The sequence below is a fragment of the Pseudomonas faucium genome (assembly GCF_021602585.1).
Classification (GTDB): Bacteria; Pseudomonadota; Gammaproteobacteria; order Pseudomonadales; family Pseudomonadaceae; genus Aquipseudomonas; species Aquipseudomonas faucium.
In genome coordinates this window covers 111,884-168,897 of the sequence record NZ_BQIP01000001.1, presented here as the reverse complement: position 1 = coordinate 168,897, position 57,014 = coordinate 111,884, and the positions used below count along the sequence as shown (strand labels likewise).

Sequence of the window (57,014 nt, the reverse complement as noted above, 5' to 3'; positions counted from 1 at the left end):
GACGTGGCCCTGCGCGTGCGCGACCTGGGCGACGAGGACCCGGCGCTGGTCACCCGCCGCCTGCGCCAGGCGCAGATGCAACTGGTGGCCGCGCCGGGCTTTGCCGACCATGTGCGCGACCCGGCCGAGCTGGCCAGCCTGCCGGTGCTCGGCGCCGCCGAGGCCGACCGGCTGGTGCACCTGCGCTTGCACGGGCCCAATGGCCGGGAGCAGGAAATTGCCCTGGAACCGCGCCTGGCCATCGACGACTTCGTGGTGCGCAACGCCGCCGTGCGCGCGGGGCTTGGTTTCACCGCCTTGCCCAGCATGTTCTGCGAAGAAGAGCTGGCACGCGGCGAACTGGTACGGCTGCTGCCGGATTGGTCGCTGCCGGGGGGCTACCTGCAGGCGGTGTACCCCCATCGGCGAGGCGTGTTGCCGGCGGTGCGGGTATGGATCGACCACCTCGCCGCCTCGTTCGAGGCCTGTGGAGAACGTTATGTCTAGGCAGAAGATGACCGAGGAGCAGGTGGCGGCGTTTTGCCTGAGCCTGCCGGGGGCACGGGAAGACTACAAATGGGGTGGCATCCGCGTGTTCTCGGTGGCCGGCAACAAGATGTTCGCGGTCATCGGGCTGGCGGGTGAAGGGCTGTCGTTCAAGGTGGGCAACGAGCTGTTTCTGGGCTATTGCGACCGCCCTGGGGTGCGCCCTGCGCCTTACCTGGCGCGGGCGCACTGGGTCATCATGCAGCCGCCCTACCCCATGGGCCGTGAAGAGCTGTGCGACCTGCTGCAGCGCTCGCACCAGCTGGTGGTGCGGCGCCTGCCCAAGCGCCTGCAGGTGGGCTTGCTGATCTAGGCCGGGCCCTACGACAGCAGGTGGTTGCCCAGAAACAGCCAGTCGGCCCAGAACACCTGGTGCAGCAGCACGATGCCCCAGAACACGGCCTGATACGACAGCTTGCGCGTCTTGTGCCGGAACAACTGCTGGGCCACCAATGCCCCCGGCCAGCCGCCGAGCAGTTCACTGGCATGCAGCACCTTTTCCGGCGTGCGCCAGCCGGCATTGCGCGCCTGCTGCTTGTCTTGCCAGTACAACAGCAGGGCCACCAGGCTGGCCGCCGGGTACAGCCCCAGCGGCAGCCACGACTGCCCGATCCAGGCCATCTGCAACGCACCCGCCAAGGGCAGCAGGCACAGCACAGCCAGCACCAGCAGCTTGAGGCGCATCAGCCGGCAGCCGTCGACCAGTTGACCCAACCGAACTGCCAGGTCGCCAGGATCAGCAGGCCGAACACGATGCGGTACCAGGCGAACGCCGCATAGCTGTGGTTGGCGATGAACTTGAGCAGCGCGCGCACCGCAATCATCGCGAAGATGAACGAGGTGACGAAGCCTACGGCGAACACCGGCAGGTCGGCGGGCTGGAACAGGTCGCGGTACTTGTAGCCCGAATACACCGCGGCACCGACCATGGTCGGCATCGCCAGGAAGAACGAAAACTCCGTGGCCGCCTTGCGCGACAGGCCGAACAGCAGGCCGCCGATGATGGTCGAGCCCGAACGCGAAGTGCCCGGGATCATCGCCAGGCACTGGACGAAACCGATTTTCAGCGCGTGCGTCCAGCGCATGTCATCGACGTGGTCCACTTGCACCCGGTGCGCACGGCGCTCGGCCCAGAGCATGATGACGCCACCGATGACCAACGCGGTGGCCACGGTGATCGGGTTGAACAGGTAGTGGTGGATCAGGTCGGCGAACAGCACCCCCAGCACCACCGCCGGCAGGAACGCCAGCAGCAGGTTGGCCGTGAAGCGTCGCGCTTTCGGCTGGCTGGGCAGGCCGATCACCACGTCGAGAATCTTGCGCCGAAACTCCCACACCACCGCCAGGATCGCTGCCAGCTGGATGATGATGTTGAACGCCATGGCCCGCTCACCGCCAAAACCGATCAGGTCGGCGACGATGATCTGGTGCCCGGTACTGGAGATCGGCAGAAACTCCGTCAAGCCTTCGACTACGCCTAAGATGATTGCCTGAAAGGCAGTCCAAAAATCCATTGTTCCCCCGTTGAAGCGCTGCTGCTTGCAGGCCCCTAGTTCTTGATTTGCTTGTATATGCCGTTCGCGGCGCGGATCTTTTACAGCGACTGTTGGAGTTACGCCAGTGGAAAAGTTCACCCAGGCTAAAGGTTTCATCCTGCGCGGCCGACAGCCTAGCAGAGCGGCCTGGCGATGGCTCGCCCGGCAGGCCGAGGTGCTATAAATAAATGGCACTTAGCCATTAGTCGGATACTGCACTGACGGCCAAGCGTGCTTGGATGCACTGAATAACAAGAACAATGCGGGAGTGCCGTTCATGAAGACCTTGAGGTCGATGTCGATCAGTCGCCGCCTGTGGCTGATTCTGCTGGTTGCGGTAGGCATGTTGCTGGTTCTGGGCCTGCTGATGCTGCGCCAGATCCACGGCGACCTGTACCAGGCCAAGGCGGAAAAGACCCGCCATGTGGTGCAGACCGCCGCCAGCGTACTGGCCTACTACCAGGGGCTGGAGGCCGCCGGCACGCTCAGCCGCGAAGCCGCCCAGCAGCAGGCGCTGCAGGTTGTGCGCGCGCTGCGCTATGACCAGGGCGACTATTTCTGGATCAACGACCTGGGGCCGAAGATGATCATGCATCCGACCAACCCCAAGCTCGACGGCCAGGACCTGTCCGCGATCCGCGACCCGGACGGCTTTGCGGTGTTCAACGAAATGGCCGCCCTCGCCCGCAGCCAGGGCGCCGGGCCGGTCAACTACCGCTGGCCCAAGCCCGGTGCCAGCGAACCGGTGGCCAAGACTTCGTACATTCAGCTGTTCCAGCCATGGGGCTGGGTCATCGGCTCCGGCGTCTACGTCGATGACGTGCAGGCCGAATTCGCCCGGCAACTGCGTGACGCCTCCCTGGTCGGCCTGGGCATCGCTCTGCTGATGGCCCTGGTGGTCATGCTGATCGCCCGCAGCATTGCGCGCCCGCTGCAGGAGGCGGTGCAGGCGATGGGCAATATCGCCAGCGGCGAGAGCGACCTGACGCGCCGCCTGGACACCCATGGCCGCGACGAAATCACCCAGCTGGGCGAACACTTCAACCGCTTCAACGGCAAGCTTCAGGGGGTGGTTGGCCAGTTGCAGGAAACCGCCCACGCCCTGGCCCACTCCGCCGGGCATGTCGGCGACAACGCCGGCGCCGCGCAGCAGCACAGTGCCCAGCAATCGCTGCAGATGGACCAGGTGGCGACTGCCGTCAACGAAGTCACCTACGCCGTCCAGGACGTGGCCAAGACCGCCGAGCAGGCCGCAGGCGAAATGCATGCCGCGCAACAGCAGGTGGAAAATGGCCAGCAGGCCATCCAGGGCAGCCTGCAGCAGATCGACCGCCTGTCGCTGACCATCGACCAGGCAGTGCAGGTGATCCGCGACCTGGCAGGGCACAGCACGCGGATCGGCGGCGTGCTGGACGTGATCCGCGCCATTGCCGAGCAGACCAACCTGCTCGCCCTCAACGCCGCCATCGAAGCCGCACGCGCCGGCGAACAGGGCCGCGGCTTTGCCGTGGTGGCCGACGAGGTGCGCCTGCTGGCCCAGCGCACGGCGCAGTCGACGGCCGAGATCCATACCATGATCGAGCACCTGCAGAAGCAGTCCGATGCCGCGGTCAAAGCCATCGACACCAGCAGCGAGGCGTCGCGCCAGACCGTCGAACAGGCCCGCGAGGCCGGTGCCAGCCTCAGCGCCATCAACCAGGCGCTGCACAGCCTCACCGCTCTCAATGCCTCGATTGCCAGCGCCACCCTGCAGCAGTCGCATGTGGTCGAGGAAATCAACCGCAACGTGCTCGACACCGCCGGGCTGTCGCAGCAGACCGCCGATGCGGCGCGCCAGTCGAGCGATGCCGGGCTGGCCCTGGGGCAGTTGAGCGAAGGCCTGGAGCAGATGCTTCGGCAATTCAAGGTGTGACCCCGTGCGGGGCGGTGCAGCCAGCCCACACGCTGCGCTACACCTGCCCTCGCCCACAGGCTACAATCGCGCCCCTTCCAAAGCAGCCAAGGATCGCCGATGTCCGGCCTCGAACTCATCGCCGCCGTGCTCGGCGTCACCGCCGTGTGGCTTACCGTCAAGCAGAACGCCTGGTGCTGGCCGATCGGCCTGGTGATGGTGCTTATATATGGCTGGCTGTTCTTCGATGTGAAGCTGTACTCGGGCATGCTCCTGCAAGTGGCCTACGCCGCGCTGCAACTGTATGGCTGGTGGCAGTGGAAGCGCCCGGGCCGGGTCGAAGATGCCCGCCAGGTCTCGCGCCTGGCGGTGCCGGCAGTGGCCGCCGGGCTGGCAGGCGGCCTGCTGCTGAGCGTGGCCCTGGGCGCGGCCATGGCCCACTGGACCGATGCCGCCCTGCCCTGGCTGGACGCCACGCTCACCGGTTTCAGCCTGGTCGCGCAACTGTGGATGGCGCAAAAGCGCGTGCAGTGCTGGCCTCTGTGGATCGTGGTGGACGTGGCCTACGTCGGCCAGTACCTGCACCAAGCGCTGTACTTCACCGCAGGCTTCTTCGCCGTGCTGACCTTGATTGCCGTGCGCGGCTGGCTGGAGTGGCGCCGCGACCCGGCGCTGCAGGCATGAAGGTCCTGGTGCTGTGTGGCCCCGAGTCCAGCGGCAAGAGCTGGCTCAGCGGCGAAATCCAGGCGCATTTCGGCGGCGTGGTGGTGGGCGAGTACGTGCGCCACTTTATCGACCGCGAAGGCCGCGACACCTGCTACGCCGATATCACCCCCATCGCCCAGGGCCAGCTGGCCTGGGAGGACCAGGCACGCCAGCAGGCGCCTGAACTGCTGATCCTCGACACCCACCTGCTCAGCAACATGCTCTGGAGCCGGGCGCTGTTCCAGGATTGCCCGGCGTGGCTGGAGCAGGCCCTGCTGACTCGCCGCTATGACCTGCACCTGCTGCTCAGCCCGCAAGGCGTGGGCTGGGTGGCCGACGGCCAGCGCAGCCAGCCGGACCTTGCCGACCGGCAACGCTTTTTCGCCGACAGTTTGGCCTGGCTGCAGCAGCATCGGCAGCCGCTGCAGGTAATAGAAGGTGACTGGCCGCAACGCAGCGCGGCGGCATTGCGCGCCGTGCAGGGCCTGTTGCAAGGTAAATCCCCGGTTTGCCCCACCGAGTGTTAACTCCCTGACACACCCAGGCGGGCGTTGAACCCCGTGTTTGCGGACTTCTTTCCCCAGGGCTGGGGAAGTGTCACGCAGCTGTTACAACGCCTGGAAGTGCCTTTGGCGCAACAGCCATAGCGGCAAATGGCCCCTGTTGGCCAAAATCTGTCTCAACGCTGATACAGGATTCTCCCAGCGCTGCCAGCAAGTTCATGCAACCCACTGATTCACCGGCAATATCCAAAAGCGGCACGCCTTCTGCTCTCCTCCTCGCAACGCCGATTCAGGCCAGCGCTGAAGAAGGATTGCCGTCATGGGAAAACTGGACAATGGCATCTGCCGCCTGTTGCTGGTCGGTTGTGCATTGGGCGCGGGCTTCAGCGTTCCGGTGCAGGCCGACAACGGCATCATCGTGATCACCCGCGATGTGCAGCCACGCATCGCCACCCGTGCGCCGCTGGCGCCCGACCCCTACCCCACCACCGCCAACGCCAACCCGTCCGCGCAAGTGCTCAGGCAAACCAACGAGCTCAGTGATGGCGACTTCGCCAACATCACCAGCGGCACCGGCATTTCCTCGCTGATCACCCAGCAGACCAACAACGTCGGCGGCAGCATCGGCACCCAGACCCAGCTGCCCAACCTGGCGGCCGGCCGTGGGTCAGGCTCCGGCAACGGCATTTCCAACATGGTCAACTCAAGCGTGCAGCGCGGCCTGGCGCCCCTGCAGATGCTGACCGGAGGCAAATGAGATGAGGCAGACGCTGTTTATCCTGGCCACCCTGTGCAGTGCCTCGGCCTTCGCCCAGTCGCCCGTTCCCGTGATCAACAGCGCCGACATCGACAGCTCCGGCGCGCAGTACCAAGGCAACTTCAGCGTCAACCAGGCGGCCGGCGACCTGCAGCAACAGGCCAACGCCCGCGCCATCGCCACCGGCACCCATGCCGCAGCGACCACGCAGATCCGCCAGCGCCAGCTGTCGATCATCGACCCCAACATGGGCGCCACCGCCAGCATCCAGGGCAATGCCTTCAGCCATGGCAACGGTGCCCTGGGCGTGAACCAGAGCGCCGGGGCCAGCACCCAGCAGGCCAACGCCCTGCGCATCAGCATCAGTACACAACCGCAAAGCATCGATGACAGCGTCCTGTTGCAGCAGAACGTGGCGCTGATCAAAAGCTCCGATCCGACTGATACCTCTCCCGGCTATCGCCATGTCACCACCGGTGACCAGGCATTCACCGGTAGCCGCGGGGTCATTCAGCTGAATCAGAGCGCCGGGGTGGGCAACCAGATGGCAAACACCCTGAGCGTACGGGTCCCGAACTGACCCGAAGGTGTAAGTAAGCACAACACTTAACCTAAAGAAGACGGAGAAACACCATGAAACCCTCGATGGCAATCAAGCCTCTGGTTTTCGCAATTGCTGCGGTCATGGCTGTTGCTGCACAAGCGGATCAGAACGACCGGCGTGGCCATGGCCACAACAATAACCACACACCACCGGCAAAGCAGATCTACACCACCGCCACTGCCAAGGCGACTGATACTCAGCGCAGCACTGGCAACAAGATCCTCAACGAAGGCACCGTCAACGAAGCTGAAATGAGCAGCTCCGGCACCGGCGCGAGCGGCAACGTGGGCGTCAACGTGGCGGCCGGTAACGGCAACCAGCAGGACAACGCCGCGGCCATTGCCAACACCGCGTCCGACAACGCCGCAATCGACAACAGCTTCGTCTTCGGCAACTCCGAAGCCACTGCAAGCGTCCGTCAAACCAGCAACAACAACATCGTCAAGAACTGGTCGACCCAGAGCTCTGCGGTCATGAGTGGCTCGGCTGACGGCAGCAGCGGCAACGTTGGCATCAACGTGGCCGGTGGCGACCTGAACCAACAGAAAAACACCATGGCCATTGCCAACAACAGTGCCGCCATTGGCAACTCCACTGCCACCGCCAGCGCCAATCAGAACGGGCCTGGCCTGACCGTGGAAAACCGCGCCGATCGTACCTACTCGCTCGATACCCTGAGCTTCACCACCACCTCGAGCGGTTCGTCCTCGCGTAGCGGCTCGTTCGATGCGAGCGTCGACAAGAGCTCGAGTTCGAGCTTCAGCGTGTCTGGCAACCAAAGCAGCAGCGCCAGCGGTTCGAAGAGCAGCAGCTCCAGCGGGTCTAGCAGCATGACCGCCAGCGGCTCGAACAGCAGCAGCGCCAGCGGCAGCAACAATAGCAGCGCCAATGGTTCGAACAACTGGGCTGCCAACGGTACGGCGAGCACTGACCACAGCTCCTCGTCGAGTGCTTCGGTGAACGCTTCGCTCGATGCCAGCGCCTCGGGCAGTGCGTCTTCGTCGCAAACCTTCGGCAACTTCACGCGTTCGCGCAGCGGCGACTTCGACGCCTCGCTCAATGCATCGCTCGATGCATCGATCGACAAGTCGCACCAGTCGTCCAGCAACTCGTCGTTCGACACGGCCTTCAACTCGTCCTACGACAAGGCCAACGCCTCCTCGTATGACCACAGCCGCGACTCTTCCTATGACAAGGCCCGTGATACTTCCTACGAGAAGGCTCACGATTCGGCATGGGAAAAAGCCAACGCTTCGGCCTTCGAGAAGTCTGGCGACAAAGCCTCGCAATCTTCGGACAGCATCTCGAAGAGCTACAACGAGGCCAACTCGTATGACCTGAGCAACACCGTGTCCTTCCAAGTGCTGACCCCGACCGGCTGGGCCAACCCTGTCACCAACACCGCAACCCTCAGTGGTTCGGTCAATGGCGGCAGCGGCAACCTGGGCGTGAACGTGGCATCCGGTGTGGGCAACCAGCAAAGCAACTCGCTGGCCATCTCCAACACCTCGATGTAACTGCTGTGGCCTGGAGGCCCCCTTCGGGGGGCCTTCTTTCAACCAAACCCGTTGGGGGCATCGAACATGCGCATTATCGCCTTGGCGTTCTTGCTGTGCATGGCCAGTGTGAGCGAAGCAGCCCAAATGCCGCTGTCCGTCCTGCCGGGCGGCGCGGTGATCTACAAGCCCGTGCAAAGCATCCGCGAGCGCAAGTTCGCTGACCTTGTGCAACAGAAAACCGACTTCAGTTGCGGCGCCGCGTCGCTGGCGACCATCCTGCGCCAGGCCTACTGGCTGGACGTGGACGAACAACACGTGATCGAGGGCATGCTGGCCAACGCCGACCAGGACCTGGTGCGTACCCAGGGCTTCTCGATGCTCGACATGAAGCGCTACGTGGAAAGCCTGGGCATGCGCGCCCGCGGCTACCGGGTAGCCGCCGACACCTTGCACAGCATCCGCATCCCGGTGGTGGTGCTGATGGATATCCGCGGCTACAAGCATTTCGTGGTGATGCAGAAGGTCGACCAGGGCTGGGTCTACATCGGCGACCCGGTGCTGGGCCACAAACGCTTCAAGCTCGATGATTTCGTCAAGGGCTGGAACGGCATCATCTTCGCCGTGATCGGCCAAGGGTACGACAAGTCCAACATCTTGCTCGACCCGCCCCTGCCACTGAGCGCCAAGAATCGCATCAACAACTTCACCCCGGTGAAGGATGCAGAGTTGATGGACTTCGGCTTCATCCAAAGCGACTTCTTCTAATGACAAGGGGCAAGACGCCCCGGGAGCATCCCATGAAGACTTCATGCTGGCTCGCAGTCCTTTGCCTGGCTGCCAGCCTGCCGACCCAGGCACAGACGTTCAAGCCCATCGAACTGAAGGATCAGGAGCTGGCCAACCTGCGGGGTCGCTACGTATTGCCCGGGCGCATCGTCAGCTTCGGCGTGGTCATGACCAGCACCTGGCAGAACGCCAATGGTGAAGTGATCGGCGCCACCTCCTCGATGCAGATCCAGCATTCGACCCTGCAGCCGCAGTTCTATGTGTCGATGATCAATGAAAAAGGCGCCGGCACCTCGCACAACCAGGCCCCGGGCACCGGCACCATCACCGGTGGCAGCGGCCTGAACAGCACCGAGGGCGTGACCCAGGTGGTGCGCGCCGCCGGCGACTACAACGCGGCCTACAACGATGTCGGCATCAATGTCACCAAGGGCAACGAGGCGCCGGCCACGCCGCCGCAAGGCCAGGCCCTGGCAGCCGGCCAGACCCTGACCGGCGCCAACGGCGCAGGCTCCTTGAGCGTTTCGGCCAACGGCACCGGGGTTCAGCTGGGCATCGTCGCCAACAACAACCAGGGCAGCAGCCTGCAGCGGCTGGCCCAGGGTGGGCTGATGCAGAACACCACCCTGCTCGGCGCGGGCAACCAGGTGCGCAACCTGACCGAGCTGAATGTGGTGCTGCGCGACAACCCCTCGGCCGCAGCGCCGATGAACGCCAATCTTGATCAGCTCAAAGGTCTTCGCAACGGCGGATACTGATCTACGCTCAGTCTCATCGAACAAGTAGTCAGAAGGGACGGCTAATCCATGCATCGTTTGTTTACGTTGAGAGCTATCGTTTGTTTGAGTACCTTGGCCCCGGCCACTTTGCTTCAAGCAGCAACCGACCCCCAGGTCGAAGCACTGAAACAAGAACTGATCGCGCTCAAAGAGCGCTACGAAGCCCAACAGAATGCATTGATGGTGCTGGAACAACGCCTTCGCCAGGTCGAGGAAGCCCCGGCGGCACCTGCGCCCAAGCGCTTGACCAAGTCGCCGGCCGAAGGCGTCAAGGGGGCGCAAACCGTGGCCTCCGGGGCCCCTGGCGCGACTGGCAGCTCCTATGGCCAGTCGCTCAAGGACGATTCGGAACCGGCGCAAAGCGTGTCCAACCTGTATGACGAGGCCAGCGGCTTCTTCGGCGGCGGCAAGTTCAGCGTCGAAACCGGTGTGACCTACACCCACTACGACACCCGCGCCCTGACCCTCAACGGTTTCCTGGCGCTCGATTCGATCTTCCTGGGCAACATCAACATCGACCGCATCAAGGCCGACAACTGGACGCTGGACCTGACCGCACGCTACAACGTCGACCAGCGCTGGCAATTCGATATAAACGTGCCCATCGTCTATCGCGAATCGACCTATTCCTCGGGCGGTGCCGGCGGTGCTGCCGGGGTGAGCTCCGATGGTACCGTCACCCGCGACCCGATGATCGGCGACGTCAACGTCGGCGTGGCCTACAAGTTCATCGACGAGTCGGAAAACTGGCCCGATGCCGTCGCCACCCTGCGGGTCAAGGCGCCTACCGGCAAGGACCCTTATGGCATCAAGCTGATCCAGGACCCGGGCAACGACAACCTGGCCATTCCTGAAGACCTGCCGACCGGTAACGGCGTCTGGGCCATCACCCCGGGCATCTCGCTGGTCAAGACCTTCGACCCGGCGGTGCTGTTCGGCAGCCTGTCGTACACCTACAACATGCAGGATTCGTTCAGCGACATCAGCCCCACGGTCAACACCAAGGTGCCGGGCGATGTGAAACTGGGCGACTCCTGGCAGATCGGCGGCGGTATCGCCTTTGCCCTGAACGAGAAGATGAGCATGTCGTTCTCGGTCACCGACCAGTTTGCCCGCAAGAGCAAGATCAAGCCTGACGGCGGTGACTGGCAGTCGATCACCAACAGCGACTACAACGCGGCCAACTTCAACATCGGCCTGACGTTTGCCGCCAGCAACAACCTCACCATCGTCCCCAACCTGGCCATCGGCCTGACCGACGATGCCCCGGACTTCTCCTTCAGCCTGAAATTCCCCTACTACTTCTGACTTGCCATGGCGCAACCCGGCCCCCCGCGCGGGCCGGGTTTTGGTAACCAACCTTGTAGCCGACCGCTTTCCTGACAGCGTGCTGTTATCATCGCCCACTGCGATATGACATCTTGAAGTCAATTAAGGAAAGTTTTCGTGAAGAACCTGCTTGGCCACCCGCACTCCCGGCTCGTCGCCCTGGCGACCCTGGTGCTGGTGATTCCACTGACTGCGCGCGCCCTGCTGGGCTGGTCCAACCCGCTTGGCTACCTGTCGGACCTGGCCTTGGGCAGCCTGCTGCTCGTGCTGCTGCACCGTCGCCCCGCGTGGCTGGCCCTGCCCGTGCTGCTGGCCTGGGCGGCGCTGTGGGTGGCCTCGGCCGAGCTGGTGAGCGCTGTCGGGCGGCTGCCGAACAGTGGTGACCTGGCGTACCTGATCGACCCCCAGTTCATGGAAAACTCCACCGGCGGCGGCCTTGCCCATGGCTGGCTGCCCTGGCTCATGGCCGGGGGGCTGCTGGCCTGCTGTCTCAGCGCCTGGAGCACCCGCGCCCAGCGGCCTGCCGCGCTGCCGCGCTGGGCCTTGTGCATCCCGGTGTTGCTGTTCGGCCTGCACTGGGGCAGCCAACAGCTTGCCCCTTCGGACGCCGACCAGTGGCGCCAATACAGCCTCTCCCACCAGCTGCTGTCGGCAGGCGTCAACGACCTGCAACGCCGCGCCGTGGCCTGGGGCGGCCAGGAACAACCGATCACCCCCTTGCCCAGTGCCGGCCTGACCCAGGCCGACCTGCATGGCCAGAAGCTGCTGGCTGGCCCCGGCAGCGCCCGCAACCTGCTGGTGATCACCCTCGAAGGCATCCCCGGTGCCTACCTGCGGCCCAACCGCCAGGCCCTGCACAGCCGCTTCGACGAAGAGCTCATGCCCAACCTCAGCCGCTGGGCCGAGCGGGGCATGAACACGCCGGACTACGTGCTGCACACCCACCAGACCATTCGCGGCCTGTACGCCATGCTCTGCGGCGACTACGACAAGCTCGCCAACGGTACGCCCAAAGGCATGGAGCTGCTGACCCAGCAGCAACGCAACCTGGCCTGCCTGCCGTCGCAGTTGCGCCAGGCCGGCTTCAGCACCCACTACCTGCAAGGCGCTGGCCTGCGCTTCATGGCCAAGGACCGGATCATGCCGCACATCGGCTTCGACTCGGTGCACGGCCTGGAGTGGTTCAGCAATGAAAACTACCTGGAATTCCCATGGGGCAAGGACGACCGGGCTTTCTTCGAAGGCGCCCTGGACTACGTCGGTCAATTGCGCCAGCAAGACCGCCCATGGATGCTCACCCTGCTGACCGTGGGCACCCACCAGCCGTATTCGGCGCCGGCGGATTACCTGGCGCGTTACGACACGGCCAAACAGGCAGCAGTGGCCTACCTGGACGATGCTGTGGGGGCGTTTCTCGACAACCTCGAGCGCCAAGGGGTGCTCAAGGACACCCTGGTGGTGGTGACTTCGGACGAATCCCACGGCATCGACGGGGTGCGCCTGGCCTCATCGTGGGGCTTCAACCTGCTCCTGGCCCCGGAGCAGGCGCAACTGCCCCACCTCAAGCAAGGCACCTACGGGCACATCGACCTGACCACGTCGCTGCTCGACTACTTTGCCCTGCCGATCCCGGTCGCCCTGGGCGGGCGCTCGTTGCTGCGCGATTACGACAGTGGGCGAGAGATGATTTCCTACACCAATGGCATGCTGCGCTACCACGATGGCCAAGGCGTGTTCACCGAGTGCGACTTCCAGCAACGCTGCCGCCGCTATGCCAGCCAGGGCTTCATTGCCGACCAGGCCCGCTACCTCGGCCCGGCAGAGCGCCAGGCCGGCCCACAGCTCAACGCCCTGGCCGGGGTGCTCGACCAGTCCCTGCTGCAAACCCCACTCAACCTGCGCTACCAGTTCGGCGGCCCTTCGGCCATCCCGCTGCAGGCACGCATTCACGATGACTGGGCAGACAACCTGATCGGCGCGCAGTACCTGGAAATGCCGGAAGGCTCGCACACGCGGGTGCGGGTCAAGGTACGCGCCCTCGACCGCCAGCATGTGGCCTATATCCAGCTCAAGGCCAAGGAGCTGGAGCAGGACGTGCCGCTGGGCCTGCCCGAAGAGATTCGGGTCACGGCCGATGAGCCGCTGGAGATGGAGTTCGGCTTCGACAACCCGACCCTGCGCAAGGCATTTTCCTTCCACTTGCTGGGGTATGGCGGTGGCGAGGTCGAGGTCAGCGACTTCAGCGTCATCACGGCACTGCCAGGTGAAGAAGAGACGATCGAGGAACTGTCGGACGGGCATATCGCCCAGTCGAGCTGATCGATCGGCCGCCTGGGGTCAGGTTCAGCGAATCTGGTGTTTGTGCAGCAGCCGATAGAATGTCGGCCGCGACACCCCCAGCACCTTCGCGGCAATGCTCAGGTTGTTGCTGTGCCTGTCGAGCACATCGCACAGCGCCTGGCGTTCCGCGCGATGCTTGTAGTCTTCCAGGGTACCCAGCGGGTGCTCCTCCTGCTCCAGCACGTGCAAGCCCAGGTCCTGGGCTTCGATCTGCCGCCCTTCGGCCAGCACCAGCCCCCGGCGTACCCGGTTGGCCAGTTCGCGGACGTTGCCCGGCCAGTTGTGCCGCCCCATGGCGGCCAGGGCGTGGTCGCTGAAGGTACGCGGCCGGCGGCCGGTCTCCAGGCTGTAGAAGTGCGAAAAATGGTTGGCCAGCATCGACAGGTCACCATGCCGGTCACGCAAGGGCGCTGTCACCACCTGCAAGACGTTTAGCCGGTAATACAGGTCTTCGCGAAAACGCCCTTGCTCGATGGCTTTTTCCAGGTCCACGTGGGTGGCGGCCAGCACCCTCACATCCACGGGAATCGGCTGGCTGCCACCGACCCTCTCGATGTGCTTTTCCTGCAGGAAACGCAGCAAGTTGGCCTGCAACTCCAGCGGTAGGTCGCCAATTTCGTCGAGAAATAGCGTGCCGCCATGGGCCGCCTCGATGCGCCCTGCCTTGCGCTGATGGGCGCCGGTGAAGGCGCCCTTTTCGTGCCCGAACAACTCGGACTGGATCAGGTGTTCGGGTATCGCCCCGCAATTGATGGCGATGAACGGCATCTCGCAGCGTTGTGACTGGCGGTGCAAGGTGCGCGCCACCAACTCCTTGCCAGTGCCGCTCTCGCCACGGATCAGCACCGGCGATTCGGTGGGCGCCAGTTTGCCGAGCAATTTGCGCAGCTCCAGAATCGGCCGGCTGTCACCCAGCAGTTCATCCTCCAGGCCATTGATCGGCACACTGCCCTTGCCGCGCAGGCGCGCCATGCCAAAGGCCCGCCCCAGGGTCACCAGCACGCGTGACACGTCGAATGGCAAGGTATGGAAGTCGAAGAACCACTCGCAGACGAAATCGCCGACGTTCTGCATGCGCAGTTGGTCGGCATCGAGCACCGCAATCCATTCGGTATTGCTGCGCTTGATCATGTCCTTGACTGCGTCGGGGTGGCGCAGGTGCGAGGCCTGCAGGCGCAACAGCCCAAGGTCGCAGCGGTGTTCCAGGGCCAGGTCCAGGCTACAGCTGTGGACATCCCAGCCCCCACTCTCCAAGCCTGGTAACAAACGGTGACAATCATCGCACGGGTCGACGATGAGCAAGCGACGAAGGGCGGCGGATTCGTGCATGACCGTTCCTTGGCGCCAATTTGTGGTTTTTTACGTGAAAACAGTAAGTTGCGGCGCCGTTTTAACAGTAGCAACGAACTTGACGGTGCCCACTACCGTCTGTCTGCCCGATGCTGCAGGCATGAAGCACGTTCGGAATTTTTCAATTTAATTGACGTCACACGCGGCGCCGGAAAATAAAAACGGTTCAAATCAAAAAAAATTATCAACGCTGTGTGACTCCACCCCTAACTTGGAGCATCAGTACGAATAACCCCGCACTGCAGATCGCGATACGCTGAAGCGACGTAGCAGTAACGCGGACCTTCATTACGCTGTTGGGACCATAGAGAGACCGAACCATGAATGCCCCGCTCCGTGTCAACGAAGCCCTGCTGATTGCCGACCACGCTTTCGAACCCTTCCAGTGCGTTGCCTGGGATGCGCCCAACGGTACGGGCGAGCTGAGCCTGGCGGTGATCGACCGGACCAGCACCCGCATCGGCAGCAAGCAAGTGTCGTCGTCTACCTATTCGGACCCGGCGCAATGGGCCAGCCTGATCGAGGAAGTGCGCGCCGAACTGTGCCAGAAAGGCTATGACCTGCAACCCTGGTCGATGCCCAAGTAATCGCCACGGTGCACCGGCAAGTGCGTGCCAGGCACGCACTTGTACAACTTCCAGCCTGCCGTCGAGGCAACTTTTTTAATGCGACATAGTGTCGCGCCACGCCCGCCTTTTACAACTCACCTTATTAACTTGAACTGTTCCAGATGCTGGTAATCGGCCTGCAGTTGTTCAGCTAATTGCTGTGCACGCCCCAAGCGAACTGGCGCCAATTCCATGTCTACCAATAAGGTGGCGCAAGGCATCGGGTGCAGCTCTCCCCAGCGTTGCAGGCGACCATCGGTAAAGATCAGGCAACGCTGAAGCTCCTGCGGATGGGCTTTGCGCCTGGCGTTCAACCAGCGGCGCGCCTGGTCGAGCGCCTCGATCAACGGCGTTCCCCCGCCCGCCCCCAGCGCCTGCAACCAGGGCTGCAGTGCGGCTGATGCCTTGAGCCCATGCCGTTGCCAATGCGGCGCACCACCGCTGGCGGTGAGCAGCGCCAGCCGGGCGCGCTGGCGATAGGCCTGGTCGAACAATTCGGCCAGCAGGCCTTTGCTCTGCGCCAATGCCTGATGGCGCCGGGTCGAGGCGGACGCGTCGACGATCACCAACCACAATTGCGCGGCCTGGCCCTGGCGCAGCTGCCAGCACAGGTCCTGGCGCTGGCGAGGGCGCCCTTTCAGCAGCGTCGGCAACCAGGCCACACGGCCCTTGCCCGACAGCTGGGCACGGCCACGGCTGGCGCCGTTCAGTTTGCCGACACGGGGCATGGCATCCGCCACCTTGTTGCCCGGTGGGCGGATGCTCAGGGCTTTTTTGCCCAGTTCGGCACCTCGCGCCGAGCACCGCTGCTGACCGGCTCTGCCGGCAGCGCGCCCCAATCGCCCTGCCCGCCTTGCTGCTGCGTTTCGCCGCGGGCGCTGGCAGGTGGCGTGGAATGGGCGGTGGGTTCTGGCAGCTGGCGGCGCCGGTGGCGCAGGGCGAATTCGGCCACCGCCTCCACATCGCCTTGCTCGATCGCCTCGCCGCCGCGCCAGGCGCAATGCGCACGCGCCGCACGCAGCCAGACCAGGTCGGCACGCAGGCCGTCGACACCGGCGGCATAGCAACGCTCGGTGATCCACGCCAGTGCCTGATCGTCGAGGGCAATCGCCGCCAGCGCCTGGCGCGCCGCCTGGCAGCGCTCGCGCAATTGCGCCTGGGCCGCAGCCCATTGCGCGCAGAACGCCTGTGGGTCGCTGTCGAACGCCAGGCGGCGACGAATGATCTGCTGACGCGCTTCAGGGGCCGGCAACCCTTCGAGCAGCACATTCAAGCCGAAACGGTCGAGCAATTGCGGGCGCAGCTCGCCTTCCTCGGGGTTCATGGTGCCGATCAGGACGAAACGGGCACTGTGCTGGTGCGAAATGCCATCGCGCTCGATGCGGTTGGTACCGCTGGCGGCCACGTCGAGCAGCAGGTCCACCAGGGTATCGGGCAGCAGGTTCACTTCATCGACATACAGCACGCCACCATCGGCCTGCGCCAGCACACCGGGGGAGAACTGCGCCTTGCCCTGCCCCAGCGCGGCGTCCAGGTCCAGCGTGCCGACCAGGCGCTCCTCGCTGGCGCCCAGCGGCAAGGTCACGAAAGGCCCCTCGCCGAGCAGGTCCGCCAGGCCGCGGGCCAAGGTGCTCTTGGCCATGCCGCGTGGTCCCTCGATCAGCACGCCGCCGATCTTCGGGTCGATGGCCGTCAGGCACAGCGCCAGCTTGAGCGCGTCGGCGCCGACCACCGCAGCCAGGGGAAATTGCACGGGTTCACTCATTTCAAGCCTGTTCCTCGCCATCGAGCAGTTGTTCCTCGAGCGCTTCGCGGTAGTCGCCCGGCTGCTCCCAGAGCCCGCGTTGCTGGGCCTCCAGCAACCGCTCGGTGAGGTCGCGCAGCGCCTCGGGGTTGTGCTCGCGCATGAAGTCGCGGGTCGCCGGGTCGAGCACGTAGGCATCGGCCAGCGACTGGTAATGATGATCGTCGATCAGGTGCGTGGTGGCGTCGAAGGCGAACAGGTTGTCGACCGTTGCCGCCAGCTCGAACGCGCCCTTGTAGCCATGGCGCTTGGCCCCGTCGATCCACTTGGGGTTCAGCGCCCGGGCACGAATCACCCGGTTCAGCTCTTCCTTGAGGGTGCGGATGCGCGGGCGGTCGACCTGGCTGTGGTCGCCGTGGTAACTGGCCACCGGCGCACCGGCCAAGGTTTCGGACGCCGCCAGCATGCCGCCCTGGAACTGGTAGTAATCGTTGGAATCGAGCAGGTCGTGCTCATGGTTGTCCTGGTTCTGCAGCACCGCCTGGACCTGGCCCAGGCGCCGGGCGAACTGCGCGCGCGCCGGGGTGCCGTCGTCGCTGCCGCCATAGGCATAGCCACCATGGTTGAGGTAGACCTCGGCCAGGTCGTCGCGGCTGTGCCACAGGCGGCCGTCGATAGCGTTCTGCACACCGGCGCCGTAGGCACCGGGCTTGGCGCCGAACACCCGCCAGCCGGCCTCGCGTGCCGCCTGCTCGGGCGCCACGCCAGATGCCTGCAAAGTTTCGCGCTCCTGACGCACGCGGGCGGCCAGGGGGTTGAGGTCGGCGGGCTCGTCCAGCGCCGCCACCGCTTGCACCGCCGCATCGAACAGGCGGATCAAGTTGCCGAAGGCGTCGCGGAAAAAGCCCGAGACGCGCAAAGTCACGTCCACCCGCGGGCGGTCGAGCAGGCTCAGCGGCAGGATCTCGAAGTCATCGACGCGCTGGCTACCAGTGGCCCATACCGGCCGCACCCCCATCAGCGCCATGGCCTGGGCGATGTCGTCGCCGCCGGTGCGCATGGTCGCCGTGCCCCACACCGACAGCCCGAGCTGGCGCAGGTGGTCGCCGTGGTCCTGCAGGTGCCGCTCGAGAATCAGGTTCGCCGAGGCGAAGCCCAGGCGCCAGGCCGTGGTGGTGGGCAGGTTGCGCACATCCACGGTGTAGAAGTTGCGCCCTGTGGGCAGCACATCGAGGCGGCCACGGCTGGGCGCGCCGCTGGGCCCGGCCGGCACGAAACGCCCCGCCAGGGCCGCCAGCAAGCCGTTGATCTCAGCCGGGCCGCAGGCGTCCAGGCTCGGCGCTACCTGCTCGCACAAGGCGCGCAGCACCGCCTGCACCGGCTGCCAGCAAGGCTCGTCGGGTAGCTGCAGGGTTGCGCCCAGGGCCTGCTCGATCAGCTGCAACGCCAGCAGCTCCAGGCGCTCGCGGGTATCCCCGCAGCTGCGCCATGGCTCGTCGCTGATGGCCTGCAAGGCTGCCGGCCGTGGGCCGGCCCAGGGCTGGCCGAGGTCGCAGTCGAGCGGATCGAAGCCCAGCGCCAACGCCTTGGCCAGTGCGCGCAGCAGGCTGGCATTGCCCTCGCGGCCATCACCGCGTTCCACCCGCAGCAACGCCAGCAAGGTATCGACCCGCAGCCGCGCCTGGGGCGACTGGCCGAACACATGCAGGCCATCGCGAATCTGCGATTCCTTCAGGTCGCACAGGTAGGTGTCCAGCCGTGGCAGCCACACCGCGGCGTCGTCCAGCTGGCCTTCCAGCTGCAGCTCGCGGTCGATGTGGTTGGCCTTGACCAGTTCGAGGATATCGCGCTGCAGCTCGCGGGCACGCCGTGGGTCGAGCAGCTGCGCTTCGTAGAACTCATCGGCCAATTGCTCCAGGTGGCGCAGCGGGCCGTAGGTTTCGGCGCGGGTCAGCGGTGGCATCAGGTGGTCGATGATCACTGCCTGGGTGCGGCGCTTGGCCTGGGCGCCCTCGCCCGGGTCATTGACGATGAACGGGTAGATGTTCGGCAGCGGGCCGAGCAAGGCGTCCGGCCAGCACGTGGCGGACAGGCCGACGCCCTTGCCGGGTAGCCACTCGAGGTTGCCGTGCTTGCCGACGTGGATCAGCGCATCGGCGGCATAGGCATGGCGCAGCCAGAAATGAAACGCCAGGTAGCCATGGGGCGGCACCAGATCCGGGTCGTGGTACACGGCGCTGGGGGCGACCTGGTAGCCCCGGGCCGGCTGGATACCGACGAAGGTCAGGCCATAGCGCAAGCCGGCCACCATCAGCCGGCCACTGCGGTACATCGGGTCCTGCTCGGGCGGGCCCCAGCGTTCGAGCACGGCCTGGCGGTTGGCCGCCGGCAGGCGCTCGAAGGCTTCTTTATAGTCGGGCAGGCTCAAGCTCTGCGCGCACGGGCGCTGGTCGAGGTGATCGAGGTCGTTGGTCACACCGCCGAGCAGCTGGTGAATCAGCTGGGTGCCGCTGTGCGGCAGCTCGCCCAGCGGGTAGCCCTCGGCTTTCATGGCCTTGAGTATGTTCAGCGCGGCCGCCGGGGTGTCCAGGCCCACGCCATTGCCGATGCGCCCGTCGCGGGTCGGGTAGTTGGCCAGCACCAGCGCCACGCGCTTCTGCCCATTGGGCAGGCGCGCCAGCTCCACCCAGCGTCGCGCCAGTTCGGCGACGAAGTCCATTCGCTCGGGGTGGGCCCGGTAGCAGACCACATCGGACTGGCTGCGCTCGCTGCGCCAGGCCATGTCCTTGAAGCTGACTGGCCGGGTGATGATGCGCCCGTCCAGCTCCGGCAAGGCAATGTGCATGGCCAGGTCGCGGGCGCCCAGGCCCTGCTCGCTGGCCTCCCAGGCTGGCTGGTTGTCTTGCGCGCAGATCGCCTGCAGCACCGCGATGTCCCGGCGAAACGGGCGCAGGTTGGGGCGCTCCGGGCTGGACATGGCGAACCCGGTGGTATTGATCAGAACCTCGGCGCCCACGTCGTCCAGCCACTGCTCCACCTGCTCCAGGCAGGCGCTTTCCTTGAGGCTGGCGACCGCAATCGGCAGCGGGTTGAGCCCGGCCGCCTGCAGGCGCTGGCAGAACACATCGATGAAGGCGGTGTTGGCGGCCTGCAGGTGCGAGCGGTAGAACAACAGCGGCGCCACCGGGTAGTCGGGGTGCCACTGGCTGTACCAGGCATCGGGCGTGGCGCTGGCCTGGCTGGGGTGATACACCGAGGTGCGCGGCAAGGGTTGCGGCTCGCCCCAGGTGTAGTCACGCCCAAGCCATTGGCTGGCCAGGCAGTTGAACAGGTTGAGGGCATTGGCCTTGCCGCCCTGGCGCAGGTAGTGCCAGAGGCGCTGGGCTGCGTCGCCGGTTACCGTGCCCAGGTCGGTCAGCTCCGGGTCCGGGCGGTCATCGCCCGGCACCAGGATCAACTGCACGCCACGGGCAGCCAGTGCCACCAACTGCTCGACGCCATAGCGCCAATAGCCGACGCCGCCGTGCAACGACACCAGGATGACCTTGGCGTGGCGCAGCACCTCGTCTACATAAAGGTCGACCGAGGCATGGTTCTGCACCTGCATCGGGTTGGCCAGGCGCAGGCTGGGGAAATCATCGGGCAGTTGCTCGGCGGTTTCGGCGAGCAATGCCAGGTGCGAGTCGCCGCTGCAGAGGATCACCAGCTCGGCGGGTGTCTGGCCAAGGTCGGCAATGCTGTCGTCCGGCACGAAGCCGCCGGGCTGGGTCCGCAGCAGGTGCATGGGTCAGGCGCCCAGGGCCTGGCGCAGGCGCGCTTCCAGTTGCACGGCATCGAGGTCCTGGCCGATCAGCACCAGGCGCGTGATGCGCGGCTCGTCGGCACGCCAGGCGCGGTCGAAGTGCTTGTCGAAACGGGTACCCACGCCCTGCACCAGCAGGCGCATCGGCTTGCCGGGGATGGCGGCAAAGCCCTTGGCACGCAGGATGCCGAACTCCACCACCAGTTGCGTCAGGGCGTCGAGCAGCAGGCTTTCGTCAGCTTCGGGCAGGTCGATGGAGATGGAGTCGAAGGCGTCGTGGTCATGGTCGTCATGATCGTCGCCGTCATGGTGCGAATCGTGGTGCGTGCGGCGGCCGTCGATGTGCTCCTCGGACTCGGCGCCCAGGCCCAGCAACACGTCCAGTGGCAGGCGGCCGCTGCTGGCCTCGATCACCTTGACCGCAGGCGGCAGCTCTGCGGCCACTTCGGCGCGCACCTTGGCCAGGCCTTCGGCATCGATCAGGTCGGCCTTGTTCAGCACCACCAGGTCGGCGCTGGCCAACTGGTCGGCGAACAGCTCGTGCAGTGGCGATTCGTGGTCCAGGTTGGGGTCGAGCTTACGCTGCGCGTCGACCTGGTCCGGGTAGGCGGCAAAGGTGCCGGCAGCCACGGCCGGGCTGTCGACCACGGTGATCACCGCATCGACGGTGCAGGCAGTGCGGATTTCTGGCCACTGGAAAGCTTGAACCAAAGGCTTGGGCAAGGCCAGGCCGCTGGTTTCGATGAGGATGTGGTCGAGGTCGCCACGGCGGGCCACCAGCTCGCGCATGACCGGGAAGAATTCCTCCTGCACCGTGCAGCACAGGCAGCCGTTGGCCAACTCGTAGACGCGGCCGCTGGCCTCTTCTTCACTGCAGCCGATGCTGCATTGCTTGAGAATCTCGCCGTCGATGCCGAGTTCGCCGAACTCGTTGACGATGACCGCGATGCGCCGGCCCTGGGCATTGTCGAGCATGTGCCGCAGCAAGGTGGTCTTGCCCGAGCCGAGGAAGCCGGTGACGATGGTGACGGGGAGCTTGGCCAGTGTTTTCATGTCGCGTTGCCCTTGGCAAATGGCGCGGGCATGCGGGACGAAAGCCACGGGCCAGGCCGGCCGGGCTCGTTCGCCACCGGATCACCCCGCCCGGTTGAAAGTCGAAAACGTGTCGAGGCAGGTCTCCTGGCTTGCACCGTCGCGGCCCGTTCGATGAACGGGGCCGGGTAGGACGACGCCTTCCCGCGCTGGGGCGCAGTGGCTGTGTCGTTCCGTTGCCGGTGCTTACAGTTGCGGGGGCAGCCGCGGCTTGAACCGCGTTCCCGTCTTAGCTTCGGCGTGGCCGAAGAACCTCGAAGCGGCAAGGCTACGCGGGGGGTGGCGGGTGGTCAACTGATGCCGTGGTTTTGTCGCCTCTCGCGCCGCCGTAATAACTTGCAACCAATTGACGGAAACCCTGCCCCGTGGTCTCCTAACGCCTTGCGTTCAGGTGCCCCCTTGGGGGTGAAACGGGAAACCGGTGCGTCGCAGGCCCTGCAACAGGGCCGGACCAGGCCGGTGCTGCCCCCGCAACGGTAAGCGAGCGAAGCGTCTAGACCACTGTGCCACGTCGTAGGGCATGGGAAGGTGATGCTTTAAAGGAGCCCTGCTCCTCCTCGCAAGCCCGGAGACCGGCCTGGCGTCACATGAACACCCCGCGGTGGGCGGGCGCTGTCGCATTCCCTCGGGCGCCTCGCGCCTGGGGCTGCCGCGCTTGCCCGTTGAGCTCAAAACAACAGAGGAACGCGTCATGCCCATCACCAGCGCCAAGCACAGCATCGCCACCCCCGTCACCCTCAGCCAGCGCGTCGTCATCGCCGTAGGGGCCAGCCTGCTGGGCCTGTGCCTGGTCTACTTCGCCGGTTTCTCGCACATCGAGGCGGTGCACAATGCCGCCCACGACACCCGCCACAGCGCCGCATTCCCTTGCCACTGAGGCCCGCCCGATGATCAAGCGCATTGCCCGCACCGCCGGGTTCAGCGGCCTGCTCGCAGCCTTGCTGCTGACCCTGCTGCAAAGCTTCTGGGTCGCCCCGCTGATTCTCCAGGCAGAAACCTACGAGACCGCCGCCCCTGCCGCCGAGCACCACAGCCATGACGGCGAAGCCGTCGCGGCCCACGAACACAGCGCCGAGGCCTGGTCGCCGGAAGATGGCTGGCAGCGCATCCTCTCGACCACCGGCGGCAACCTGGTGGTGGCTGTCGGCTTCGCCTTGATCCTGGCCGCCCTGTACAGCCTGCGCGAACCCAACCGGGTGAGCACCGGCGCGCTGTGGGGCCTGGCCGGCTTTGCGGTGTTCTGCCTGGCACCCACCCTGGGCCTGCCGCCCGAGTTGCCTGGCACCGCGGCCGCCGACCTGGGCCAGCGCCAGAGCTGGTGGATCGGCACCGCAGCCGCCACTGCGCTGGGGCTGGCGTTGCTGGTGTTCGCCCGGCACTGGCTGCTCAAGGTCGCCGGCGCGGTGCTGCTGGTAGTGCCGCACGTCATCGGCGCGCCGCAGCCTGAAGTTCACCAGAGCCTGGCGCCCGAGGCCCTGGAAACCCAGTTCAAGATCGCCTCGTGGCTGACCAATGCCGCGTTCTGGGTGGCCCTGGGCCTGCTCAGCGCCTGGCTGTATCGCCGCGCCCAGCACGCCTGATGGCCGCTGAAGCAGCCCTGCCGGCGCTGTACGCCGGCTTCGGCTGCCGCCGCGGCTGTTCGCTGGACCACCTCGACACCCTGCTGCGCCAGAGCCTGGCTGCCCACGGCCAGGCCCTGGGCACGCTGCGCGGCATTGCCACGATCAGCCTCAAGGCCGATGAGCCGGGGCTTGAGCAGCTGGCCCTGCGCCTCGGCTTGCCCCTGGTGGTGTTCACTGCCAGCCAGTTGCAGGCTTTCGAACCGTTGCTCACCCATCGTTCGGCCTCTGCCTACGCCCACAGCGGCTGCTGGGGCGTTGCCGAAAGTGCGGCCCTGGCCCTGGCCAGTCGCGAGCACGGCAGCGCCAGGCTCAGGGTAATGCGGCAATCTTCAGGCGCCGCTACCGTCGCCCTGGCCTGCGGCGGATAATCGCTTCAACCATTTACCTGCAAGGAATTTCCATGACGGTCTACTTCATCGGCGCCGGCCCCGGCGACCCGGAGCTGATCACGGTCAAGGGCCAGCGCCTGATCCGTCAGTGCCCGGTGATCATCTATGCCGGCTCGCTGGTGCCGCCGGCGGTGCTCGAAGGCCACCAGGCCGAGACGCTCATCAACAGCGCCGAGCTGCACCTGGAACAGATCATCGAGGCCATCCGCGCAGCCCATGAACGGGGCCAGGACGTGGCGCGCGTGCACAGTGGCGACCCCAGCCTGTACGGCGCCATCGGCGAGCAGATTCGCCACTTGCGCGAGCTGGGCATCGACTACCAGATCATCCCCGGGGTCACGGCCACCGCGGCCAGCGCCGCTTTGCTGGGCTGCGAGCTGACCCTGCCGGAGGTGGCGCAGACCGTCATCCTGACCCGCTATGGCGACAGCTCGCCGATGCCGGCAGGCGAGCAGTTGGCCGACCTGGCCCGCCACGGCGCTACCCTGGCCATTCACCTGGGGGTCAAGCACTTGCCGCGCATCGTCGAAGAGTTGCGCCCCCACTACGGCGCCGATTGCCCGATTGCCGTGGTCCACCGCGCCACCTGGCCGGACCAGGACTGGGTGCGCGCAACCTTGGCCGATATCGTCGAACAGGTCGCGGCAAAAGGGTTTCGTCGCACAGCGCTGATCCTTGTCGGCCACGTGCTGGGCGATGCACCGTTTGCCGAATCGGCCTTGTACCGCGCCGGCCACGCGCACCTCTACCGCCCCGGCGGCTGAGCATTGCCAACGGCGCACCTGGCAGCGCAGACTCCGGGATCGTTCCCGCCTACCGGAGTCACGCCCATGCTGGAGCTGCGCCCCAACTGCGAATGCTGCGATGTCGACCTGCCCGGCGACAGCCTTGAAGCATTCATCTGTTCGTTCGAATGCACCTTCTGCCGAAGCTGCAGCGAATCTCGCCTGCATAGCCGCTGCCCGAACTGCTCCGGCCAACTGCTGCCGCGCCCGGCGCGGGTCGGCCTGGCATTGAGCAACAACCCGGCATCGACGCTACGCATACGCAAACCTCACCCCGCCTGCCAATAACCCCCCTCCAGCACGGGCATCGTCGCCTTCGCGCGATGCCTGGCGCGCTTTTTTGTAGGATTTTTCCACAATAACCGCTCGGTTGTTCAACAGATCTATACTCGCCATTACCAAGTATCCGGAATGGCCGTATCGTGCTGCGCTGCAGAAAGAACTTGCAGGCATATTCCTGATTAAGCACAGGAAATGGTCCACATTCCGACAGGAGTTAACTTCATGACAACCGTGTTGATCGTTGACGACCACCCCATCGTCAGGCTGTCCATGCGCCTGCTGCTGGAGCGCGAGCGCTTCCGCGTCGTTGGCGAAGTAGGCAACGGCAGCGAAGTGGCGCAGGTAGCGCGCGAACTGCGTCCCGATGTGGTGGTACTGGACATCGGCCTGCCCGGCCTTGATGGCATGGAGGTCATCAAGCGCCTTCAGCAGCTGGAACCCGTACCCAAGATCATGGTGCTGACCGGGCAGGCCACCGACCTCTACGTGCGCCGCTGCCTGGACGCTGGCATTGGCGCATTCGTGACCAAGGATGAAGACCACGAAGCATTGATCTTCGCCCTCAAGGCACTGATCAAGGGCTACTCCACGTTTCCCCAGATGTCGGTCAACAGCAACACCCTCGACAGCGAACCCAGGCGCCTGGAAAGCCTGTCCAACCGCGAGATGGAAGTGTTGCGCCGCCTCGCCCGGGGCGAGAACAACAAGCACATAGGCGGCAGCATGAACCTCAGCGCCAAGACCATCAGCACCTACCGGGGCCGCATCATGGAGAAGCTCAAGACCGAATCGCTGGTGGAAATGGTCGACCTGGCCAAACGCAACCACGTCAACTGAGCGCCCCTCTCGCGATGAAGCGCTACTCCACCGGCGTGCTTTTGGCACTGTGCCTGGCGTGCTGCCCCCAGCAGGCACTCGCCGATGCCGAGCCGCGCCAGTTGCTGGCGCGCGCCACCAGCGTCACCCAGCCACTGCAACTGGACAGCCAGGACCGCCAGTGGCTGCAGCAGCGCAAGGCCCTGCGGCTGGGCAGCTCCCGCCCCGACTACCCACCCTTCGAAATCAACATCAGCCCGTCCGACTACGAAGGCCTGAGCGCCGATTTTGCAGGCCTGATCGGTGAGCAGCTGGGTATCCCGGTGCAGGTCATGCGCTTTGCCAGCCGCCACGAGGCGATCGCCGCCCTGCGCGAGGGCAAGATCGACCTGCTGGGCAGCTCCAACGGGTTCGAGGCGGCCGATGCCCAGTTGAGCCTGAGCGAGCCTTACGCCGACGACCTGCCAGTAATCGTCACCCGTGAAGACCGCAGCCTCAGGGACAACCCGAGCCTGGCCGGCATGCGCCTGGCGATGGTCGACCACTACTTGCCCGGCGAGACGGTCCGCAACCTCTACCCCAATGCCCAGCTGAGCCTCTATCGCTCGACCCTGGCCGGCTTGGCGGCGGTCGAGCTGGGTGAAGCCGACGCCTACCTGGGCGATGCCATCAGCACCGACTACCTGATCGGCAAGAGCTATCAAGGCACGGTAAAAATCGACAGTTTCTGCCAGGCCAAGCCCGGCACCTTCTCCTTTGCCCTGGCCAACGACAACCCACGCCTGCGCCGCCTGATCGATGCGGCCCTGGACAGGATCACCGAAAGCGAACGGCTGAACATCCTGCGGCGCTGGACCAGTGGCAACACCAGCCTCTTGCTGGAGCGCCACCTCTCGGCCCTGAGCGATGAAGAAAAGGCCTGGATCCAGCGCCACCCGACGGTCAGCGTGCTGGTCGACCCGGCCCTGGCGCCGCTGACCTTCAACGATGCCCAGCAGCGAACCAGTGGCATTACCGTCGACCTGCTCAAGCAGATCACCCATCGCACCGGCCTGCAGTTCACCCTGATCGAGCGCAACAGCGTGCAGGCCATGGTCGAGCAGGTGGCGCGCGGCGAAGCGCAGATGATCGGCGCGCTGGGCTATGGTGTCGATCGCGCCAGCCAGTTGCGCTACACCCGGCCCTACCTGGTCAGCCCCAGGGTGCTGGTCGCGCGCAACCAGGCAGCCTGGCCACTGCAGAGCCGCGACCTGGATGGCAAGCGCATCGCCCTGCTGCGCGGCTCGCCCTTGCGCGCCGAGGTACTGCGCCAGTACCCCAATGCCACGGTGATCGAAGCCAAAAACCCGCTGGCCCTGATGGAATCGGTGGCCACCGGCGAAGCCGACGTGGCCTACAGCAGTCACATCAATGCCACCTACTACATCAACCATGTGTTCAAGGACCAGCTGCGCATCGCCAGCGTGCTGGGCGACGACCCGGCGGCCGCCGCGTTCGCCGTAGCCCCCGGCCAGCCCCAGCTGCAGGCCATCCTCGACAAGACCTTGCTGAGCATCCCCCCCGAAGAGCTGGACCAGTTGGTCAACCGCTGGCGTACCAGCTCGCTGGTCAGTGACGGCCCCTGGCGCAATTACCGAACCTTGGCACTGCAGGTACTGGTGCTCTCGGCCCTGCTGCTGGCCGGGGTGGTGTTCTGGAACAGCTACCTGCGCAAGTTGATCCACCAGCGCACCGAAGCCCAGCATGCCCTGCAGGCCCAGCTGGGCCTGAGCCGCGGCCTGCTCGAACAACTGCGCCAGGCCAAGGACGACGCGGAACAGGCCAGCCACACCAAAAGCACCTTCCTGGCCACCATGAGCCACGAAATACGCACCCCCATGAACGCGGTGATCGGCTTGCTCGAGCTGGCCCTGGAAGACAGCCGGGTCAGCCGCTGCGACCCGCAGACGCTGCAGACCGCGCACGATTCCGCCGTCGGCCTGCTGGGCCTGATCGGCGACATACTGGACATCTCGCGCATCGAATCCGGCCACATGACCTTGCAGCCCGTGCCCACCGACCTGGTCGAGCTGGTACGCGGCACCTTGCGGGTGTTCGAAGGCAATGCACGCAGCAAGGGCCTGCACCTGCACAGCGAGCTGCCGCAAGGGCCGGCCTGGGTCATGGCCGACCCGCTGCGCCTCAAGCAGATCCTCTCCAACCTTCTGAGCAACGCCATCAAGTTCACCGATCGCGGTGAAGTGCATACCCGCCTGCAACTGCAGCCAGGCTCCACGGCCGATGACGTGCAAGTGGCGCTGTGCGTGCGCGACACCGGCATCGGCATCGGCGCTGCTGACCAAACCCGCCTGTTCAGCGCCTTTGCCCAGGCCGAAGGCCCGCGTGCCCACCAAGGCGCCGGCCTGGGCCTGGTGATCAGCCGCACCCTGGCCGAACTGATGGGCGGCGAGCTGCAACTGCAGAGCGTGCAAGGCGTGGGCACCCTGGTGGACGTCAAGTTGCAATTGCCCGGCTGTGCGGCGCCCCTGCCCGCCGAGCCTGGCAGCGCGCATCAGGAACACGCAAGCAGGCCGCTGAACATCCTGGTGGTAGATGACTACCCGGCCAACCTGCTGTTGCTGGAGAAGCAGCTCGATACCCTGGGCCATCGGGTCACGCTGGCAGAACATGGCGAAGCGGCGCTGGCGCTGTGGCAACAATCGTCATTCGACCTGGTCATCACCGATTGCAGCATGCCGGTGATGGACGGCCATGAGCTGGCCCGGCGCATCCGCCAGCTGGAGCAGGCCCGCGGCACGCCTGACTGCTGGATTCTCGGCGTCACCGCCAACGCCCAGGCCGAAGAGCGTGAACGCTGCCTGGCCAGCGGCATGGACGATTGCCTGTTCAAACCGATTGGCCTGAGCGCGCTGAAAATGCACCTGCCCCAGGCCCGCAGCGATGCAGCCGCGCCCGCCGAACGGGCCAGCGGGTTTGCGCTGAACGAATTGCACCACCTGACCCAGAATGACCCGCAGCTGATCCGCCACCTGCTCGAGCAGCTCACGCAAACCGCCGCAGAAGACCTGGCCACCCTGCGGGCCCTGGGCCCTACACCGCAGGACGACGCCCTGGGGCGCATCACTCACCGCATCAAAGGCGGCGCCAAGATGCTCAAGGTGCGCGGCGTGGTGAGCGACTGCGAAGCGATCGAGCGCGCCCAGGCGCAGGGTTTGCCAACCGAGGCGCTGCAGGCGCAACTGGAAGCCAGCCTGACGACCCTGCAGCGCGAACTTGCCGACACCCTCAGTGCAGTTGCAGCGTCGAGCTGATCTGGCTGATGGCATCGACCACGTGGCGTGAGCCCTGCTGAATTTCCATGATCACGGTGCCGGCCTCGTTGGCCAGTTCCACACCGCGCCCGGTCCGGGTCAGGCTCGATTGCATGCTGGCCACCGCCGTCAGCGACAGGTCATGGTTCTGGCGCACCACATCGACGATTTCCAGGGTCGCCTTGCTGGTGCGCGCCGCCAGGCTGCGCACCTCGTCGGCCACCACGGCAAAGCCGCGGCCGTGCTCACCGGCACGGGCGGCCTCGATGGCGGCGTTCAGCGCCAGCAGGTTGGTCTGGTCGGCGATGCCGCGAATGGTCAGCACGATCTGCCCGATCACATCCGACTGCTTGCTCACCGCATCGATGCTGCGCGCGGCATCGTTGAGCTCCTGGGAAATCTGCTCGATCACCTGCACGGTCTGCTGGACGACCTCGGTGCCTTTGCGCGCACAGGCGTCGGTCTGCACCGAACTGGCATGGGCCGCATCCGCCGCGCTCTGCTGGGTACTGACCTGGGCGGTGATGTCGCTGGCGAACTTGACCACCTTGTACAAACGGCCCTTGCTGTCGAAGATCGGGTTATAGGAGGCCTCCAGGTACACCGTCTGGCCCTGCTTGTTGACCCGCTCGAAGCGATGGGAATGGTATTCGCCACGGTTGAGCGACGCCCAGAACTCGCGGTACTGGGCCGATTCACGCTCGTGCGGGTGGCAGAACAGCCCGTGATGGCGGCCGGTGACCTCGTCCATGCGATAGCCCATGGTCGTGAGGAAGTTGTCGTTGGCCGTTATCACCCGCCCCTGCGGGGTGAACTCGACCACCGCCATGGAGCGGCCGATGGCCTTGAGCAGGCTCTCGCTTTCGTGCTCGTCCTTGACCCGCTGGCTGATGTCGGACGCCACCTTGATCACGCTGGTGACCTGCTGGCGCTCATCGACCACCGGCATGTAGCTGGCTTCGAGCCAGACCTCGCGCCCGGCCTTGTCGACCCGCTCGAAGGTGCCGCTGATCGCCCGCCCCTCGCCCAGCTCGCGCCACAGCTGCTGGTATTCGGCGCTCTTGGCATAGGCCGGGTCGCAGAACACCCGGTGGTGCTTGCCGCGCAATTCCTCGGCGCTGTACCCCATGGCCTGGCAGAACTGGGCATTGGCATCGAGGATGGTGCCGTCAGGCGTGAACTCGATGATCGCCATGTTTCGGCTGATCGCCGCGAGCTTGGCCTGGCTCTCTGCCAGCGCCTGGCGAATGCGTTGAATCTCGATCAAATCGGATTTGCGATGGAAATCGAACATGGCGCCGGGGTCCTATGTACGCAGGGTTTCCTGAGCATAGATCGGCGCAAGCGGCATGCAAGCACACTGCTATCACTTAGTGAATAGTCAATCTGTCATAAAGGCTGGCATGCCCGCGCCAGGCGGCTCAGGAGCTTTCCCGCACCATCAGTTCAAAGCCTAGATCCTGCTGCTCGGCCGCAACTCGCCTGCCATCGAGCAAGGCCAGCAACGCCTGCGCCGCGCTCCGACCAACGGCAGCGCGCGGCGTGCGAATCGAGGTCAGCCGAGGCACCATGTGCGCCGATGCCGGCAGGTCGTTGAAGCCGACCATCGCCACCTGGCGCGGCACCTCGATACCTTGGCGCAGCGCCTGCAGCACCGCGCCCTGGGCCAGGTCGTCGTTGCAGAAGAAAATGCCGTCCACATCCGGCGCCTGTGCCAGCAACTGGCTGAACAGCTCGCTGCCGAGCGCGATCGACGAAGGCTGTGGCGCCAGGATTTCCAGCTCGGTTGCCTGCATGCCAGCCTCGGCCAGGGCCTGGCGGAAGCCCTCGGCGCGCTGCATCACCCGCGGGTCGAGTTGCGCCGCGATGAACGCCAAGCGCCGCCGGCCGCGCTCGATCAGGTGGCGGGCGGCGGCGCGGCCGGCCTGCTGCTGGGAAAAGCCCACCGACAGCGCCCCGGGCGCGCCGCCCAGCTCCATCATGTGCACGCAGGGCACGCCACTGGCGGCCAGCATCTGGCGCGAGGCATCGCTGCGGTCGAAGCCGGTCAGCAGCATGCCGCAGGGCTGATAGGCCAGGTAGTTGCGGATCAGGTTTTCTTCTTCGTCGATATCGTAGTGATAGTTGCCGATCAGCACTTCCAGCCCACGCGGGCGCATGACCTCGTGGATGGCCTCCAGGGTGTCGATGAACAGCTGGTTGGACAGCGACGGGATCAGCACCACCACCGACTGGCTGCGCGCCGAGGCCAACGCCCGGGCAGCCGGGTTGGCGACGTAGCCCAGGCTCGCCGCAGCGGCAATGACCTTTTCCACCAGCGCCGGGGCCACCGTGCTGACGCCGCGCAAGGCGCGTGAAGCGGTAATCGGGGAAACCCCGGAGAGCCTGGCGACTTCTGCCAGCGTGGGACGACCGGTGGTGCGAGAGCCTGTACGGGACATGGATGTTGTAATTTTACTACTTGCCAAGGGAGGGGAACGGCCACTAAGGTAGCGCTGTCTCAGGACGCAGGCAATGTAATCTTTGGGAGTGGCCACTACACGCACTCTGCCAAGCGTCCATACTGCGTAAGGACAAAATCAATAACACCGGGGGGTGGCGTTTCGTCTATGCCGAGACAGCGCTACCTCACCCCGCAGGAGGTACTGAATGAATGCTCCCCTGTCCGCCATCGTGGTGATGGGTGTGGCCGGCTGCGGCAAAAGCAGCATCGGCGCCGCCATCGCTGCCAGAAGCGGCGGCCGCCTGATCGAAGGCGACGCGTTTCACCCTGCCGAGAACATCCGCAAGATGAGCGCCGGCATCCCCCTGGACGACAACGACCGCGCCGGCTGGCTGGTGCGCCTTGGCCAGGAGCTGCAAGCCACGGTCAGCGCCGGTGAGCGGCCCATCCTCACCTGTTCCGCGCTCAAGCGCCGCTACCGCGACACCCTGCGCGAGGCGATGCCGGCGCTGGGCTTCGTGTTTCTCGAGCTCACCCCGGCAGAAGCGGAAAAACGCGTGCTCGCCCGCCCCGGCCACTTCATGCCGGCGAGCCTCATCGAAAGCCAGTTCGCTGCGCTTGAGCCGCCCCACGACGAAGCCCTGACCCTGCCGCTGGATGCCACGCAGCCAGTTGCCGCCCTGGCCGAGATCGTCGACGCCTGGCTAAAGCCCTGCGGTGAGCGGACCCTGGCGCGGACCGCCTGAACCGGCGGTTTTTCCGGCTCACCTGAGACAGCGCTGTCTCGACGCCTGAAGGCGGCGAAAGTTCAATCAAGCAACGCCAAAAAACAACGATAAGACCGAGGCATAACCACCATGTTCGGACTGGCTACAGATACCTACCTGCTGCTCGACGCGCTGGTAACCATCGTCGGGCTGATTCTGCTGATCACCCATTTCAAAGTGCACCCCTTCGTCGCCCTGACCCTGGCCGCAGGCTTTCTCGGCCTGACTTCCGGCATGCCGGTGGCCAAGGTCATGAAATCGTTCCAGGACGGGTTCGGCGGGGTGCTCGGCTTCGTCGGCATCGTCCTGGCCCTGGGCACCATGCTCGGCAAGCTGATGGCCGACTCCGGCGGCGCCGACCAGATCGCCCAGACGCTGATCCGCGCCTTCGGCAAGAAGAACGTGCACTGGGCGATGATGTTCGCCGCCTTCCTGGTCGGCATCCCGCTGTTCTTCGAAATCGGCTTCGTGCTGCTGGTGCCGCTGGTGTTCATCGTCGCGCGGCGCTCGGGGGTGTCGCTGATCAAGATCGGCATCCCGCTGCTGGCCGGCCTGTCCGTGGTCCACGGCCTGGTGCCGCCGCACCCGGGCCCGCTGCTGGCGATCGGCATCTTCCACGCCGACATCGGCAAGACCATCTTCTATGGCCTGCTGATCGCGCTGCCCACGGCCATCATCGCCGGCCCGCTGTTCGGCAGCTTCATTGCCCGCTACATCCCCGGCAACCCGTCACAGGAGCTGATGGACCAGATCGCCAAGGAGTCCGACCAGAACAACCTGCCCAGCTTCTCCATCACCCTGATCACCGTGCTGCTGCCGGTGGCGCTGATGCTGCTCAAGACCTTCGCCGACGTGGTGCTGCCGGCCGAGCACATCGTGCGCCAGTGGATGGACCTGATCGGCCACCCCATCACCGCCCTGCTGGCCGCGCTGTTGCTGGCCTTCTACACCTTCGGTTCGGCGCGTGGCTTCAGCCGCCAGCAGATCATGAAGATGCTCGACCAGAGCCTGGCGCCGACAGCAGCCATCGTGCTGATCGTCGGTGCAGGGGGCGGCTTCAAGCAGATGCTGGTGGATACCGGCGTGGGTAACGTGATCGGGCAGATGGCCGTGCAGGCGCAAATTTCACCGATCATGCTGGCCTGGCTGGTGGCAGCGGTGATCCGCATCGCCACAGGTTCCGCGACCGTGGCGACCATTACCGGTGCCGGCATCGTCGCCCCGGTGATCGACCTGGTGCCTGGGGTCAACCGCGAGTTGCTGGTGCTGGCCACCGGTGCCGGCTCGCTGATCCTCTCCCACGTCAACGACGCAGGCTTCTGGCTGGTCAAGCAGTACTTCAACATGACCGTGGCAGAAACCTTCAAGACCTGGAGCATGATGGAGACGATCCTGTCTATCGTTGGCATCATCTTCATCATGTTGCTGTCGACGGTGGTGTGACCGCTGATCGGGGTGATGGCACCTTGGCGCGCCGGGTAGGGCCGAACAGAAGTACACGCCCTACCCTCGCAAAGGAGCCTGCCCATGACCCGCACCAGCTTGTTGCTCGCTGCCCTGCTCGCCTCGCCGTTGGCCCTGGCGGTCGGCACCGGCCCGACCTACCCCGATGACCCGCACAACCCGGCGCCGCAGCCGGGTGTCGACAGCACCCTCAACCCGATCGAAAAACCCATGCCGCGGGACACTGACCCGCGTATCCAGGGCAATGATCCAGAAAGCCCGCCTGCCAAGCAGAATGACAACCGCGACCTGCCGGGGATGGATGGCAGTGGCTCGGAAGGCACCGGTGGGCGAAGTGGTGGTGGCGAGGGAAGTCAGCGCTGAAATGGGCAAGGGGCTGCCGTGCAGCCCATCGCCGGCAAGCCGGCTCCCACAGGATCGGCAGTGCTCTGCAGCGCCTGTGGGAGCCGGCTTGCCGGCGATTGGGGCGCGAGGCGCCCCGCCTCACCACTGGCGCTTGTCGGGCCGGGTAAGCCCGAGCTTCTCGATCCGATAACGCAGCATGTCGCGCGATAACCCGAGCATCCGCGCCGACTTGGTCACATTCCAGTCAGTACGGTCCAGGGTCTTGCACACCAGGTCCCGCTCCATGTCCGGCAGGCTCGTGCCCGGCTCCGGCTCATGGCGCGGCACTTCGTGTAGCGCGGGCGCAGGTGGCGTGAAGGGTTCATCGACCAAGGTCATGCACAGGTTGAGCTGGTGCGCGTGGATCAACTCGCCAGGTGCCAGCAACACGGTCTGCTCCAGCATGTTGCGCAACTCGCGCACATTCCCCGGCCAGCTGTACCCCAGCATCAGGTTTTCGGCCTCGGCGCTGAAGCGCAGGTTCGGCTTGCCATAGCGGCGCCCGTGGTGGGCCAGGAAATGCCGCGCCAGCAACAGCACATCCTGCCCGCGGGCATGCAGCCGCGGCACCTTCAAGGCGATGATGCGCAAGCGGAAGAACAGGTCGCGGCGAAACTTGCCCTGCTGCACCATCTGCTCCAGGTTGCAGTTGGTGGCGCTGATGACCCGCAAGTCGACCTTGCGCTCCTTCACCGCGCCGATGCGCCGGATGCTGCGATCCTCCAGCAGCTTGAGCAGCTTGGCCTGCAGCAGCAGGTCCATCTCGCCGATCTCGTCAAGAAACAGCGTGCCGCCATCCGCCGCCTCGACCAGGCCCACGCGGCGCTCCTTGGCGTCGGTGAAGGCGCCCTTCTCATGGCCGAACAGCTCGGCCTCCAGCAGGTTGGCAGGAATGGAGGCACAGTTGAACTCGATGAACGGCCCCTTGCTGCGCGAGCCGTCGAAGTGCAAGGCGCGGGCGACCAGCTCCTTGCCCGTGCCGGTGTCGCCCTCGACCAGTACCGGCGGCAGGTCGTCGCTGGCCATGCGCCGTTCGGCGTCGAGCACCTGGCGCAGGGTGTGCTTGAGCGTGTGCATTACCGGCGACTCGCCGATCAGCGCCCCCAGCCCGGATTTCTGCGCCTCGCGCTCCTGGTAGAACGACAAGGTGCGCTCCATGCGGTCGGCGGCCAAGGCCTTGTCCAGGGTCAGCTTGAGCTCGGCCAGCACCACCGGCTTGGTCAAGTAGTGAAAGGCGCCCTCCTTCATGGCCAGCACGGCGTCTTCGATGTTGCCGTAGCCGGTCATCATGATCACCTTGAGCTGCGGCACCTGGGCCACCAGTGTGCGCAACAGGTCATGCCCGCTCATGCCGGGCAGCGAGTTGTCGGTCAGCACCGCATCGGGCTGGGCTCGCTTGATCTGCTCCAACGCAAGCTCTGCGTTGTCGCATAGGGTCACCTCGTAGCCTTTGAGGCTCAGGTAGGTACGAATGTTCTCACCGAGGATTTCATCATCCTCGACTACCAGGATGCTCTGCTCCATGGTCCCCTCCCGCTGCGCTATTGAAAGTAAGGCTGACGCGGGTTCCTTCCTCTTCGCGGCTGGTCAGGCTGACCGTACCGCCAAAGCGTTCCATGATTCGCTTGACCAATGCCAGGCCAACGCCAAGGCCGCCCTGCTTGGTGGTGAAAAACGGCTTGAACACCATGCGTTCCTGCTGCTGGGTCATGCCCTTGCCGGTGTCGCTGAGCGACAGTTGCACGCGCAGGCCTTCCAGCACGCTGACCTGGGCACGCAGCTCACCGCCCCTGGGCATGGCTTCCAGGGCGTTGGCGAACAGGCTGTTGAGGATCTGCGTCAGCTGCAAAGGCTGGCTGGCCACCCATTGCGCCTGCGGGCCTTCGAAGCAGAAGCGCACACCATTGCGCTGAATCTGATGGGCGAAGGCCAGGTGGGTGTCCTCGATGGCAGCCACCAGGTCCACCGCTTCGGGGTGCTCGCTGGCCGGGCGCAACGACACCAGAAGCTCGCGCACCCAGCGCGACATGCGGTCGACCTGGCTGATGATGTCGTGCAGGTTCTTCTGCGCCTGCGGGTTGGCGATTTGCTCGGCCAGCTCGGCACTGGAGCGGATATTGGCCAAGGGATTGCGCAGGCTGTGGGCCACCGCCGAAGACATCTCGCCCAGGGCCACGTAGGTTTCGCTGGCCACCAGGCGCGCTTGCTGGTGCTGCAGCATCTGTGCGGCGCGGCGCACGATCCAGAACAGGCCGAAGTAGATCAGCGCCCCGCCCAGCAGGGTCGAGGCCCAGATCAGCACGTAGCCGCGCTGGATGCGCCGGATCAGGTCCTGGGGCTCCTTGTAGATTTCGACCATGGCCAGCACCTGCTCGCCCTGGCTGTCGAACAAGGGAATGTAGTTTTCGATGAACAGGTACTGCGGGTCGCGCTCGAACCTTTGCTCTTCCCGGCCGTCTTCGGCCTTGTGGTAGCTCGCCGAGACCGCCTTGCGCGAGCGGAAGGCCCGTTCCAGGTCACCGTCTGCGCCGATGCGCTTGCCGACCAGCGCATCGTTGGTCGACCAGACGATGGTGCGGTCGCGAGCGTAGACATTGGCCAGCAAGGTGTCGGGCAAATGCGCTACATGATCGAGAAACTCCACCCGGGTCGACGCGGCCAGCGCCGGGGTGACCTGCAGGTGCTGCAAGTCCAGGCGCGGGTCGAGCAGTTCACCCAGGGTGGTGCCCGGGGGCAGCAGTGAGTGACGCACCTCGGCCTGGGCCATGGCCTGGATGAACTGGGCAGTGAGCATCGCATCGCGCTCGACGCTGTCGCGCACCACGAAACGCGTGGACACATAGCCCAGGCTACCGGCCACGGTGGTAATGATCAGCAGGCTGATCACCGAGAACCAGCGCAGCAGGTTGAACTCCTGAAGCGGCGCGGCCAGGCCTGCTCCGGGCAGCCTGGCCGTCTTGGGGACAACTGGGTCTTCCAGCGTCTGCTGCATCGCTTAGTTCCCGCTCAGGGCTTGCGTTCAGAAGACCACCATCGCCTTCCATCAGGGCAGCCACCGCTGCTCGATCGTCGCATCTATCGCTCAGCTAGCAAAAAGCCAGCCAGCGAATTTAATAATCAAAATATCTATATTTTTCAATGACTTGCTTAACATTAAAAAGGTGATTTCGAGATTTCACCCCCACAAGTGGGGCATTTGTACCCAAATTTCTATTAAGCCTTATTAATCAAAGGTTTAGCATCAACTTATGAGATTCAAAATTAGCTTGGATCTTTTCGAAAACTCAGTGAAACCCGCGTCCCATGGCCCTCGCTGCTGCTCAGCCTTACCGAGCCGCCGTAGCACTCCATGATGCGCTTCACCAATACCAGCCCCACACCCAACCCACCTGGCTTGGTACTGAAGAACGGCCTGAACGCCATGCGCCGCTGCGCCTCGCTCATGCCCTTGCCGCTATCGGACAGGCGCAGGGTCAGGCCGCGCCGGTCCTGCTTGACCACCTCGACGCGCAAGCGGCCGCCCTGCTCCATCGACTCCAGGGCATTGGCGATCAGGCTGCTGAAGACCTGCCCGAGCAAGGCCGGCTGGCCCAGCACCTTCACTGCCGGCAGCGGTTGCAGGTCCAGGGCGACGCCGCTGCGCGCCAACTGCACGGCAAAGGTTTGCAGGCTCTCGTGCAGGGCCTGCGGCAGGTCGACCGGCACCGGCTGATCGTTGAGTGGCCGCAGCGAATGCAGCAGCTGGCGTATCCAGTGCGACATGCGATCGACCTGGCTGATGATGTCGTTGACGTTGCGCTGCACCGGGCCCTCATCGAACGCCTGCGCAAGTTCGGCACTGGAGCGGATGCTGGCCAGCGGGTTGCGCAGGCTGTGCGCCACCGCCGACGAGACCTCGCCCAGGGCCACGTAGGTTTCGTTGCTGATCAGGCGCTTCTGCTGCCCCGCCATGATCCGCGCGGCGCGGCGCATGATGGCGTACAGGCCGACATAGACCAGGCCGGCACCCAAGGCGATGGCCAACCATATGCGTAGCAGCCCATGTTCGATGCGCACGATCAGGTCGTGGGGCTCCTTGTAGATCTCCACCATGGCAGTGACGCTGCTGCCCTCGGCATCGAACAAGGGGATGTAGTTTTCGATGAACAGCTGCTCGGGTGGGGTCACGAACTTCTGCTCGGCGCGGGCCTGCTCGAAGTCGTGGTAGCTGGCGGAGACGCGCATCTTGTATTCGAACGCACGGTCCAGGTCTTCGTCGCTCTCGATGAGCTTGCCGATCAAAGCCGGGTTGCTCGACCAGATCACCGTGCGGTCGGGGGCATAGATATTGGCCAGCAGCATGTCGGGCAGGTGGGCGATATGGTCGAGAAACTCGCCCCGGGCCTTGCGCCTGGCTTGTGGGTCGACGTCAGGCAGGGCCGCGTGGTCGGTGCGCGGGTCGAGCAGTTCGCCCATGGTACGCACATTGGGGATCGACACGTGGCGCACTTCGGCGTCGGCGATCGAGGTGATGAACTGGGCGGTCAGCAACGCATCGCGCTCGACGCTCTCATTGATGATGAAGCGGCTGGAGATCAACCCCAGCCCTGCCGCCACCGGGACGATGATCCCCAGGCTCACCCAGCCATACCAGCGCAGCAGGTTGAACGGCCTGCGCGCGGCAGGCGCCTCGGCGCAACCAGGTGCCTGGGGCATGTCGGAACGCGTCGCGATGTCCATGCTGGGCTCCACTGCCGGGCACCTGTACAGAGGTTATAGCCCAGAGTTGGGCAAGCCATCGCCGGGAATGGCCGTGCGGTCACAGCGGCGCATCGTCGGCCAGGCCCTGGAGCTTGCGGTACTCGCGCAGCACGCTGGGCACGTAGCGCCGGGTTTCGGCGAACGGCGGCACCGCGCCACGGCGCAGCACCGCATCAGGGCCTGCGTTGTAGGCCGCCACGGCCAGGGTGATGTCGTTGTCGAACAGCGTCAGCATGCGCTTGAGGTAGCGCGCGCCGCCCTGCACATTGTCCTCGGGGTCGAGGGCATCCTGCACCCCCATCTCTCGCGCGGTATCCGGCATCAGTTGCATCAGGCCGACCGCACCCGCCGCCGAACGGGCCTTGGGGTTGTAACCCGATTCGGCCTTGATCAATGCATGCAGCAATGCCTGCGGCACGTTGTGCGTGCGCGCTGCGGCGGCCACCAGCTCGGCATAGGGCCGCCCGGTAACCAGCTGCGCATTGGCCGGGCCGGCCTGGGCGAGCGGTTCGCTGATCACCCGCTCATAGTGGCGTCCTGGCCGGTGAACGTTGCTCAGCACATAGCCACCCTTGGCATCGACGCTGATGTACACATCGGCCTGGGTGGCGCCTGCCGCCAGCCAAAGTAGGCCCAGGATCATTGCACGCATGTCGGTCGCCTCCCCGCCGTGCCCCCGATGTGGGGGAAATACCCCGGAAAACCCGGGCTCTGGTGCTGCGACGCAAGCACTGTGCCGCTTGCCATGGCGCATGGCGCAAGGGCCCGAGGCAGACGTGCACGGCAGTTGCATGCAGCAGCGAAACCCCGCAAAAGCATGTCCCCATGCAGGAGGGCTTCACCATGCAGCGCACACCCAATCGCCATCGCGGCTTCACCCTGCTCGAACTGCTGGTGGTGCTGGTGGTGCTCGGCTTGCTGGCCGGCATCGTCGCGCCCAAGTACTTCAGCCAGCTCGGCCGCTCGGAAGCCAAGGTGGCCCGGGCGCAGATCGAAGGGCTGGGCAAGGCCCTGGACCTGTATCGCCTGGAGGTCGGCCACTACCCCAACAGTGAGCAAGGGCTGCAGGCGCTGGTTGCCGCCCCCAGCGGCGAGGCACGCTGGTCGGGGCCCTACCTGCAAAAAGCGGTACCCCAGGACCCGTGGGGCCGCGCCTACATCTACCGCCAGCCTGGCGAGAGCGGCGGCGAGTACGACTTGTTGTCGATGGGCAAGGATGGCCAGCCCGGCGGCGATGGCGAAAACGCTGAAATCACCAGTTGGCAGTAAGGAGCGAGGCCATGCGCTACAGCCTCAAGGCCCTGGGAAGACAGGGCGTGGTGCAACTGCAGATCGATGCCGATGACCAAGAGCAGGCCCGCCGCCAGGCCGAAGGCAAGGGCCTGCGGGTGGTCAGCGTGCGCGGCCAGGGCAATGCCTTGCGTGGGCTGGCCTGGCGCCGCGAGGCGGCCTTCGACCTGGTGCTGTTCAGCCAGGAATTGACCACCCTGCTGCACGCCGGCCTGCCCTTGATCGATGCGCTGGAGAGCCTGGCCGAGAAGGCCGTCGGCGCACGGGTGCGCAAGGTGCTGGCGCAGCTGGTGCGCCAGCTGTACGAAGGGCGCTCGTTGTCCCAGGCGCTGGCCCTGCAACCGCAGGTGTTCCCGCCGCTGTACGTGGCCCTGGTGCAGTCCAGCGAACGCACCGGTGCCCTTGGCGACGCCCTGCACCGCTACATCGGTTATCGCCAGCGCCTGGACCTGGTGCGCCAGAAGCTGGTCGGGGCCTCGGTCTACCCGCTGCTGCTGTTGCTGGTGGGCGGTGGCGTGGTGCTGTTTCTGCTTGGCTATGTGGTGCCGCGCTTTAGCCTGGTGTTCGAGGGCATGGGCAGTGAACTGCCATGGCTGTCACGCGTGCTGATGCAGGTCGGCCTGTTTCTGCACGCCCAGCAACTGCCCCTTGCGCTGGCGACCGTGGCCGGCGTCGGCGCCCTGGTGCTGCTGCGCCGTCAACCGTGGGTGCGGCGCTGGGGCTCACGCCAGTTGCGGCGCCTGCCGGCCTTGCACGCGCGGCTGCTGATGTACGAGCTGGCGCGTTTCTACCGCTCACTGGGCATCTTGCTGCAGGGCGGCATCCCCATCCTGACGGCCATGGGCATGGTGCAAGGGCTGCTCGGCAGCGCCGCCGCGCAGGGCCTGGCGCAGGCCAGCCAACGCGTGGGCGAAGGGTTGGCGCTGTCCGAGGCGCTGCAAGCCGGGCAACTGGTGACGCCGGTATCGCTGCGTTTGCTGCGCGCTGGCGAGCAGTCCGGCAACCTCGGCGAAATGCTCGAGCGCTGCGCGGACTTTCATGACCAGGAAATCGGCCGCTGGGTGGAATGGTTCGTGAAACTGTTCGAGCCTTTGCTGATGACCTTCATCGGCTTGCTGATCGGCCTGATCGTGATCTTGATGTACATGCCGATCTTCGAGTTGGCCTCCAGCATCCATTGACTCAGTAGTCGAACCGGTCCACCGCCCGCCGCCGCTCGTTGTCGTCGCGCCGGTCGTAGCTGGCGGTGGTCTGGATGTTGGCGTGGTGCGCCAGCTTCTGGGCAATCGACAGGTCGTGCTCTTCGATCACCCGGGTAATGAATGCCCGGCGAAAATCATGGGGCATGATCTTCACCCCCACCTGGGCGCCGCGCTGGCGGGCGATGTAGTAGATGGCATGCTTGGTGATGCGCGCCCGGGTGATGTGGTTGCCGCGGCGGATGCGGTTGAACAGGAACGGGTCGTCCGCCGCGCCCTCGGGCAGCGCCTCACGGCGCAGGTCGAGCCAGGCCTGCAGCTTTTCGAATGCCCAGGCCGGCGCGTACTTGATCAGCTGCCGGTTGCCCTTGCCCGTGACCTGCAGGCTGCGCGCCTGGAAGTCGACCTGGGCCAGGTCGATGTCCACCGATTCGGACTTGCGCATGCCAGTGCCGTACAGCAAGGCGATGATTGCCGCATCCCGCACGCCCTGGGGGCGTGGGTCGGCGGCGCACAGCTCCATCAATTCGCGAATCAGGCTGCGGCGCAGGTTGCGCCCCGGCGGCAGGCGGCTGCCGCTGGCCGGCTTGACCTCACGAATCCTCTGCAGCCGCTCATGGTCGATCAGGCCCTGGCGCCAGGCTTCGTTCATCACCCCGCGCACGGCATTGACATACAACGACGAGCTGTTGGGGGCGTAGCCGTCGGCACGCAACGCCGCCACCAGGCCGATCACATGGCCGGGCTCGAGCAGGTGCCAGGGCACTTCGGCCAGGTTGCAATCGATGAAGCCAAGCCGGTCGGCGGCGTCCTGCAGGATGTAGCGCATGGTCTGCTGGCTGGAGGGGGCCAGGCGGGCCAGGTACTGCAGCAGGGGATTTTGCGAAAGGTCGGACAAAACGTGAATCCTGTAGCGGTGCCTGGCGCGCGGTAGCCCCAGGCGTGAAGCGGCCGTGCCATTTCCTTGGATTTCAGGGGCTTCGACACGGACATGAGTGGGAAATGTTATCCCATAGGCTATCGTGGTAGCCATGACTCCCTGTCGCGAGGCCCCATGGCACTGCACCACCTGACCCGCACCCACCCGCGCCTGAGCATTGCCGCCCTGGCCGGCATCCTCAGCGCCTGGCTGATTCCTGCCGACGACATCGTGCAGCGCATCCTCACCGGCTGGAACCTCGGCGTGTGGCTGTATCTGCTGCTGGTGCTGTGGCTGAGCTGGGGCGCAAGCCCAGAGAAGGTCCGCAAAGTCGCCCAGGTAGAGGACGAAAATGCAGGGCTGGTGCTGTTCACCGTATGCATCGCCGCCATCGCCAGCCTTGCCGCAGTCACCCTGCAACTGGTGTCCAGCCGCGGCCTGCAAGGCAGCGACCTGGTGCTGCACTACCTGTATACCGGCTTCACCGTGGCGGGCTCGTGGCTGCTGATCGGCTGCATCTTCAGCCTGCACTACGCGCGGCTGTTCTACACCGATGACGACCACGACCCGGTGCTGCGTTTTGCCGACGGCGAGCGCAACCCGGATTACTGGGACTTCCACTATTTCTCGTTCACCATCAGCGTCGCCGTGCAGACCTCGGACGTCGGCGTCGGCGGGCGCGGCATGCGCCGGGTGGTGCTGGCCCATTCGGTGGTGGGTTTCGTGTTCAACACGGCGATCCTGGGTTTTACCATCAACATTGCCGCTGGCCTGCTCGGTTAGCAGACGCGCCCACCCGCTGCCGCTTGTCCGAAAATGCTGTGCGCCGATTGCCGTTAAAAATGGCAGAAGTTGCCCATCGCGCTCGCGTAGGCGCAAAAAGAAAACGTTTGCACTGCCCTTGGCCGCCATACGGCGTTGATGGCCACTGTGTGACAGGGATCATGCATTAGCACAATTGTCTTATTTCCCACGCAGTATCGGGAATTCAGGTGCTATCTTTAGGTTCCCGGCGGCCACCGCCTGGCCACCGCTCACCGCTTCCAGGCACGGACAAGGAGGCTGGCATGAACAAGATGACGTTCCCCAACGCCTGCCAGGTGATGCGCTGGCACTTTCACCCGCTTGGCTTCGAAGCCAGCATGGATGCACCCCGCAGCATGATCGCCCGCCTGTTCGATCGGGGCACCGGCGAAACCTTGCTGGCCATTGCCGGTATTCCCTGCAGCGCGATCATGGCCGCAGCGGATGTCGAACGCATCATCGAGGCGGTGGAGGCAGAGATGGATGCGTTTTTTCCGGCCTATACGCTAAGAGATGCTGTGTAATCACTACCCCTTCACCCTCGTCCGTTCACCATAGGCAAGATAGCGGTGAAGGCTCAATGGCTCCCAATCATTCCGCTCTTCAGCTTGTAATTCGGGCATAAAAAATCGATATGAAATCCTGATCGCCCATCTCCCACTGCCACATGAATACCCGCCACACCCTCGTTGAGCTGCGGGTTCACGGCGTAATCAAGCTTACTAGATACCGAACGATTAACCCCCACTGCAAATTCAGTTAAGCTCGCGCCCCGCTCACCCGCGGCAGCTACCAACAAGTCGATATACTCCCGGCCCTGCACAATAAAAGAGTTCATTGCATTATTCTCAATGACAACCGTAGCACCATGCAGTGCAACACTCTGTACAAGCTCATCCAAACTCCCCTTCAACGTCATACCTTCAAAGTTTTCATCGCGCAATACCAGCAACACCCCAACCACTTCGAGAACACCAGAAAATGAGAATGGACAGGGGGTATCACGATTTGTGTGTGCGTAGTGAATCTCAAAGAACTCCGCCACAGAGCGAATATAAGAGCCCTGTAAATCCTCCGCGAGCGTCGCAAAGGCTACAGCATTATCACGTAACATCAGTGCACCCGCCGACTTCCCCTTATGTTCAAGTATGAAGTGACGTGCCGAATTCAGCTGCTCCAGCACCGGCCGCTGATTCTCAACTGCTTGAGAAAAGTGAGATGCAGCCATCATGCGAAGTGCGTACTTGGCATGATCAATGGAAGGCTCGAAGACGTGCAACGCGCAAAAAATTCTGCGCCCGCTGGGCGCGTTGCGCGCGATTCTGAAGGTGTGTCGTGAAGCCAACGTCGAGAAAGACAACACGATGCATTGTTCTGGCAACGCATCGAGTTCCAATAGTGCCATAGCGCGCCTGCCCTCTTGCACGAGCCACGCGTTGAGTGCATCAGAGTCAGACACAACCAGGGTATCGAGCGAAGACGCCCATTCCAAAGAGGTTTTCAAGCTATCCATAACGACTCCAGGTCTCATTGAGAACAGAAGGCGGAGTGATGCACCCCGCCTATTTCGGTCAGATATCAGGATCCGCCCAAACTAGTGGCGCCCAGCCAAAATTATCGGACCCGCTCATGACCCGCATAAGACCCGCCAGAGGTTTGTTTTCCATATTCAAGATTCCTTTTGATTAAGCCCGAAGTGGGCACTTCCTTTTTTAGTTCCATTACAGGTCAGCAGCAATGAAAAATTTGTAACATGCACAAGTAGGTAATTTCCGTAGGACTTTTCGCAGCACTGCAATTAAGGAAGCTTCCTACAGAAACTTCTTTTTTCCAATGCTGCATTGCCACATGAAGCCTTTGGACTTAGGGTTGCTTGCTCCCGCCTTACACGGAACCCTGAAGTAATGAACAAACTATTAATTAGTAAAGAAAAGCTTGAAGCGGCATTGGAAATACCCGACCTCACCCTCGACACGCCAACACCTCATGCAATCAACCTTTTATTGCAAGAGTTACTGAGCAAACTCAAGCACCGAGGCTGGCCAGATGCCAATATCGTTACCGGGCCGCGCGTGGTGACGGCCGAAGAAAATTACGGCCTGCTTGGCTATTCATCAGACGAAGTGACGTTGGGCAGTGCGCATACCCGCTGGGTAACTTCAGAGCGCCTGCTTCGAACACAAACTACAAGCAGCATACCCTGCGCTTTGCAGGAAGCTGCGTCGATGCGACGCCCAGGGGAACAGCTATTGATAGCGGCGCCAGGCATCACATTTCGCAGAGATACGCGTGATCGCTGGCATTGCGCAGAGCCGCATCAGATGGACCTATGGCTACTCTGCGACCGCGAGCAAGCAACCGCAGAGCGTTTACTTCAGTTGGTAGGAGACATTATCGAATCAGCAGTGCCCGAGATGGCCTGGGCACACGCACCTAGCCCACACCACTACACCGAAGGCGGAATCGAAGTTAACGTCCTTGCGCCTGATCGCGCAGTGGAGGTCCTGGAGTGCGGGCGCATCGCCTCTTCTTTGCTCGAACGACTGAACATCGATGCACATTGCCATGGAGGCCTGGCTCTGGGCATGGGCCTTGATAGGCTGGTCATGCTGCGTAAAGGCATCCCAGACATCCGATTACTCAGAGACCCACACCCCAAAGCTCAGGCCCAAATGCTAAACCTGATGCCCTGGAAAGAAATCTCCAGATTACCCTCCACTTGCCGAGACATTTCATTGGCCATGGCCCCCGCCCAGAGCGTGGAAAGCATCACCGAAAAGATCATGGCGGCCGCAGGAAACAGGGCGGATTGGATAGAACAAGTGGTGGTCAAAAGCCGCTGGCCAGAGACGGCACTTCCTGAACAGGCCAAACAGCGGTTAGGCCTGCTGCCTGGTCAGGAGAATGTACTGCTGGGCATAGAATTGCGTGACTGCTCCCGGTCTATCACCGCACTGGAGGCCAATGAACTCTATGAAGAACTACAAGCCGCACTCCATGAAGGCGCCGTTGGCGGCGGTTACAGGCTCAGTTGACCGTCAATGTTTCCGAGCAATCCGCTAATGACTGCAGATTTGCCATGAAACGCTCTGCCGGCACCGGCTGCCCCAGCAAATAGCCTTGCAGCGAATCGCAGCCCAGCCGGGTCAGGAAGTCCTGCTGCCGGTCGGTTTCCACGCCCTCGGCGACAATCCGTAGCCCCAGCGCCTGCCCCAGCGCCACGATCGCCGAGACGATCGCGGCATCGTCGCTGTCCTGCTCCAGGTCGCGCACGAAGCCGCGGTCGATCTTCAGTTCGTTGGCGGGCAGGCGCTTGAGGTACATCAGGCTCGAATAACCCGTGCCGAAGTCGTCGATCGACAGGTCCACGCCCATGTCGGACAAGCGCTGCAGCACCGTCAGGCTGGCGTCGGCGTCATGCATGGCGGTGGTTTCGGTGATTTCCAGGGTCAGCTGGTTGGCCGGCAGGCCGTTCTCGCGCAGGGCACGGGCGACGCTGTCGACAAGGCCTGCGTGGCAGAACTGGATGGCCGACAGGTTGACCGCCATGCGCCAGTGCTCATGGCCTTGGTCGAGCCAGTGACGCATCTGCCGGCAGGCTTCATCGAGCACCCACTCGCCGATCGGGATGATCAGCCCGGTCTTTTCCGCCAGGCCGATGAAGCGGTCGGGCAGCAGCAGGCCATGCTGCGGGTGCTCCCAGCGCAGCAAGGCTTCGGCACCGATCGGGGTGCAGGCCTGGGCGTCGAACTTGGGTTGGTAATGCAGGCGGAACTGGCGCTGCTCCAGGGCCATGCGCAAATCCTGCAGCAACTGCAGTTGCTGGCGGGCGTTGCTGTTCATCGACACGTCGAAGAAGCTGTAGCCGTTCTTGCCGGCGCTCTTGGCGTGGTACATGGCGGCGTCGGCGTTGCGCAGCAGTTCGAGCTGGTCCTGGCCATTGCCGGGGTACAGCACGATCCCCAGACTGGCCGTGAGCTGCAGGTCGTGCTCGGCGACGCGGAATGCTCTCGACACCAGGTTGACCTGCTTGACTGCCACGTCCATGGCGTCGTCAGGCTCCTGCAGCTCAACCAACAGCACGAATTCGTCGCCGCCGATGCGCGCCAGGGTGTCCTGGCTGTGCAGGTGGCCGCGCAAGCGCGCGGCCACGGCCTTGAGCAGCAGGTCGCCGACATGGTGGCCGAAGGCATCGTTGACCGGCTTGAAGCCGTCCAGGTCGATGAACATCAGGGCGAAACAACCGCCCTGCTCCGCCACCTTGCCGATGGCCTGCTCGATGCGGTCCGACAGCAGCGTGCGGTTGGGCAGGCCGGTCAGGGTGTCGTGCAGGGCCAGCTGGGTGAGTTCCTGGTTGGCCAGGGTCAAGGAGCGGGCCAGCTCTGCGGTGCGGGCTTCCAGACGGGCGTCCAGCACCGAGGTCAGCAAGGCCACCGCCAGCACCGCCAGGGTGGTGATCAGTACCAGGTAGACCAGGCCATCACCCTGCAGGCCAGCGCCCAGGGCGCCGCAGAAACTGCCTACCGGGAAATTCGCTGCAGCCATGCCGGTGTAGTGCATGCCGACGATGGCAATGCCCATCAGCACCGCCGCCAGGCCGCGGACCTGGCGTACATACGGGGTGTGCTGGCGCAGGCGGAAGGCGATCCACAAGGCCGCCGCCGAGGCGCCGACCGCTATGGCCAGGGAGGCGCCGAACAGCGTCGGGTCGTAGTCGATGCCCGGCAGCATGCGCAGCGCCGCCATGCCGGTGTAGTGCATGCAGCTGATGCCCGCGCCCATGATCAGGGCGCCGAAGGCCAGTTGCAGCATCGGCAGGCTCGGTTGGCTCACCAGCCACAAGGCAAAACCGGACGACAGCACGGCAATCAGCAGCGATAGCGCGGTCAGGCCGATGTCGTAGCCCAGGTCGATCGGCAGGCTGAAGGCAAGCATGCCGATGAAGTGCATCGACCAGACGCCGATGCCCATGGCCAGCGCCCCGCCGCTCATCCACAGGTAGACCGCCCGGCCCTTGGCCGTGGCGATGCGGCCGGTCAGGTCGAGGGCGGTGTAGGACGCCAGGATGGCCACGCACAGCGAGATCAGGACCAGCGAGAAGGAGTAGCTACCGGTGAGCATTGGGAGTTCCAGCGTCGGGACAGGGGGCCCCGGAAAAACTGACGATTGTACTCAAGCTTTGGCGAAACGCACGGGGTTTTTGCGAATGGGAATGGATCCAATAAACCGGGCCGACCTGTGGGAGCCGGCTTGCCGGCGATGGGCCGGAGCAGGCGGATTCGGTCAGCCTGTTCGGGCCTCATCGCCGGCAAGCCGGCTCCCACAGGGGGGGTAGGAGACTTCAGAGATTGCGGGGGGCCTCATTGCTGCTGGGCGAACGCCTGTTCTGCGTCCCAGCCACCGCCCAGCGCGGCAATCAGCTGCACACTGGCCACCAAGCGCCCCTGCAGCAGGTTCAGCACGCTGCGCTCGTTGCTCAGCGCAGTGGTCTGCACGTTCACCACATCCAGGTAGCCGATCAGCCCGGCGCGGTACTGGTTCTCGGTCAGGCGCAGCGATTCACGGGCTGCATCCAGCGCTTCCTGACGCACCCCGGCCTCGTCGGCATACACCTTCAGTTGCACCAGGTAGTTCTCCACTTCCTTGAAACCATCGAGCACGGTCTGGCGATACTGCGCCACGGTCTGGTCGTACACCGCGACGGTACGGTCCACTTCGGCGCTGCGCTTGCCGGCATCGAACAGGGTCAAGGCAAGCTGCGGGCCCACCGACCAGTAGCGGTTGGGCAACTCGATCCAGTTGCTGAAGCTGCTGCTGGAATAGCCGCCGCTCATGCTCAGGCTCAGGTCCGGGAAGTAGGCGGCGCGGGACACGCCGATGTTGGCGTTGGCCGCCATCACGTTACGTTCGGCCGAGGCAATGTCCGGCCGCCGTTCGAGCAGTTGCGACGGCAGGCTGACGGGAATCGGCGGCAAGGCCGGGATGTTCTTGCTGTCGGCCAGGGCAAAGTCCGCCGGCGCCCGGCCCAGCAACACGGCAATGGCGTTCTCGAACTGCGCGCGCTGCCAGATCAGGTCGATCAGGTCGGCCTCGGTGCTCTTGAGCTGGGTACGCGCCTGAGCGACCGCATCCGGGCCGGCAACCCCGGCGCGGTATTGGTTTTCGTTCATCCGCAGCGAGCGCTGGTAGGCCGCCACGGTGGCTTCCAGCAGGCGCTTCTGCTCGTCGATCACGCGCAGCTGCAGGTAGTTCTGCACCAGCTCGGACTGCTGGCTGAGGCGGATGGCGGCCAGGTCGGCAAAGCTCGCTTCAGCGCTCGCCTCGTTGGCGTTGAGGGTCTCGCGCAGCTTGCCCCACAGGTCGATTTCCCAGCTCACGCCCAGCTGCGCGTTGTAGGTGTTGCGAATGCCGCTGCTGTTGTTCGACAAGCTGGAACTGGAGCTGCCGGTGCCCTGGGCCGAACGGTTCTTGCTCGCGCTCAGGTCCAGGCTTGGGAACAGCGAGGCGCGGCTACTGCGCACCAGCGCCTGGGCCTGACGGTACTGGGCTTCGGACTGGGCGACGGTCTGGTTGCTGCGGTTGAGTTCCTCGACCAGGGCATTGAGCCCTTTGTCCCCGTACACCTCCCACCAGGCGCCACGGGCGATGGCATCGGACGGGCTGGCCTGGGTCCAGCCTTCGGCCTGCTTGAACTGCGCCGGGGTGCTCAGCTCGGGGCGGTGGTAGTCCGGGCTCAAGGTACAGGCGCTGAGCAGCGCCACGCACAGCCCGGCGCCGACCAGGCGCGAGCCGCGCCCGCGAGTCAGCAGCTGCAGGGCACGGTGAAGTGGGGTCTGGGCAAAAGTCATAGCGGAGTTTCCAGGGCGGCGTCGGTGCGCACGCCGCGCCAACGGTTGAATCGGTGGCGCAGGCGGTCGAGGTAGAGGTACACCACCGGCGTCGTGTAAAGGGTCAGGACCTGGCTGAAGACCAGCCCGCCAATGATGGTCAGGCCCAGCGGCTGGCGCATCTCGGCGCCCTCGGCACTGCTGAGCAGCAGCGGCAAGGCGCCGAGGATGGCGGCCAGGGTGGTCATCAGGATCGGCCGCAGGCGCAGCAGGCAGGCGCGGCGGATCGACTCTTCCGGGGTCAGGCCCTGGTGGCGCTCCAGCTGCAGCGCCAGGTCGATCATCAGGATGGCGTTCTTCTTCACCACGCCAATCAGCAGGAACAGGCCCAGCAGCGAAATCAGGCTGAACTCCCCGCCCGTGGCGTACAAGGCCAGCAAGGCGCCGACCCCGGCCGAGGGCAAGGTGGAGAGGATGGTCAGCGGGTGGATGTAGCTTTCGTAGAGGATGCCCAGCACAAGGTACACCAGCACCAACGCGCCGAGGATCATGAACGGCTGCCCTTCCTGGGTCTTGGCGAAGGCATTGGCGGTACCGCCAAGCTTGGCGATCACTTCCTCGGGCAGGCCGACCTTGGCCACCGCCCGCTCCACCGCGGCCATGGCCTGGTCGGTGCTGTAGCCTTCGGCAACGTCGAAGGCGATGTCCTCGGAGGCGAACTGGCCCTCGTGGCTGACCCGGTCGTTGGCCAGGCTGTTCTCGTAGTGGGCGATGGTCGACAGCGGCACCCGCGCGCCGTCGCCGGTGATCACCTGCACCTGTTCCAGGGTGCTCGGGTCCCAGGCGTACTTGGGGTTGATCTCCAGCACCACCTGGTACTGGTTGAGGCTGTCGTAGATGGTCGAGATCTGCCGCTGGCTGTAGGCGTTGTTGAGCACCGAGGTGACCATGTCCATGTCGATGCCCAGGCGCTTGGCCTGGTCGCGGTCGACCACCAGGGTCACCTGCTGGGTACCGGAGCCGTCGCGGGCGTCGATGGCGGTGAGCTCGGGCAGCGCGCGCATCGCCGCCACCACTTTCGGGAACCACTCGCGCAGGGCCGCGAGGTCGCCGCTCTGCAGGGTGTAGAGGTACTGCGAGGAGGTCTGGTCGCGGCCACCGCCGCCCAGTTGCAGGTCCTGGTCGGCCATCAGGAACAGCCGCCCACCCGGCACCTTGGGCATTTCCTTGCGCAGGCGCTCGATGACCTTCTGCGCGTCGAGCTTGCGCTCGCTGATCGGCTTGAGGCGCACCAGCACCATGGCGTTGTTGGTGCCGCTGTTGCCACCGATGAAGCCGGCCACGCTCTGCACCGCAGGGTCGGCGAGCAAGGCGCGGCGGTAGATTTCCATCTTCGGCTGCATCACGCTGAACGACAGGCCGTCGTCGCCGCGGATGAAGCCGATCAGCTGGCCGGTGTCCTGCTGCGGCATGAGGGTTTTGGGCACCACCACGTACAGCGCGATGTTCAGGCCAATGGTCGCCAGCAGGCTGAGCAGGGTCAGGCGCTTGTGGCGCAGGGCCCAGCCCAGGCTGGTGTCATAGGCGCCGACCATGCGCCGGTGCAGGTTGTCGCTCCAGCGCTGCAGGCGGGTCGGTTCGGCCCGGTGCGGCTTGAGCCAACGGGCGCAGAGCATCGGTGTGAGGGTCAAGGACACCACCAGCGAGACGATGATCGCCGCCGCCAGGGTGATCGAGAACTCCTGGAACAGGCTGCGCACGATGCCGCCCATGAACAGGATCGAGACGAACACCGCCACCAGCGAGACGTTCATCGACAGCAAGGTGAAGCCGACTTCCTTGGCGCCGAGAAACGCTGCGCGCATCGGCGGCTGGCCATCCTCGATGTGCCGGGAGATGTTCTCCAGCACCACGATGGCATCGTCCACCACCAGGCCGGTGGCGAGGATCAGCGCCATCAGCGACAGGTTGTTCAGCGAGAACCCGCACAGGTACATCACCGCGAAGGTGCCCACCAGCGACACCGGCACCGCCAGGCTCGGGATCAACGAGGCGCGCAGGCTGCCGAGGAACAGGTAGACCACCAGGATCACCAGCGCCACGGCGATCAGCAAGGTGTGCTCGGCCTCCTTGAGGGTGGCCTTGATCACCGGCGAGCGGTCCATGGCCACGTTCAGCTGCACGTTGGCCGGCAGCAGCGACTGCAGCGCCGGCAACTGCGCCTTGATCTGGTCGACCGTCTCGATGATGTTGGCGCCGCTCTGGCGGTTGACCACCAGCAGCACCGCGCTCTGGTCGTTGAAGAAGCCACTGTTGTAGCGGTTCTCGACGCTGTCGGTGACGGTCGCCACGTCAGACAGGCGCAGGATCGTGCCATTGGCCTGGCGGATCACGATCGGCTCGTAGTCCTTGGCGGTTTCCAGCTGGTCGTTGGCGCGTACCTGCCAGCTGCGCTCGGGGTCTTCGACATAGCCCATGGGCCGGCGCTGGTTGGCATTGGCCACCGCCGTGCGTACTTCGTCCAGCGACAGGCTGTACTGGTTGAGCAGCTGCGGCTCCACCGCGATGCGCACCGCCGGCAGCGAACTGCCGCCGATCTGCACCTCCCCTACCCCGATGACCTGGGCCAGGCTCTGGGCCAGGATGGTGTCGGCCAGGTCGTACAGCTGGCCCTTCTGCAGCACGTCCGAGGTCAGCGACAAGACCATGATCGGTGCCTGGGACGGGTTGAACTTCTTGTACGTGGGCATGCTGCGCATGCCGCTGGGCAGCAGGTTGCGGGTAGCGTTGATGGCCGCCTGCACCTCGCGCGCCGCGCCGTCGATGTCACGCCCCTGGTCGAAGCCGATGATCACCCGGGTCGAGCCCTGGTTGGAGCTGCTGGTCAGGGTGCTGACCCCGGCGATGCTGCCCAGCTTGCGCTCCAGCGGCGTGGCCACGGTGGCGGCCATGACCTCGGGGCTGGCGCCGGGCAGGTTGGCCTGCACCACGATCACCGGGAAGTCCATCTGCGGCAGCGGCGCCACCGGCAGCAGGCCGAAGCTGACGCCACCGAGCAGCATGATCGCCAGGCTCAGCAGCATGGTCGCCACCGGCCGGCGAATGAACGGGCCCGACAGGTTCATGCCTGGGCCTGCTGGGTATCGGTGGCCGGGCGCCAGCGGCGTGCCAGGCGGTCGAAGTACAGGTAGATGACCGGGGTGGTGAACAGGGTCAGCACCTGGCTCACCAGCAACCCGCCGACCATCACCAGGCCCAGCGGCTGGCGCAGCTCGGCGCCGGAGCCGGTGGCGAGCATCAGCGGTACCGCGCCGAACAGCGCGGCCAGGGTGGTCATCAGGATCGGCCGGAAGCGCAGCAGCGCGGCCTGGTAGATGGCATCCTGCGGGCTCATGCCCTGGTGGCGCTCGGCCTCGAGGGCGAAGTCGATCATCATGATCGCGTTCTTCTTGACGATGCCGATCAGCAGGATGATGCCGATGATGGCGATCATGCCCAGGTCGTTGCCGCTGATGATCAGCGCGAGCAAGGCGCCGACCGCCGCCGATGGCAGGGTCGAGAGGATGGTCACCGGGTGGATGTAGCTCTCGTAGAGCACGCCGAGCACGATGTACATGGTCACCACGGCCGCCAGGATCAGCAGCAAGGTGCTCGACAGCGACGCCTGGAACGCCTCGGCGGCGCCCTGGAACTTGGTCTGCACGCCGATCGGCATGCCGATGTCCTGCTGCACCTGCTCGATCACCTGGACCGCCTCGCCCAGGGACGCGCCATGGGCCAGGTTGAACGACATCATCACCGCCGGGAACTGGCCGATGTGCGAAATGGCCAGCTGGGCCTGGCGCTGCTCGATGCGCGCCAGCGCCGACAGGCGCACCTGGCCGCCGTCGGCCGACTTGACGTGGATCGACTCCAGCGCCTGCGGGCCGATGGTGGCCGCGTCGCGTGCCTGCAGCACCACCCGGTACTGGCTGGCCTGGGTGTAGATGGTGGAAATCTGCCGCTGGCCGAACGCGTCGTACAGGGCGTTGGTGATCTGTGCCACGTTGATGCCCAGGCGGCTGGCCATGTCGCGGTCGATCACCAGGTACACCTGCAGGCCCTTGTCCTGCAGGTCACTGGCAACGTCCTGCAGTTCCGGGCGTTGCTGCAGGGCTTCCACCAGCTTGCCGCTCCATTGCGCGAGCAGGTCGGCGTCGGGCGAGGACAGGCTGAACTGGTACTGGGTACGGCTGACCCGGTCTTCGATGCTCAGGTCCTGCACCGGCTGCATGAACAGGCGGATGCCGACCAGCTTGTCCAGTTGCGGCTGCAGGCGGCCGATGACCTCGGCCGCGGTCACGTCACGCTCGCCGTGGGGCTTGAGGTTGATCAGCAGGCGGCCACTGTTGAGCGTGGCGTTGTCGCCGTCGACACCAATGTAGGACGACAGGCTCTGCACCGCCGGGTCCTGCAGGATGACCTTGCTCAGGGCCTGCTGGCGTTCGCTCATGGCGGCGAACGAGGTGGACTGCGGCGCCTCGGAAATGCCCTGGATCACGCCCGTGTCCTGGGCCGGGAAGAAGCCCTTGGGCACCGCCAGGTAGAGCACCACGGTCAGCCCCAGGCTGGCCACGGCCACCAGCAGGGTCAGCGGCTGGTGCCTGAGCACCCACTGCAGGCCACGGCCGTAATGCTCGATCAGCCAGTCGATCCAGGCGCCGCTGGCGCGGTAGAAGCGGCCCTGCTCTTCTTCCTTGGGCTCGCGCTTGAGCAGGCGCGCGCACATCATCGGCGTCAGGGTCAGCGACACCACCAGGGAAATCAGGATCGCCACCGCCAGGGTGATGGCGAACTCGCGGAACAGCCGGCCGACCACATCGGCCATGAACAGCAGCGGAATCAGCACCGCGATCAGCGAGAAGGTCAGCGAGATCAGGGTGAAGCCGATCTGCCGGGCGCCCTTGAGCGCTGCCTGCAGCGGCGTCTCGCCTTCTTCGATGTGGCGGGAGATGTTCTCCAGCATGACGATGGCATCGTCGACCACGAAACCGGTGGCGATGGTCAGGGCCATCAGCGTCAGGTTGTTGATCGAGAAACCGGCCAGGTACATCACCCCGAAGGTGCCGATCAGCGACAACGGCACGGCGATCGAGGGAATCAGCGTGGCGCTGAAACGGCGCAGGAACACGAAGGTGACCATCACCACCAGGACGATGGCGATCAGCAGTTCATGCTGCACGTCCTTGACCGCGGCGCGGATGGTCTGGGTGCGGTCGGTGAGCACCGAGACATCGAGGCCGGCCGGCAGGTTGTCGGTGATCGAGGGCAGCAGTTCCTTGATGCGGTCGACCACCTCGATGACGTTGGCCCCCGGCTGGCGCTGGATGTTCAGCAACACCGCCTGGTTCTGGTTGGCCCAGGCGGCCAGGCGCTCGTTCTCGGCGCCATCGACGATTTCGGCAACGTCCTTCAGGCGCAGCGGCGCGCCGTTGTTGTAGGCCAGGATCAGGTTGGCGTACTCCTCGGGGGAGCGCAGCTGGTCGTTGGCGTCGAGCATCGACACCCGGGTCGGGCCGTCGAAGTTGCCCTTGGGCTGGTTGACGTTGGAGGCACCGATCAGGGTGCGCACGTCATCCAGGTTCAGGCCGTTGGCGGCCAGCGCATCGACGTTGACCTTGACCCGCACCGCCTGGCGTTGGCCACCGGCGATGCTGACCATGCCCACCCCGCTGATCTGCGCGAGCTTCTGCGCAACGCGGGTATCGACCAGGTCGTTGAGCTTGGGCAGCGGCATGGTCTTGCTGGAAATCGCCAGGGTCAGCACCGGCGTGTCGGCCGGGTTGACCTTGTTGTACACCGGCGGTGCCGGCAGGTCGCTGGGCAAAAGGTTGCTGGCGGCGTTGATCGCGGCCTGCACCTGTTGCTCGGCCACGTCCATGTTCATGTCCAGGCTGAAGCGCAGGGTCAGCACCGAGGCGCCGCCGGAGCTGGTCGAGGCCATCTGGGTCAGGCCGGGCATCTGGCCGAACTGGCGCTCCAGCGGCGCGGTGACGGCACTGGTCATCACCTGGGGGCTGGCGCCGGGGTACAGGGTCATGACGCGGATGGTCGGGTAGTCGACCTGGGGCAGCGCGGCGACCGGCAGCAGCTTGTAGGCGATCAGGCCGGCCAGGACGATGGCCAGCATGCTCAGCGTGGTGGCGACCGGGCGAAGGATGAACAGGCGCGACAGGTTCATGCGCCCGCCTTGCCTGCTGCTTTGCCGGGTTGGGCTTCATCGGCCTGGGCCGAGCCTTTGGCGTCCTGGCCTTGCAGGTGCTGGCCGGGGGTGGTCGGCACTTGCGAGCTGTCTTCGACCACTTCCACCTTGGTGCCTTCGCGCAGGCGGTCGGTGCCTTCGAGCACCAGGCGCTCGCCGGCCTTGAGGCCTTCGACGATCACGCTGTTCTGGCCGTCGCTGGCGCCGACCTTGAGCTTGCGTATGTTGACCGTGTTCTGGTCATTGACCACATAGGCAAAGGTGCCGTCATTGCCAAACTGGATCGCCGCCGCCGGGGCCAGCACCACCTGCTTGAGGGTGTCGGCCAGCAAGCGCACGTTGACGAACTGGTTGGGGAACAGCGCCAGGTCCTTGTTCTCGAAGCGGCCCTTGAATTTCAGGGTGCCGGTGGTGGTGTCGATCTGGTTGTCGATGCTGCCAAGCACGCCTGTGGCCTGCATTTTATTGTCGCTGCGGTCCCACGCCTCGACCGGCAGGCTGGCGCCGCTGCGGTAGCGCTCGAGCACGGTGCTCAGCTCGGTTTCCGGCAAGGTGAAGGCCACGCTGATCGGCTCGGTCTGGGTGATCACCACCAGGGCGGTGGCGTCGTTGGCCGCCACCAGGTTGCCCAGGTCGAGCTGGCGCAGGCCCACGCGGCCATTGATCGGCGAGCGGATCTGGGTGAAGTCGAGGTTGAGCTTGGCGTCGTTGACCTGGGCCTGGTTGGTCTTGACCAGCCCCAGGAACTGCGCCACTTGGGCCTCGGCGGTGTCGAGGGTCTGCTTGGCGATGCTGTCTTCGGCGAACAGGCCTTTATAGCGCGCCAGGTCGACCTGGGCGTTCTTCAGCTGGGCCTGGTTCTGCGCCAGGGTGCCTTCGGCC

Annotated in this window: 47 protein-coding genes, 3 pseudogenes and 2 riboswitches (2 of these 52 running past the window's edge); of the genes and pseudogenes, 29 read left to right on the top strand and 21 right to left on the bottom strand. The window is 65.0% G+C overall.

Annotated elements, in window-relative coordinates:
• Positions 1-486, top strand: the 3' portion of a protein-coding gene (locus L6D75_RS00775) for a LysR substrate-binding domain-containing protein (protein ID WP_236193329.1). 417 nt of this gene lie to the left of the window's left edge; only the last 486 of its 903 coding nucleotides appear in the window; its start codon lies beyond the left edge, outside the window; its stop codon occupies positions 484-486.
• Complete coding sequence (locus tag L6D75_RS00770; RefSeq protein WP_176518295.1) at positions 479-838, top strand: MmcQ/YjbR family DNA-binding protein; 360 nt, start codon at positions 479-481, stop codon at positions 836-838. The genes L6D75_RS00775 and L6D75_RS00770 overlap by 8 nt, the downstream gene beginning before the upstream one ends.
• An 8-nt stretch (positions 839-846) precedes the next feature.
• Here L6D75_RS00770 and L6D75_RS00765 read toward each other — a convergent pair whose 3' ends face one another.
• Positions 847-1,209 (bottom strand): DUF1294 domain-containing protein, encoded by a 363-nt coding sequence (locus L6D75_RS00765; protein ID WP_371872009.1) that lies wholly within the window; start codon positions 1,207-1,209, stop codon positions 847-849.
• Positions 1,209-2,039 carry an undecaprenyl-diphosphate phosphatase gene (locus tag L6D75_RS00760; protein WP_236193326.1) on the bottom strand — a complete coding sequence of 277 codons (831 nt, stop codon included), beginning with the start codon at positions 2,037-2,039 and terminating at the stop codon, positions 1,209-1,211. The genes L6D75_RS00765 and L6D75_RS00760 overlap by 1 nt, the downstream gene beginning before the upstream one ends.
• A 298-nt stretch (positions 2,040-2,337) precedes the next feature.
• Between L6D75_RS00760 and L6D75_RS27395 the strand changes: the two are divergent.
• The 11 genes and pseudogenes from L6D75_RS27395 to L6D75_RS00710 form a co-directional block, all read left to right on the top strand.
• Positions 2,338-3,099: pseudogene (locus tag L6D75_RS27395) on the top strand (cache domain-containing protein); the annotation flags it as partial.
• A 138-nt stretch (positions 3,100-3,237) separates the two neighbouring features.
• Positions 3,238-3,972, top strand: coding sequence for a methyl-accepting chemotaxis protein (locus tag L6D75_RS27390; RefSeq protein WP_373876238.1), 735 nt, complete (start codon positions 3,238-3,240; stop codon positions 3,970-3,972).
• Between the two features lie 99 nt (positions 3,973-4,071).
• The gene (pnuC, locus tag L6D75_RS00750; protein WP_236193322.1) at positions 4,072-4,635 is read left to right on the top strand and encodes a nicotinamide riboside transporter PnuC; all 564 of its coding nucleotides are present in this window, start codon (positions 4,072-4,074) and stop codon (positions 4,633-4,635) included.
• The gene (locus L6D75_RS00745; protein WP_236193321.1) at positions 4,632-5,183 is read left to right on the top strand and encodes an AAA family ATPase; all 552 of its coding nucleotides are present in this window, start codon (positions 4,632-4,634) and stop codon (positions 5,181-5,183) included. Before pnuC ends, L6D75_RS00745 begins: the two co-directional genes overlap by 4 nt.
• Positions 5,184-5,478: 295 nt before the next feature.
• On the top strand, positions 5,479-5,916 hold the full coding sequence (locus tag L6D75_RS00740; protein WP_176518241.1) for a hypothetical protein: 438 nt from the start codon (positions 5,479-5,481) through the stop codon (positions 5,914-5,916).
• Position 5,917: 1 nt separating this feature from the next.
• Positions 5,918-6,496 carry an adhesin gene (locus tag L6D75_RS00735; protein ID WP_176518242.1) on the top strand — a complete coding sequence of 193 codons (579 nt, stop codon included), beginning with the start codon at positions 5,918-5,920 and terminating at the stop codon, positions 6,494-6,496.
• A gap of 53 nt (positions 6,497-6,549) precedes the next feature.
• Entirely contained in the window at positions 6,550-8,037 is a 1,488-nt protein-coding gene (locus L6D75_RS00730; protein WP_236193319.1) for a heme utilization protein, read from the top strand.
• A 66-nt stretch (positions 8,038-8,103) separates the two neighbouring features.
• Complete coding sequence (locus tag L6D75_RS00725) at positions 8,104-8,784, top strand: C39 family peptidase (RefSeq protein ID WP_176510826.1); 681 nt, start codon at positions 8,104-8,106, stop codon at positions 8,782-8,784.
• A 32-nt stretch (positions 8,785-8,816) separates the two neighbouring features.
• Positions 8,817-9,563, top strand: coding sequence for a hypothetical protein (locus tag L6D75_RS00720; RefSeq protein ID WP_176510825.1), 747 nt, complete (start codon positions 8,817-8,819; stop codon positions 9,561-9,563).
• Between the two features lie 48 nt (positions 9,564-9,611).
• Positions 9,612-10,892, top strand: a complete 1,281-nt coding sequence (locus L6D75_RS00715) for a coiled-coil domain-containing protein (protein WP_176510824.1) — start codon at positions 9,612-9,614, stop codon at positions 10,890-10,892.
• Positions 10,893-11,030: 138 nt separating this feature from the next.
• Positions 11,031-13,232 (top strand): LTA synthase family protein, encoded by a 2,202-nt coding sequence (locus tag L6D75_RS00710; protein ID WP_176510823.1) that lies wholly within the window; start codon positions 11,031-11,033, stop codon positions 13,230-13,232.
• A gap of 24 nt (positions 13,233-13,256) precedes the next feature.
• On the opposite strand, the gene L6D75_RS00705 is transcribed toward L6D75_RS00710, so the two are convergent.
• Positions 13,257-14,582, bottom strand: coding sequence for a sigma-54 dependent transcriptional regulator (locus L6D75_RS00705; RefSeq protein ID WP_176510822.1), 1,326 nt, complete (start codon positions 14,580-14,582; stop codon positions 13,257-13,259).
• A 341-nt stretch (positions 14,583-14,923) separates the two neighbouring features.
• Between L6D75_RS00705 and L6D75_RS00700 the strand changes: the two genes are divergently transcribed.
• Positions 14,924-15,190, top strand: a complete 267-nt coding sequence (locus tag L6D75_RS00700; protein WP_176510821.1) for a hypothetical protein — start codon at positions 14,924-14,926, stop codon at positions 15,188-15,190.
• Between the two features lie 116 nt (positions 15,191-15,306).
• Here the strand turns inward: L6D75_RS00700 and L6D75_RS00695 are convergent, their stop codons facing one another.
• Genes L6D75_RS00695 through cobW form a run of 4 tightly spaced genes read right to left on the bottom strand, consistent with a single transcriptional unit; the run spans position 15,307 to position 21,810 of the window.
• Positions 15,307-15,939, bottom strand: coding sequence for a vWA domain-containing protein (locus L6D75_RS00695; RefSeq protein WP_176510820.1), 633 nt, complete (start codon positions 15,937-15,939; stop codon positions 15,307-15,309).
• Positions 15,940-15,974: 35 nt separating this feature from the next.
• Positions 15,975-16,976, bottom strand: a complete 1,002-nt coding sequence (locus L6D75_RS00690; RefSeq protein ID WP_176510819.1) for a magnesium chelatase ATPase subunit I — start codon at positions 16,974-16,976, stop codon at positions 15,975-15,977.
• Position 16,977: 1 nt separating this feature from the next.
• Complete coding sequence (cobN, locus tag L6D75_RS00685; protein ID WP_176510818.1) at positions 16,978-20,739, bottom strand: cobaltochelatase subunit CobN; 3,762 nt, start codon at positions 20,737-20,739, stop codon at positions 16,978-16,980.
• 3 nt (positions 20,740-20,742) lie between these two features.
• Entirely contained in the window at positions 20,743-21,810 is a 1,068-nt protein-coding gene (cobW, locus tag L6D75_RS00680; protein ID WP_176510817.1) for a cobalamin biosynthesis protein CobW, read from the bottom strand.
• A 99-nt stretch (positions 21,811-21,909) separates the two neighbouring features.
• Positions 21,910-22,121: riboswitch (cobalamin riboswitch) on the bottom strand.
• Positions 22,122-22,221: 100 nt separating this feature from the next.
• A riboswitch (cobalamin riboswitch) is annotated at positions 22,222-22,444 on the top strand.
• A 96-nt stretch (positions 22,445-22,540) separates the two neighbouring features.
• Between cobW and L6D75_RS00675 the strand changes: the two genes are divergently transcribed.
• The 7 genes from L6D75_RS00675 to L6D75_RS00645 all read left to right on the top strand — a co-directional run bounded on the left by L6D75_RS00675 (position 22,541) and on the right by L6D75_RS00645 (position 29,054).
• Positions 22,541-22,726: a CbtB domain-containing protein gene (locus tag L6D75_RS00675; protein ID WP_110638052.1), complete on the top strand. Its 186-nt coding sequence runs from the start codon at positions 22,541-22,543 to the stop codon at positions 22,724-22,726.
• Positions 22,727-22,736: 10 nt separating this feature from the next.
• On the top strand, positions 22,737-23,429 hold the full coding sequence (locus L6D75_RS00670) for a CbtA family protein (RefSeq protein ID WP_176510816.1): 693 nt from the start codon (positions 22,737-22,739) through the stop codon (positions 23,427-23,429).
• Between the two features lie 17 nt (positions 23,430-23,446).
• Entirely contained in the window at positions 23,447-23,839 is a 393-nt protein-coding gene (locus L6D75_RS00665) for a cobalamin biosynthesis protein (RefSeq protein ID WP_176510827.1), read from the top strand.
• 32 nt (positions 23,840-23,871) lie between these two features.
• Positions 23,872-24,624 carry a precorrin-4 C(11)-methyltransferase gene (cobM, locus tag L6D75_RS00660; RefSeq protein ID WP_176510815.1) on the top strand — a complete coding sequence of 251 codons (753 nt, stop codon included), beginning with the start codon at positions 23,872-23,874 and terminating at the stop codon, positions 24,622-24,624.
• A gap of 66 nt (positions 24,625-24,690) precedes the next feature.
• The gene (locus tag L6D75_RS00655; protein WP_176510814.1) at positions 24,691-24,933 is read left to right on the top strand and encodes a DUF1272 domain-containing protein; all 243 of its coding nucleotides are present in this window, start codon (positions 24,691-24,693) and stop codon (positions 24,931-24,933) included.
• A gap of 216 nt (positions 24,934-25,149) precedes the next feature.
• Positions 25,150-25,764 carry a response regulator transcription factor gene (locus L6D75_RS00650; protein ID WP_176510813.1) on the top strand — a complete coding sequence of 205 codons (615 nt, stop codon included), beginning with the start codon at positions 25,150-25,152 and terminating at the stop codon, positions 25,762-25,764.
• 14 nt (positions 25,765-25,778) lie between these two features.
• Positions 25,779-29,054, top strand: a complete 3,276-nt coding sequence (locus L6D75_RS00645; RefSeq protein WP_176510812.1) for a transporter substrate-binding domain-containing protein — start codon at positions 25,779-25,781, stop codon at positions 29,052-29,054.
• Here L6D75_RS00645 and L6D75_RS27385 read toward each other — a convergent pair.
• The 3 genes and pseudogenes from L6D75_RS27385 to gntR form a co-directional block, all read right to left on the bottom strand.
• Positions 29,029-29,460 (bottom strand): annotated as a pseudogene (locus L6D75_RS27385) (methyl-accepting chemotaxis protein); the annotation flags it as partial. The gene L6D75_RS00645 and the pseudogene L6D75_RS27385 overlap by 26 nt on opposite strands.
• A gap of 105 nt (positions 29,461-29,565) precedes the next feature.
• Positions 29,566-30,348: pseudogene (locus tag L6D75_RS27380) on the bottom strand (PAS domain-containing protein); the annotation flags it as partial.
• A gap of 127 nt (positions 30,349-30,475) precedes the next feature.
• Positions 30,476-31,495: an HTH-type transcriptional regulator GntR gene (gntR, locus tag L6D75_RS00635; protein WP_176510810.1), complete on the bottom strand. Its 1,020-nt coding sequence runs from the start codon at positions 31,493-31,495 to the stop codon at positions 30,476-30,478.
• Positions 31,496-31,703: 208 nt separating this feature from the next.
• On the opposite strand from gntR, the gene L6D75_RS00630 reads away from it, so the two are divergent.
• The 3 genes from L6D75_RS00630 (at position 31,704) to L6D75_RS00620 (ending at position 34,091) form a co-directional block, all read left to right on the top strand.
• Positions 31,704-32,243 (top strand): gluconokinase, encoded by a 540-nt coding sequence (locus L6D75_RS00630; protein ID WP_176510809.1) that lies wholly within the window; start codon positions 31,704-31,706, stop codon positions 32,241-32,243.
• Positions 32,244-32,354: 111 nt separating this feature from the next.
• On the top strand, positions 32,355-33,707 hold the full coding sequence (locus tag L6D75_RS00625) for a GntP family permease (RefSeq protein WP_176510808.1): 1,353 nt from the start codon (positions 32,355-32,357) through the stop codon (positions 33,705-33,707).
• An 84-nt stretch (positions 33,708-33,791) separates the two neighbouring features.
• Positions 33,792-34,091 (top strand): hypothetical protein, encoded by a 300-nt coding sequence (locus L6D75_RS00620; RefSeq protein ID WP_176510807.1) that lies wholly within the window; start codon positions 33,792-33,794, stop codon positions 34,089-34,091.
• 120 nt (positions 34,092-34,211) lie between these two features.
• Here L6D75_RS00620 and L6D75_RS00615 read toward each other — a convergent pair whose 3' ends face one another.
• The 4 genes from L6D75_RS00615 to L6D75_RS00600 form a co-directional block, all read right to left on the bottom strand.
• Positions 34,212-35,636 (bottom strand): sigma-54-dependent transcriptional regulator, encoded by a 1,425-nt coding sequence (locus L6D75_RS00615; RefSeq protein WP_176510806.1) that lies wholly within the window; start codon positions 35,634-35,636, stop codon positions 34,212-34,214.
• Entirely contained in the window at positions 35,605-37,104 is a 1,500-nt protein-coding gene (locus L6D75_RS00610; protein ID WP_176510805.1) for a sensor histidine kinase, read from the bottom strand. Before L6D75_RS00610 ends, L6D75_RS00615 begins: the two co-directional genes overlap by 32 nt.
• Positions 37,105-37,373: 269 nt before the next feature.
• A complete protein-coding gene (locus L6D75_RS00605) occupies positions 37,374-38,831 on the bottom strand; it encodes a sensor histidine kinase (RefSeq protein WP_176510804.1) in 1,458 nt (485 codons plus the stop codon).
• Positions 38,832-38,910: 79 nt separating this feature from the next.
• A complete protein-coding gene (locus L6D75_RS00600) occupies positions 38,911-39,504 on the bottom strand; it encodes a lytic transglycosylase domain-containing protein (RefSeq protein ID WP_176510803.1) in 594 nt (197 codons plus the stop codon).
• A gap of 191 nt (positions 39,505-39,695) precedes the next feature.
• Here L6D75_RS00600 and gspG point away from each other — a divergent pair, with 191 nt between their 5' ends.
• Positions 39,696-40,121 carry a type II secretion system major pseudopilin GspG gene (gspG, locus tag L6D75_RS00595; protein WP_176510802.1) on the top strand — a complete coding sequence of 142 codons (426 nt, stop codon included), beginning with the start codon at positions 39,696-39,698 and terminating at the stop codon, positions 40,119-40,121.
• A gap of 11 nt (positions 40,122-40,132) precedes the next feature.
• Positions 40,133-41,323 carry a type II secretion system F family protein gene (locus L6D75_RS00590; protein WP_176510801.1) on the top strand — a complete coding sequence of 397 codons (1,191 nt, stop codon included), beginning with the start codon at positions 40,133-40,135 and terminating at the stop codon, positions 41,321-41,323.
• 1 nt (position 41,324) lies between these two features.
• Here the strand turns inward: L6D75_RS00590 and L6D75_RS00585 are convergent, their stop codons facing one another.
• On the bottom strand, positions 41,325-42,239 hold the full coding sequence (locus L6D75_RS00585) for a site-specific integrase (RefSeq protein WP_176510800.1): 915 nt from the start codon (positions 42,237-42,239) through the stop codon (positions 41,325-41,327).
• A gap of 156 nt (positions 42,240-42,395) precedes the next feature.
• Between L6D75_RS00585 and L6D75_RS00580 the strand changes: the two genes are divergently transcribed.
• Together L6D75_RS00580 and L6D75_RS00575 are read left to right on the top strand one after the other, a co-directional pair.
• The gene (locus L6D75_RS00580; protein WP_176510799.1) at positions 42,396-43,043 is read left to right on the top strand and encodes a DUF1345 domain-containing protein; all 648 of its coding nucleotides are present in this window, start codon (positions 42,396-42,398) and stop codon (positions 43,041-43,043) included.
• A 284-nt stretch (positions 43,044-43,327) separates the two neighbouring features.
• Positions 43,328-43,588 (top strand): DUF1652 domain-containing protein, encoded by a 261-nt coding sequence (locus tag L6D75_RS00575; protein WP_176510798.1) that lies wholly within the window; start codon positions 43,328-43,330, stop codon positions 43,586-43,588.
• A 53-nt stretch (positions 43,589-43,641) separates the two neighbouring features.
• Here the strand turns inward: L6D75_RS00575 and L6D75_RS00570 are convergent, their stop codons facing one another.
• Positions 43,642-44,577, bottom strand: coding sequence for a CgnE/CgnB domain-containing protein (locus L6D75_RS00570; protein ID WP_176510797.1), 936 nt, complete (start codon positions 44,575-44,577; stop codon positions 43,642-43,644).
• 391 nt (positions 44,578-44,968) lie between these two features.
• Here L6D75_RS00570 and srmL point away from each other — a divergent pair, with 391 nt between their 5' ends.
• Positions 44,969-46,099 carry a PheS-related mystery ligase SrmL gene (srmL, locus tag L6D75_RS00565; RefSeq protein WP_176510796.1) on the top strand — a complete coding sequence of 377 codons (1,131 nt, stop codon included), beginning with the start codon at positions 44,969-44,971 and terminating at the stop codon, positions 46,097-46,099.
• Here the strand turns inward: srmL and L6D75_RS00560 are convergent.
• The 5 genes from L6D75_RS00560 to L6D75_RS00540 all read right to left on the bottom strand — a co-directional run.
• On the bottom strand, positions 46,092-48,185 hold the full coding sequence (locus tag L6D75_RS00560) for a putative bifunctional diguanylate cyclase/phosphodiesterase (protein WP_176510795.1): 2,094 nt from the start codon (positions 48,183-48,185) through the stop codon (positions 46,092-46,094). The two genes, srmL and L6D75_RS00560, sit on opposite strands and share 8 nt — an antisense overlap.
• Before the next feature lie 239 nt (positions 48,186-48,424).
• A complete protein-coding gene (locus L6D75_RS00555) occupies positions 48,425-49,912 on the bottom strand; it encodes an efflux transporter outer membrane subunit (RefSeq protein ID WP_176510794.1) in 1,488 nt (495 codons plus the stop codon).
• Positions 49,909-53,016 carry an efflux RND transporter permease subunit gene (locus tag L6D75_RS00550; protein ID WP_176510793.1) on the bottom strand — a complete coding sequence of 1,036 codons (3,108 nt, stop codon included), beginning with the start codon at positions 53,014-53,016 and terminating at the stop codon, positions 49,909-49,911. The genes L6D75_RS00555 and L6D75_RS00550 overlap by 4 nt, the downstream gene beginning before the upstream one ends.
• Entirely contained in the window at positions 53,013-56,111 is a 3,099-nt protein-coding gene (locus L6D75_RS00545; RefSeq protein WP_176510792.1) for an MdtB/MuxB family multidrug efflux RND transporter permease subunit, read from the bottom strand. Before L6D75_RS00545 ends, L6D75_RS00550 begins: the two co-directional genes overlap by 4 nt.
• On the bottom strand, positions 56,108-57,014 hold the 3' portion of the coding sequence (locus tag L6D75_RS00540) for an MdtA/MuxA family multidrug efflux RND transporter periplasmic adaptor subunit (protein ID WP_176510791.1). It continues 395 nt past the right edge of the window; 907 of the gene's 1,302 nt are visible here — the last part of the coding sequence; its start codon lies off the right edge, out of view; its stop codon occupies positions 56,108-56,110. Before L6D75_RS00540 ends, L6D75_RS00545 begins: the two co-directional genes overlap by 4 nt.

Excerpts from the sequence above, each read along its gene's own strand:
- L6D75_RS00555 (WP_176510794.1), bottom strand. The coding sequence starts at position 49,912 with ATGACTTTTGCCCAGACCCCACTTCACCGTGCCCTGCAGCTGCTGACT.
- L6D75_RS00740 (WP_176518241.1), top strand. The coding sequence starts at position 5,479 with ATGGGAAAACTGGACAATGGCATCTGCCGCCTGTTGCTGGTCGGTTGT.
- L6D75_RS00715 (WP_176510824.1), top strand. The coding sequence starts at position 9,612 with ATGCATCGTTTGTTTACGTTGAGAGCTATCGTTTGTTTGAGTACCTTG.
- cobN (WP_176510818.1), bottom strand. The coding sequence starts at position 20,739 with ATGCACCTGCTGCGGACCCAGCCCGGCGGCTTCGTGCCGGACGACAGC.
- L6D75_RS00600 (WP_176510803.1), bottom strand. The coding sequence starts at position 39,504 with ATGCGTGCAATGATCCTGGGCCTACTTTGGCTGGCGGCAGGCGCCACC.
- L6D75_RS00570 (WP_176510797.1), bottom strand. The coding sequence starts at position 44,577 with ATGGATAGCTTGAAAACCTCTTTGGAATGGGCGTCTTCGCTCGATACC.
- L6D75_RS00695 (WP_176510820.1), bottom strand. The coding sequence starts at position 15,939 with ATGCCCCGTGTCGGCAAACTGAACGGCGCCAGCCGTGGCCGTGCCCAG.
- L6D75_RS00645 (WP_176510812.1), top strand. The coding sequence starts at position 25,779 with ATGAAGCGCTACTCCACCGGCGTGCTTTTGGCACTGTGCCTGGCGTGC.
- L6D75_RS00735 (WP_176518242.1), top strand. The coding sequence starts at position 5,918 with ATGAGGCAGACGCTGTTTATCCTGGCCACCCTGTGCAGTGCCTCGGCC.
- pnuC (WP_236193322.1), top strand. The coding sequence starts at position 4,072 with ATGTCCGGCCTCGAACTCATCGCCGCCGTGCTCGGCGTCACCGCCGTG.
- cobW (WP_176510817.1), bottom strand. The coding sequence starts at position 21,810 with ATGAAAACACTGGCCAAGCTCCCCGTCACCATCGTCACCGGCTTCCTC.
- L6D75_RS27390 (WP_373876238.1), top strand. The coding sequence starts at position 3,238 with ATGGACCAGGTGGCGACTGCCGTCAACGAAGTCACCTACGCCGTCCAG.
- L6D75_RS00575 (WP_176510798.1), top strand. The coding sequence starts at position 43,328 with ATGAACAAGATGACGTTCCCCAACGCCTGCCAGGTGATGCGCTGGCAC.
- L6D75_RS00730 (WP_236193319.1), top strand. The coding sequence starts at position 6,550 with ATGAAACCCTCGATGGCAATCAAGCCTCTGGTTTTCGCAATTGCTGCG.
- L6D75_RS00700 (WP_176510821.1), top strand. The coding sequence starts at position 14,924 with ATGAATGCCCCGCTCCGTGTCAACGAAGCCCTGCTGATTGCCGACCAC.
- L6D75_RS00580 (WP_176510799.1), top strand. The coding sequence starts at position 42,396 with ATGGCACTGCACCACCTGACCCGCACCCACCCGCGCCTGAGCATTGCC.
- L6D75_RS00760 (WP_236193326.1), bottom strand. The coding sequence starts at position 2,039 with ATGGATTTTTGGACTGCCTTTCAGGCAATCATCTTAGGCGTAGTCGAA.
- L6D75_RS00545 (WP_176510792.1), bottom strand. The coding sequence starts at position 56,111 with ATGAACCTGTCGCGCCTGTTCATCCTTCGCCCGGTCGCCACCACGCTG.
- L6D75_RS00690 (WP_176510819.1), bottom strand. The coding sequence starts at position 16,976 with ATGAGTGAACCCGTGCAATTTCCCCTGGCTGCGGTGGTCGGCGCCGAC.
- L6D75_RS00675 (WP_110638052.1), top strand. The coding sequence starts at position 22,541 with ATGCCCATCACCAGCGCCAAGCACAGCATCGCCACCCCCGTCACCCTC.
- L6D75_RS00725 (WP_176510826.1), top strand. The coding sequence starts at position 8,104 with ATGCGCATTATCGCCTTGGCGTTCTTGCTGTGCATGGCCAGTGTGAGC.
- L6D75_RS00560 (WP_176510795.1), bottom strand. The coding sequence starts at position 48,185 with ATGCTCACCGGTAGCTACTCCTTCTCGCTGGTCCTGATCTCGCTGTGC.
- L6D75_RS00625 (WP_176510808.1), top strand. The coding sequence starts at position 32,355 with ATGTTCGGACTGGCTACAGATACCTACCTGCTGCTCGACGCGCTGGTA.
- L6D75_RS00615 (WP_176510806.1), bottom strand. The coding sequence starts at position 35,636 with ATGGAGCAGAGCATCCTGGTAGTCGAGGATGATGAAATCCTCGGTGAG.
- L6D75_RS00610 (WP_176510805.1), bottom strand. The coding sequence starts at position 37,104 with ATGCAGCAGACGCTGGAAGACCCAGTTGTCCCCAAGACGGCCAGGCTG.
- L6D75_RS00765 (WP_371872009.1), bottom strand. The coding sequence starts at position 1,209 with ATGCGCCTCAAGCTGCTGGTGCTGGCTGTGCTGTGCCTGCTGCCCTTG.
- L6D75_RS00670 (WP_176510816.1), top strand. The coding sequence starts at position 22,737 with ATGATCAAGCGCATTGCCCGCACCGCCGGGTTCAGCGGCCTGCTCGCA.
- L6D75_RS00720 (WP_176510825.1), top strand. The coding sequence starts at position 8,817 with ATGAAGACTTCATGCTGGCTCGCAGTCCTTTGCCTGGCTGCCAGCCTG.
- L6D75_RS00590 (WP_176510801.1), top strand. The coding sequence starts at position 40,133 with ATGCGCTACAGCCTCAAGGCCCTGGGAAGACAGGGCGTGGTGCAACTG.
- L6D75_RS00650 (WP_176510813.1), top strand. The coding sequence starts at position 25,150 with ATGACAACCGTGTTGATCGTTGACGACCACCCCATCGTCAGGCTGTCC.
- L6D75_RS00620 (WP_176510807.1), top strand. The coding sequence starts at position 33,792 with ATGACCCGCACCAGCTTGTTGCTCGCTGCCCTGCTCGCCTCGCCGTTG.
- L6D75_RS00705 (WP_176510822.1), bottom strand. The coding sequence starts at position 14,582 with ATGCACGAATCCGCCGCCCTTCGTCGCTTGCTCATCGTCGACCCGTGC.
- L6D75_RS00550 (WP_176510793.1), bottom strand. The coding sequence starts at position 53,016 with ATGAACCTGTCGGGCCCGTTCATTCGCCGGCCGGTGGCGACCATGCTG.
- cobM (WP_176510815.1), top strand. The coding sequence starts at position 23,872 with ATGACGGTCTACTTCATCGGCGCCGGCCCCGGCGACCCGGAGCTGATC.
- L6D75_RS00745 (WP_236193321.1), top strand. The coding sequence starts at position 4,632 with ATGAAGGTCCTGGTGCTGTGTGGCCCCGAGTCCAGCGGCAAGAGCTGG.
- L6D75_RS00630 (WP_176510809.1), top strand. The coding sequence starts at position 31,704 with ATGAATGCTCCCCTGTCCGCCATCGTGGTGATGGGTGTGGCCGGCTGC.
- L6D75_RS00770 (WP_176518295.1), top strand. The coding sequence starts at position 479 with ATGTCTAGGCAGAAGATGACCGAGGAGCAGGTGGCGGCGTTTTGCCTG.
- L6D75_RS00605 (WP_176510804.1), bottom strand. The coding sequence starts at position 38,831 with ATGGACATCGCGACGCGTTCCGACATGCCCCAGGCACCTGGTTGCGCC.
- gntR (WP_176510810.1), bottom strand. The coding sequence starts at position 31,495 with ATGTCCCGTACAGGCTCTCGCACCACCGGTCGTCCCACGCTGGCAGAA.
- gspG (WP_176510802.1), top strand. The coding sequence starts at position 39,696 with ATGCAGCGCACACCCAATCGCCATCGCGGCTTCACCCTGCTCGAACTG.
- srmL (WP_176510796.1), top strand. The coding sequence starts at position 44,969 with ATGAACAAACTATTAATTAGTAAAGAAAAGCTTGAAGCGGCATTGGAA.
- L6D75_RS00655 (WP_176510814.1), top strand. The coding sequence starts at position 24,691 with ATGCTGGAGCTGCGCCCCAACTGCGAATGCTGCGATGTCGACCTGCCC.